Genomic DNA, 56866 nt, shown 5'->3' on the forward strand with positions numbered 1-56866 from the left:
TTGTACAGGCGAGGTGTCTTCGTCGGTACTCGTGACATAGCTCAGCTGGATTCCATCGACGATCGCGCCGCTACAATAATGCAGACCGGCCCTTGACCGAAAAATCATCATGTGAGGGGGGCACCACCTCGGGGAAGAGGCGGGTGAAAGCATGTACCAGCAGTTCAAGGCAGGCAAGCCTCAGCATAGTCGGAAACGCCCATAACTCCGCGATGTCGAGCGGCATGCTGCGTTGATACTGCGTGATGAAATCGACGGCCGCGACCGACGAGAGCTGGAGATGCGACGCCTTGAGCAGACCGTGCGCCAACAGATGCACTCGAGGAACTGCCGGATCATCACGACCCGCGAGCGTCGGCAGCCGCCTGGAGAAACGCTCCGGCAGATCCTCGATAATCTGAAGAATTGCGCGGCGAACATGATAATCATTGTCGAGGAGCCATTCCGCGGCGGGCCGGGCATGTGGCCCGGCCTTGCTGGCGGCGCGTCGTGCCTGGTCAAGCCACGCTTGTGCGGCCGGCAGACCCGTCCAGGAGGCCAGGGGTTCCGACCCTTGCTTCAGGCCGACAATCCGATGGCGTATCGCGAGCTCCAGTGCGGCCGCTTCGATCGGCGGCGCTGTCTCCGCATCGGCCATGATCAGGCGAGACAGCCCGTGGGCAGACGCACAGTTGGTGTCGCCACGGGATATTGCTGCTGCGAGCCAGCCGGGTGAACGATCAGCATGGGCGCCGTACAGTGTGACATGAGATACGAGGAGACGCTGCCGAAACGCAGTTCGGCATGTCGGTTACTGCCGCGGCCGTTGGCCGACAGCACGACGAGATCTGCCTGCTCGTCGCGGATGATCATCGCGAGCATGGAACGCACATCCTCGCCGCGAACCGAGATAACGCGAACGCGCAACGGCATTGATGCAAGTTTCGAACGGATTCGTTCGAGATAGATGTGCGCAGTGGCTTCGTTGCGCTGGATCACCCGCTGACGCAGTTCGAGATCTTCGGATTCCAACGGGCGGATTTCCGTGAATTCAGGCGTTGGTACGACATGAACCAAGATGAGTTCGGCGTCGCACGCTCCGGCTAGCACCGTAGCCATCGGAAGGACGCTCTCCGCCCAACTGGATCCGTCGAGGGGCACCAGGATTCGATGATAGGCAGGTGCTGCGAGCGCCGCATCCTTTGGGACAAGCAGAACCGGGCCGGCAGCCCCCAAAAGCACATTATAGGCGGTCCCCCCCAAACCCGTGGATGAGGCATTCTGCTGGCTTCGCGTTCCTAGGACGATCGGGCAGTCTCCGTTGGCGTGGGCGTAGCCGCAGATCTGCTCAGCGGGAGCGCCCTCGGCGAGTTCCACGCCCATCGCGGCAGACTCGCCGGTTTCGCCACTCAGCCTGCCGAGCCGACGTCTGGCCTCATGTCGCCTTATGTCCCATTCAACGGGATCTGGCCGCCCCTGATAGGCCGGCCTCGGGTCCAGAACATGCATAAGCGTGAGCGGAGCCTGCAACGCACGCGCGAGAGCGAAGGCATGGGGAAGGATCCAGGTGGCGCGATCCGCTTGGTCGATGCACGCCACCACCGCCTGCTCCGCCGTTGGCATAGCGGTTGAAAAATTGACCTGCTGCATTTCTTTCGGTGGCATATCCATCCTCCTTGGCGATGCACGGACGACCGAAAGAAGACAGCTGTCCCGGATAATGCCGCCGTTAAGGTCGTCGCCCGCGCGCAACAGGAGAAGGAAAACCAATCACACGGCGATAGGAAATACGGGAATCTACGATAGCTATCGATAATCAGAGCCTGCAAGCAGCAAAGCTCGATTTCCATCGGAGCCCGTTATTTTTACATCAATTTTCAATTATACTTGCCAAATCCATGGAGATAGCTCGCTATTTCTCCCGGCTTGAATTGCGCAACGTCCTTGTCCAATTCGGCGATGAGACAAGCGCGGAGCCTATGGCTGAATTGTGAGCGCAGGAGGCCCAGGATGCGGGGAGGAGCAATCACGACTGCGCGGTCATCAGCACCGAGAAGCTGTTCCAATGCCCGCAGCCCATCGAGCGCGAAAGCGTCTATCTGCCGTTGATGGAGATCCTGCGTTGGATAGGCGTGGCGAGCGGTTCCCACGCTCTCGAACGAACGGCCAGGGGCATCGGCCTCCATCAGATGGCTCGGCTGACGAATTGCATAGTTGTGCCGAAGCGTCTCGAGGTCTGGCGCATGATCGCGGCCGCGATTGCGCAGCAGTTGCATATGACTGCCATCAACGGCGAGAATGAGGGTACCGTGAGGAACAAGCATCTCTACCTCCCTTCAGCGTCCTGAGACATTTTCCGCCTTCTCGCGCGGCACCGGCCATCGGCCAGACATTCGGCCACCTGCGCGTCACTGTTCGGTTCGAACCGCAGATAATAAGCCGCCACCGAATAGAACGCTTCCGGGGCAGCGAGGCAACCGATCCCGTAGCATTTGGCGGATAGTTCGTGGAGGATGTGGCCCGGCGCGAGGGGAATGGCGACGAGGATGACGGAGTGGCCGGCGATCGGGCACGGTTTCTCAAAGCCGGCATAATGGCTCCGGCATTCGTCAATATCGGCGATTTTACGCTGCATTTCCGTACGATTGCCGCTCCGGCCCGATAGAATTTCGGCGTCCCGTGGGGCGCTCCACCCAGCAAGACGATCCTTGCATGCGCGAACCGGTCAAAGGCAGCGCCAAACTTCTCCGCAAGGGGATACGGCAACGGCTCTTCATGAGGACGCAGCATGCCGACCAGCCCGGCCTCCGCTTGCTCGTCCCAACGTTCATAGAGCTTGGCCATGCCCATGGGCTTCCACCCGCCTCCAGATATTTTTATATGTTGCACCTGCGACCGGCTTCGCGCCTTCCGTAATATTCCGGAGCCGCTAGGGCCCGCTATTGGCACACCATGCGGACGGTACGAGTCAGCCCAGCGTCATCGCAGGCCGGCATTGGATCACTCCTGCAAACGGATCGTCATCGGCTCAAGGCCGTATCGCGACCTTGAGGACGCCATCCCTCTGATCTCCAAACAGCTCATAAGCCGGCTGGATGTCATCGAGTGCGAAATGATGGGTAACCAGCATCGATGTGTCGACGCGCTCGGATGCCACCAACGCCATCAGCCTGCGCATCCGTTCCTTGCCGCCCGGACACAGGGTGGTTACGATGCGATGATCGCCGAGACCGGCGGCGAAGGCGTCGAGGGGAATCCGCAGATCCTCCGAATAGACGCCAAGCGACGACAATCTCCCGCCAGGCCGTAATGTACGCAACGCCCATTCGAAGGTCTGCTGCCTGCCAAGCGCCTCGATCGCGACATCAACGCCCCGCCCGCCGGTGATTTTCTGGATGGCCGCGACCGGATCCTCCTTGGTATAGTCGATCACATGATCGGCACCGAGACGCCGGGAGATCTCCGCCCGCGCCGGGATCGACTCAACTGCGATGACCTCGGCGGCGCCCATCAACCTCGCGCCCGCCGTGGCGCAAAGACCGATCGGGCCCTGGGCGAATATCGCGACGCTGTCGCCCGGCTTGACCTTGCCTGCCTCAGCGCCGCCGAAACCTGTCGACAATATGTCAGGACACAGCAGGACCTGCTCATCGCTCAGCCCCTCCGGTATCGGCGCAAGATTGGCCATGGCGTCGGGAACCAGAAGATAATCCGCTTGGGCGCCGTCTATAGTGTTTCCGAAACGCCAACCTCCGAGCGGCTTCCAACCATGCGCGGTGTGAGCCCCGCATTGCGAATGGCATCCCGAGAGCGAGGCGTTAGACCACCCCGAAGGCGTGATCGCTCCAGCGATCACGCGCTGGCCTTCCTGATAACCCGACACCGCCGAACCGAGCTTCTCGATCACACCAACCGGTTCATGCCCGATGGTGAGGCCAGAAGTAACGGGATATTCCCCCTTCAATATGTGAATGTCAGTCCCGCAGATCGTCGTCAGTGTGATGCGGATGAGCGCATCGAGCGGACCGACATCTGGTATCGGTTTCTCGCCTAAAACGAGCCTGCCCGGTTCGAGGAAAATCGTGGCGCGCATCTTTTCGGCCATGGCACTTCTCCCAGATTGGGATGCCATTTTACTGCGCATGCGCCGATCCGCGCTTGGGAATAATCCGGATAGCCGATCGCTACTTGGCATTCGCATACACACACATGTGAATGGGCAGCGGCGGTCCGTCCGTAGAATAACGGACAGCGTCGGACCGTAAGTGGAGCTAGCAGGATCGAAAGGAACTCATGATGTCGAACCAGCCCTGCTCCTATCGACCGCGCCACGTCGTCGTGCTCGCACATCCAAGTCCCGATAGTTTCAACGGGCTTGTGGCGGATGCTTATTGCGATGCGGTACGGCACTGCGGCCAAGAAGCGATCGTACGGGATCTTTATGCCCTGGGATTCGATCCGGTCTTGAAGGAGCATGAACGCCCCGGGTCCAGTTCCTTTTCTCTCTCCGAGGACGTGCTCGCCGAGCAGGACGCAATCCGCGGCAGCGACGTGTTCGTGATGGTTTATCCGATCTGGTTTGGCCTGCCGCCTGCGATTCTCAAAGGATATATCGACCGCGTGCTCGGCGCTGGAATCACTGTCGAAGAGGTGCGCAATCGCACCTCCGTCGGGCTGATGAAGAATCATCGCCTCGTGAGCATAACATCATCGGGCGCCAGCAAGTCATGGCTCAACGACCAAGACCAGCTCGAATCATTGCGCAATGTGCTCGGCCGTTATCTATGTCACGCGTTCAGCATGACCTATTATGAGGATCTTCACTTCGGAGAAGTCGTCCAAGGGCTGGAGCAGAAATTCATTGATCAGAATCTCGCCCTCGTCGACAAGCGGGCAAGGGGAATATGCGCGGCGGTGCTCGCCGACCGGGCCAAGCGGTAAGATCGGACGGTTTCGGGCCGCCCCAGGGCGTCTGAATGGCCGTTGCCTATGGCGCCTTCGCTCGCTCGGTGGTCAGAGCAACAAAATCTGAGCATACGCGAATGCAATCCCGACCCGCTCTCAGCGGGGCCAAGCCAACAGCGTCGAAGGTAGTGCGGGCTCGCTGAACCCAACAGCTCCTCTCTGCGTCGGGCATTAACCCCGCATATCATTACGGGAAATCCTACCACTTGTACGATCCTGATCGTCGGCACGACTCACATTCTCTGTCGACTATGCTGATCTTTCGGCGCTTATCCGTAAAGCTACGGATTTTTGCCCTCCCGTTCGCAACTACTGTCGCCTTCGTCAAGGAGATGCGCCATGAGCAAGCAGTCCGGATGCTGGATCAAGAGCTTCGGCGAGATCGATCTCAACGATGTCGGATCTGTTGGAGGCAAGAACGCGTCGCTCGGGGAATTACACCGGGTGCTCGGCTCACATGCATGGGTACCGGATGGTTTCGCCATCACTGCCGACGCCTATCGCGCGGTAATCGGCCATCAAGGACTGGCCGGCCGGCTTTTAGGGATTCTTGAAGCAACCGACTGGTCGAGCAAGGACGCTGCGTCGGCAGCCGAGGCATTGCGGCAGCTTGTGGCGAATGCGACGTGGCCGGACGGGCTGGAAGAAGATCTTCGCGCTGCCTATAGGCGATTGGGTGCAGGTCGATCGCTCGCCGTCGCCGTGCGTAGCAGCGCCACGCTCGAGGATCTACCCGGCGCGTCCTTTGCAGGTCTGCACGAAAGCTATCTGAACATACGCGGCGAACATGAGCTGGTTGCGGCGGTTCGCAGATGCTTCGCCTCCATCTTCACCGAACGCGCGATCAGCTACCGTATCGCCAAGGGTTTCGCACATGACAAGGTTGCAATTTCGGTCGGCGTGCAACGCATGGTCGATGCCAGTGCCGGTGCATCGGGCGTGATTTTCACGCTCGATACGGAAAGTGGATGCAGGGACGTCGTGATGATCACAGGCGTGCTCGGTCTCGGCGAGACCATCGTGCAAGGCATAGCTGATCCCGACGAGTTCCTGGTCCATAAGCCGACATATCACCTCGGATATCGCGCAGTGTTACGTCATCGTATCGGCGCCAAGCAGGTCAGGATGATACGGTCCCGCGCGGGGGTCCGCCTCGTCAAGCCACGCCAGTCACAGGCATCGGCCCCGTGTTTGAGCGATACCGAGATTCTCGCTCTCACCGAGCAGGCGATGAGCATCGAGGCACACTATAGCCGGCGCTATGGCACGAACACGCCAATGGATATCGAATGGGCGAAGGACGGCAGGACGGGCCGGATCGCGATCATTCAGGCACGCCCCGAAACGGTGCATGCTGGCCGCGCTACCGCGCAGGGACTGCGCTACACGATGCGCGAGACGGGTCCGGTGCTTGCGACCGGTCAGGCTGTCGGCGAACGGATCGCGTCGGGTCCGGTTCGCATCGTAAGAGAAAGGAGTGCCCTGGCATCTGTCGCCAAGGGCGAGGTCATGGTCGCCGAGACGACATCGCCGGATTGGGAGCCGGCTATGCGCCGCGCCGCGGCAATCGTTACGGAACATGGCGGTCGAACCTGCCACGCAGCAATCATTGCGCGCGAACTCGGCATTCCTGCGATCGTGGGCGTCGCCAATGCACGCCGGATCCTGCAAGATGGCGATCCGGTTACCATATCCTGCGCCGAAGGCGAGCAAGGCAAGATCCGACGCGGACAGCTGGCGTTCGACGTCGAGTCCTTCGCCATTCCGAAGCCGCCCGCACGTCCCCATCTGCTCGTCAACATCGCCGATCCGGACAAGGCCTTTGCGACGGCATCACTGCCGGTCGACGGGGTAGGACTTGCACGCATAGAGTTCATACTAACCCGGTCGATCGGCATCCACCCCATGGCATTGGCCGCACCTCAGCGGATTACAGATCCGCTGCTTCGGAAACGCATAGCGACCCATATCGCCGGCTTTCGCGACGGAGCCGACTTTTTCGTCTCCCGGCTTGCCGAAGGGGTGGGCGTCATCGCGGCTGCCTTCTACCCGCGCCCTGTGATCGTCCGCCTGTCGGATTTCAAGACCAACGAATATCGCTGCCTGCTCGGCGGCGACGTCTTCGAACCGACGGAAGGCAATCCTATGATCGGCTTCCGGGGCGCCTCACGATATGTGCATCCGGACTATGCCCCCGCATTCGCGCTTGAATGTCAGGCGCTTGGCCATGTCCGCACGGCTATGGGCTTGGACAATGTGATTGTCATGGTGCCATTCTGCCGCCGCCTCGAGGAAGCTCGACACGTGCTTGACGCTATGCGCGACAACGGCCTCGAGCGAGGGCGGGCCGGCTTGAAAATCTATGCTATGGCCGAGATTCCGAGCAACGCTTTATCGATTGACGGTTTTGCCGAGCTGTTCGACGGCTTTTCGATCGGCTCGAATGACCTCACCCAGCTCACGCTCGGCGTCGACAGGGACTCCGCCACTCTGGCCGGCGATTTCGATGAAGAAGATCCTGCCGTGCTGCGCTTGATCGCGGACATCATCGCCGGCGCGCATCGGCATGCCCTGCCCTGCGGCTTGTGCGGCCAGGGTCCGTCCGACCGCGCCGATTTCGCAGACTGGCTGGTCGCGCAGGACATAGACAGCATCAGTCTCAACCCGGACAGCGTGGTTCCTTTCATCACGCGTCAGTTCAGGAAAATCGATGCCGCCGCCGACATGCCGATCGAGCCGGTATCGTGAAAGCGCAGCTTTGGAGCAGAGCGTCCCTGCCTGGTCGCTGGTTCGTCCTCGCGGCCATCACGGCCTTCATCGTCATGGTGACGGCGCCGGTTGGCCAGGCCAAGGCCGCTCCAGGCGCCACCGAGCGGGCGCTATCGCCAGAAGCGATCTGGATTGCACAGTTCGGCGACTGGACCGTCTTCGTAACTCCGGAGTTCACCCAGGCAAGCACATCTGGAGCAAAGGGCACCGCCTTCGGTTTCGTATGCGGAGAGGATTGTGTGAATTTCCTCGACCTGCGTATGAGGTGCGAGGCTGGCAAGGATTATAGTGGCACCGCCCTGGTCGACGCTCGACGCTTCACCATTACCGCCTCCTGCTACGAGGTCGAAGGCATTTCGGTGCTGGCCCTCAACTTCAACGTGCCTCTGCTGCTGGAGATGAAACGGGCGGCAAAGGTCCATTTCGAGGTGGCATTCGGCCGCCGCCGCGTGGGGATGGCCGATTTTTCCCTGAAAGGATGTCGCGAAGCCTTGATTGCCGCGGCAAGCACTCTCCCTTCCGAGCGGACCTGAGCTTGACCGTCCGTTCGCATCCCGAAGCTCGCCAGGGCAGTTCGAGCACGGAAAGGTGGACGCCGAGGCCTGCAACTATGAGCAACCAACCGACGAGGGATGCACTTTCAGTCTTCTGCCTTCGATCCGGCGCTGCCCTGTTGCCGAACTGATGGCCCTTCAAAATCCCACGCAATCGAACAGAAAGGCACATCTGATGAATTGGAAGCATGTGAGACTCGAACTCGCGCGAACGAGTGAATTTCCGGACGGATCGAGGGATTGTGCCTATGAACTCGTCGTTCCGCTCGACGCGCAGGGCGTGATCGATCGTAAGGCGTTCGAAGCGGCACGAGGACGGGCTACGGTTCAGCGCATCTGGCCCCATCAGGCGACACAACGCGGCGCGATCATCCGCCGGAAGGCAGGCTGGGCATTTTCCTACGCACCTGGCGACGCGGACGACGAGACGGTGTTTCATCTCGAAGATCATCCACTCGCGGTTGGAAATTATGTGACGGTGACCGAAACCAATGGAGAACGGCTCCCGTTTCGCGTCGTCCGCAGCCTCTGAAAGGCCGCGTCAAATCACTATTGACCGAGCCACCTGTCGAGCGCCGAAACGCAGGCAACGGTATCGCTTCTCATCATTGCGCTACCCGTTAGAGCCCATCAACGGTTTGCCCATGCCTGCATCAGCACGTTGAGCGTGACCCAGGTGCCGGGCGAGCGTAATATATCGACGATGATGACGGCGGCAAGCGCCGCGGCGCCTATGAAGAAGGCCAAATGTTCAATGATCTTCCTCGCCATGTTCCTGTCCCTCACCATATAGCGTGGCCCCGCTGCCTTCCTTTGAGGAGGCGAAGCGGGGCCAGCTACAGCCTCAATGTGCGATACTGATTTTGCGTGTCCTTGCGGCGGCCTTTTCGTCCTTGGCGAGAGTGACGATAAGTATGCCATCCTTGAATGCAGCAGTGATTCCATCCGGATTGACATCCGTTGGAAGCGTTATCTGCCGCTTGAATGCACCATAGCTACGCTCACTGAGCAAATATCCATCCTTCTTGCGCTCTTCTTCTTCCTTCTTTTCGCCAGAAAGTGTCAGAACTCCGTCGGCGACTTCGATTTCCACGTCCTTGTCGGTAAGACCGGGCAGTTCCGCGGTCAACCGATAGGCGCCCTTATCCTCAGCAAACTCAATTGCCGGTACCGGGGCCGCAATCCGCGGAGAGAAATTGAAGGCGCTGCGCGCTGGTCGCCCAAAGTCTTCGAAGAGCCGATCGATCTCGTTGCGAATCCACGCAAGTGGCGCAGATGTGTCGAAGCTTGCGGTTCGCGCCGGTACCGTCTTGGGCGCGTTTGGAACATCATTCATCATCGATCTCCCACATCATCAGATAACGTCCACGGTATCAGGCAAACAGGCCCTGCTCGGTCTCCTCAGCAATTGGCATGGGTATGCAGAGCTGATCATGATCTTCATGCCGTACACTTACCGCCTTCAAATGCGGCCACAGCGCCTCGACAACCAGATCCCACCAGCATGTCCCCAATATGATCGGCAGCATCCACAACTCTTGCCACGCTGCCGACCAGTGCGGTGCCGGATTGTCAAATGCAGGATGTTCCATTGCTTGCATGATGGTCTCCTACGGACAGTCGCGCAGGCTATGCCGCTACTAGCGCCCCCTCCATTAGGAAGAGTACCTAGCCGGCGCGAGACCAGCAGCGGAAGTCGCTACGCAGCGCGCGAGAACAAAGCATCGGATATCGCTTCCGCCTGTCGGAGACAGCGAGCATCTGCGATGATCATAGACATAGTGGCGATCGTCGAAGGTGGTTCGATCGATCGACGAGGTGTCAAACGGTCGAATTCACTAGCCGGCGGAACGCGATTACAAGCCACGGGATGAAGGCACGCTCCGGTAACGATCCTTGTCATCCATTGAAACGCCTAAGTGACATCCCGGATTGGGAAGCACCGCGCTCTGCTCCACTACCTCGCATGAGCGAGGAGGAATCGATGCGGACCGATTCAATGCCGGCGGGCCAAACCGCCTCCGGATACGTCAACCGCGAGACGATCCACGATATCCGTAACCTGTTTGCCATCGTCATGTCGGCGCGCAACCTGCTCGAGGAAGAGGAGTCGACCGACAGGCGGCGCAAGCTGCTCGCAGCGATCGAACAGGCTGCCAAACGGGGGACAATACTGACGTCTCGGTTGCTGGAGGCTATGCACCCCGTCAAAACCGAGGCGGTCTTCGACGTCGGCCGCCGCATCGAGCAGCTTGAGCCGATGCTCCGTGCCAGGATCGGCGAGCGTGCCGACTTGGTCCTGGATGTCGCCCTGGAAGCCATGCCGGTCAGCCTTGATCCGATTGCGTTCGATGGAATGCTGCTCGAGCTCATCACCAACGCCGCGGCGGCGTTGTCACGACGGGGACGAATCGTCGTGCATGTGCGTTGTACGGGTCCGAGCGTCTGGCTGATATTGGCGGACAATGGTCGCGGTATGGGTGCCGTTGAACTGGATTTCGCCAGGACGGGCGAGGATCGATGTGGCGTGCATGGCACCGGACTCGCCAGCGTGCGCCGCAGGCTCGCCGATGCTGGCGGCTCCTTCCACGTTCGAAGCGCTGAGGGACGTGGAACGGTCGTTGCGCTCTCGCTACCGTTGGCAAATCAAGGGTCGGGGACGCGGCTCGAGCTTCAAAGAAGCACGACTGACGCAGACCAGCCGGCGGCGGAGTTGGGCCGGGACACTGCCGGCACACAATCCAAATGGCTTTGTGCGGCCGCTTGAATTTCGGCTACGCGCGATCGCGCGGCACGACACGGGAAAGTCATGAAGGGCAGCTGCCCGCGCCCCTAAGGTTGCGATTCTCTTCCATCAGGGACCGGATCGCCATTATGTCGCCTGCTTGCTTCACGCCGAGGGCCTGAGCGCCCGTCGCTTCAGCATTTCGGCACCCGCCAGATAGATGAGAACAAGTCCGCCGATCGCACCAGCCACGGACGGGCTTATCGGGACGAATCCGAGAACGGCGGAAAATGAAAGGAAAGGCAGCAGAATGGCCACGGCCAGGCCTCCAAGCGCCGACAGGGTAAGCAGAACATGAGGTCGGCTGAGCCAAATCGGCCTCGACGTCCGGATAACGAAGACGACGAGCACCTGGGTTGCCATCGATTCGATGAACCAGGACGCGCGAAACTCCTCAATGCCGACATGAAAGATGCCGAGCAGCAATCCGAAGGTGGCGAGATCGAAAAGCGACGACCAAGGACCCATGGTAGCCGTGAAGCGCACGAGCGCCTTCATGTCCCAATTGCAGGGGCGCACGACATCGGCCTGATCGGCGTCGTCGAAAGGGATGCCAAGCTGCGATAGGTCATAAAGCAGGTTGTTGAGCAGCACCTGGATGGCTGTGAGCGGCAGAAACGGAAGGAAAAGCGACGCGAAAGCCATGCTGAGCATGTTGCCGAAGTTGGAACTCGTCCCCATGCGGATATATTTCATGATGTTCGCATAGGTCCTCCGCCCTTCCGCAATACCATCTGAAACAACTTCGAGATCCTGATCCAGCAGGATCATGTCGGCAGCTTCGCGAGCCACGTCCGTTGCTCCATCCACCGAAAGTCCCACATCGGCTGCGCGGATCGCCGGAGCATCGTTGATGCCGTCTCCGATGAAGCCGACAGTATGTCCACGCAGCTGAAGCGCACGAACGATCCGAAGCTTCTGATCCGGCGTGACCCGCGCGAACAGGTCGATGCTTTCGACCCGTGCAGCTAGCACGGCTTCATCGAGCTCATCGATCTCGTCTCCGGTCAACAGGCCGGACAGGGACAGCCCCAAAGCCGTAACGAGATGGTCGACCACCTGCGGAGCATCGCCCGAGACGATCTTCACGCGCACACCAGCGGCTTCTAGCTGCGCGATCGCCCCTCGCGCACTATGTTTAGGGGGATCGACGAACACGCAGAAACCGACGAATATTAGCGTGCTATCGTCATCCGTTTCGATCCGCTCCCTGCCAGCTGCCGCTTTCCAGGCGACAGCGAGCAAGCGCAGCCCCTCAGCCGCACGCGCGTCATGCATCCGCTGCAGATGCTGACGGGCGGCGCCATCCATCGCTATGCATGTTCCGTCCGGTGTCTCCAGCTGCGTGCACAGGCTAAGGATCGCCTCGGGCGCACCCTTGACGATCTCGATGCGGCTGCCGCTGTGTTCGAGCAGTACGGAGACACGCCGCCGTTCGAAGTCGAAGGGGCGTTCGTCCAACTTGATCCAGCCGGACTCGCATTCCTTGCCCGCGTGCATCAAGATCGCGTCGTCGAGCGGGCTTTTCAGGCCGCTCTCGAAGCGTGCATTCGCAACGGCAAGCTCGATGACCCGGCTGGAGTCGCGACCATCTGTGCCGATATGGCCGATCAGCGCGATGCGCGCCTCGGTAAGGGTGCCGGTCTTGTCGGTACAGAATATGTCCATCTGCCCGAGATCATGGATGGCCGACAGGCGCTTCACGATCACGCGTGCGTGCGCCATGCGCTGGGCGCCGCGGGCCAGCGCGACGGTGACGATCATCGGCAGGAGCTCGGGTGTAAGGCCCACCGCGAGTGCAATGGCGAACAGGAAGGACTCGAGCGGCGGACGTCCCAGCGCTAGATGCGCGAGCAGAACGAAGAGGATGAGGAAAAGGGTCAGCCGCACTATCAAAATGCCGAGACGATGAATGCCGCGCTCGAATGCCGTGGGCGGCTGACGCGCGGCTAGAGAGGCGGCGATCATGCCGAATCGAGTCTGCGACCCGGTCTTGACGACCAGCATTTGCAGACTGCCCGCGATCACCGCGCTGCCGTGAAACAGCGCGTTACGCGCAGCAGCCACGTCCGGTTGCGCGCTGGCCCCGGGGCCCTTTTCGACCGGATAAGGCTCGCCGGTCAGCAGTGCCTCATTGACTTGGGCGGCCCGCGACATCAGCACGATACCATCGGCGGGCACGAGATCGCCGGCGGAAAGATTGACAATGTCTCCAGGAACCAGCTCCCTTATGTCCACGCTGGACGGGGCCGCGTCCCGGACCACGTCGGCACGCAGCGCGATGGATCGCCTCAGCGCCTCGGCGGTTGCTTCCGCACGACGTTCCTGCACCATATCAAGCGTACAAGAGAGCAGCACGACGACCAGAATGATGGCGAAGCTAGCAATATCGCCAGTAACGCCCGCCACGGCCGCCGCGACGAGCAGGATCGCGACGAGAGGGTTAAGGAGCCTGCGTGCAAGATCGACCAGGAAGTGGCGACGGCGCTCGGCCTCGATCTGATTATAGCCGAAGCGTCCGAGCCGCGCCGAGGCCTCGGCGCTGCTGAGCCCCAGGGGCCCAGAATCGAGCAGCCGGAACAGCTGCTCCGCCGTCTGCGACCAGAATGGAGCGGGACGGTCCACGGTCACCGCCGTCCTCCGCACCAGATAGTCGGGAGAACGGAGCGATCGGAAGGACGATCCACGAATTTCATATAGTGGGCGGTGATCAGCCGCAGCCGCGCTGCTCGGCCATCCATGCCGCCCGTCCTGCTCTGTACCGGACAGACTGCCGGCAGCCTCTTCGATCGGATCGAGAGCCTGATGTCGTGACGGATCATGCCGGTCTCCTTGGGGGACTGGCACGCATCCCCATCGGCTCCGTCATCGTCCCGCGCCACATGCATGCGAAATCCGCAAAGCTACGTAAGCTTCCCGATGCGCGGCGCGACACACGGCGGTAAGCCCGTCCGCGATCTTGAACTATGTACGGCGATTCATCGGCAGCAAGGGCCTGATGCGGTTATGCAACGATGTCTTACCCGCCCCAGGCAGAATCTCCGATCATGCCGACCAGGTCACGGACAGCTGCAGGATGTTCGGAATGGCATCGGAACCCACGGCCTTCAGTAGCGGTTCGCAGCGTTGGCGCCCGGGCAGCGGCTGGCGTAGCTGGCTTTTCGGAGCGGCGGTCGTCGCTATGCTTGCAGGCGCCGTGCTGCATTATGGTGAAATTCGCAATTTCGGGACGATCATCGCCCGGGCGCGTCCGATCTGGCTTGGTGCAGCGTTGCTACTGCAACTGTCGACCTATGTCAGCGTGGCTTCGGGATGGCGCTTCGTTCTTGCCCGCGCGGATGCACCGAGGCCGCTGCTTCGCCTGATGCGGATCGCCGTGACGAAGCTGTTCGCCGATCAGGCATTGCCCACCGCCGGAATGGGAGGCAATGTCCTTCTGGTCGATCAGCTCTGCACATTGGGCGTCGCACGCGGTACGGCCGTCGCGGCGCTGCTCGTCTCGATGATCGGCTTTTATGCCGCCTATTCGTGCTTCGCACTCGCGATGCTCCTGTTGCTGTGGCTTCACAATCGCGCGACCCCGCTCATGGCGGGGATCGTCACTACCTTCCTGCTCGTGGCTTTTGCCATACCGGCCTTGGCTCTCTGGCTGCGACGGCGAGGCAGCCGACCGCTGCCTAAGCGCATCGAACGGATCGGCTTCGTTCGCGGGCTGCTGGATAGCGCAAGGCGTGCACCGGCGGCTTTATTGTCGGACCGGCATCTGCTGATCGAGGTGACCGCATGCAATGCGCTGATCTTCCTCGCCGATGCCGCGACGCTCTATGCCTGCTTGCACGCCCTCGGCCAAACCGCATCCTTCGCCACCGCGTTCATTGCGCTCATCATGGCGTCGATCATCGTGACGCTTGGCCCGATTCCGCTCGGTCTTGGAAGCTTCGAAGCGACCTCGACAGCGACGCTTCATCTGCTCGGCATATCGGTCGAGGCCGCATTCACGGCGACGATGCTCTTACGCCTTCTCACATTGTGGCTGCCGCTGCTGCCGGGCATGGTCCTTATGCGCTCAATGATCAGAGCGCGCCCTCGCCGAGCCCAAAAAGGTCGTCGAGCCAAGCCTCCCGTTCCGCCGCAGCCCCCTCAACGTCACCGATGAGGGTGTGCCGGATCGGCCCGATTCCCACGAAGCGCAAGATATTGCGCTCAAGGCTCTTCACACTGTGGGCGCCATAAAATGTGCGGTAGAGCAGCGCCGGCATACCCATCGTCACGACAATCTGTGCCGAACGTCCCTTCAATTGCTTCTCGGGCATCCTTCCTTCGCGCGGATTGAATGCAAAGCCGGGGCGCATAACCTGCTCAAAGAACGCCTTGAGCAGCGCTGGCACATCGCCGAGCCAGAGCGGATAGAGGATCACCAGATGCTCTGCCCAGGAAATGGCTTCCTGCGCGCGGCGGATGTCGTTTGGCACATAGTCCCCGTCCCAGTCGTGTCGGGACGTGATGAACGGAAAATCCAGTTCCCCTATTCGAATGCCGCGCACGAGATGACCAGCCGATTCGGCTCCGTCGGCATATCGCCGGGCGAGAGCATGGACAAAACGCGCGGGTTCGGGATCTGGATGCCCGTCGATGATCAGGATCCTGCGCGATGTCATGGCGTCTGCTCGTCTTGTGACGGCGTCATGACACGCCGCGCAACCCAGAGGGTCGGATCATTGGGATCAGGTGCGGCTGTAAAGCCCATCTCCTCTTCCATGCGGATCGCTTCGAGATGATCGGATTGCTCGATCGCTTCCACCACATGAATGCCTTCAGACTTCGCATAGCGCATTATATGGGAAAGGAGCGACCAGCTGATGCCGCGTTGCTTGCGATCAGCCCGCGTGGCGAGCGCGACCTCGGCATGCGTGCGATCGGGATCGGCAGCCAGCATACCCACCGCTATGATAGAGCCGTCTGGATCGAAGCCGAGGAAGCTGATGGTACGCCGATAGTCCACCCGCGTCATCCGCGAAAGCTGATCATGGCTTACTTTGCGGATCGAACTCAAGAAGCGATGGCGCAGATCGTCCGGAGCGACCCGCTCGAAAAATCGGGCCAGCAATGGCTCATCGCCGGAGAGAACCGGCCGGACGTGGAAGCGATAGCCCGTCCGGGTAGCGAGTTCGGCTGACCACTCCATAGGAACCGGGCGGATGACAAGTGTGGAATCGAAGCGCGGCTCCGGCGTGATCCGGACCCGAGCATCGAGGGCGACGACACCGTCGGCATCGACCAGCAGGGGATTGATATCGACTTCCAGAATATCGGGCATATCTATCACCATTGCCGAAAGCGTCTCCAGCACCACTGCAAGAGCTGAAATATCGGCAGGCGCCTCATCGCGAAAACCGTCGAGGAGTCGTGCAATCCGCGTGCGGCTGATCATCGTCAGCGCGCGGCCATGGTCAATCGGCGGCAGATCGATCGCCCTGTCGGCAAGACGCTCCACCGCCTTGCCACCGGCACCAACAATGATCACGGGCCCAAAGGTCTCATCGGTGGCCATGCCCACGATGATCTCACGGGCAGCGGAACGGACACACATCGGTTCCAACGCAAATCCCGTATTTCCGCCTCGGGATACTTCTGCCGGATGCGCGTCTCCATCACTGCGGCGGCCGCCATCACGGCATTTCGGTCCGCAAGGTGCAGCGCCACGCCTCCAGCGTCGGACTTGTGAGTGAGATCGGGAGAGACGATCTTGACGACATAGGGCGGCTGGATGTGGGCGCAAGCCTCTTCGAACTCGCCCTCTCCGCGCACGAGTCGTGTCGGCACGACAGGCACCTGATAAGCCGCAAGCAAATCCTTGGCTTCCACCTCGCTGAGCACCGTGCGCCTCTCGGCGCGGACACGGTTCAATATCGATTTCGCGTGCGGTCGATCGGGCGAGAAGCGGGTCGTAACCTCTACGGCATCTCTGAGCATGTCCTCCGATCGACGCGCAGCGATCAGATAGCCGAACCCGCGAACGGCATCGTCCGGCGTCGCATAAAGTGCGATAGCAGCGTCGTGCATCATGCTACGGACGTGCTCGCAATTGATGTCGCCAAGCCAGCAGGCGAGTATCGGCTTTGCCCTCCCGGCAGCCGCATCGCAGTCGACAACGACCTGCGCGACGGCGGCCGTGTCCGCTGTCGCCGTGGGACAGTGCATTACCAGCACCGCGTCCACCCCTTCATCTGCCTGAACCGCGCCAATGGCGTGACGATAACGCTCCGGGCCGCCATCTCCGATCAGGTCGACCGGATTTGCGTGGGACCAGCTGGATGGCAATAATGCATCCAGCGTCGCCACGGTCTGCTCGGACAGTATCGCAAGTTCGGCGCCTGCCCTGTCCATCACATCGATGGCAAGGACGGCCGCACCGCCGCCATTCGTGACGATAGCCAGCCGATTCCCACGCGCACGCCTGCGCGTGCCCAGTATCTCGGCTGCATCGAACATCTCCGTGAGTGTATCGACGAGGATGATCCCCGCTCGCTCGAATGCCGCCCGATAGACATCGTAGGATCCGGCAAGTGCCCCCGTGTGAGACAGGGCAGCGCGGGCTGCGGCGGATGTCCGGCCTGCCTTGATGGCAATCACCGGCTTGCTGCGCGCAGCAGCACGCGCGGCCGACATGAATTTGACGCTATTGGTCACGCCTTCCACATACAGCAGGATCGCCTCGGTTGCCGGATCCACGGCGAACAGGTCGAGCAAGTCGCCGAGGTCTACGTCGGCCATGTCACCTGCAGATATAATCCCGGAAAACCCAATGCCACGATGCTCCGCCCAATCGACGATCGCTGTGATGAGCGCACCGCTCTGCGAAATCAGGGCAAGCCCCCCCGCACGCGGTCTCGTGCAGGCAAAGGTTGCGTTGAGCTTCACACGCGGCATCATCACCCCGAGGCAATTGGGACCGATTATGCGCAGGCAATATGGCCTCGCCGCCTCGAGCATCTTCTGACAAAGACCGCTCGCCGGCGTCAGCCCCGCGCTCAACACGACGGCAAGGCGCGTGCCCTTGCTCCCAAGCTCGGCAATGACATCGGGAACGGCTTGTGCGGGCACCATCACGATAGCGAGGTCGGGCGCTTCGGGTAAATCGCCGATGGTCGCAAAACAAGAGATACCCTCGCGATCAAATTCATGCGGGTTGACAGCATAGATGCGTCCGTCGAAGCCGCCGCTAAGCAACTGCTCGAGTACGATCGCCCCGACACTGTCTTTTGTCTGCGACGCTCCGATCAAAGCGATGCTGCCCGGATTGAACAAGGTTTGCAGATTGCGGATCGTCATCATCAGTCTCGCACACCGTGACGCGAGTGCGGCCACCGTCGGGAGGCTGGGCCGAGCGCTTGCTGCTCGCCATCCGTAATGTTCCGAATCCCGCCCATTGCCACCGGATATCGACATGGCTTCAGCCAAGGTCCGATCCAGAGGTACGACAGAAGTGGATCGCGGCTGACAGGTCAGCCTGTCTCAACGTCAACAGAATGGTGAACTCCCGAATTAGCGCGGATTCAGGATTGTTACGGTCCCTGTGGAAGCTACACGAAACCATGGCCATGTATCGCCCATCGTACCCGTGAAGGTTCGTTACTTTTGTCGCCAATGTCCCTGACCCGACCTAGAACGACTGGTCTGGCCTCCGCTGCGTGGCGACTGCCCCTGGAAACACGGACAGATGGCAGAACATGATCGGGAGAGAACGAATACCCAGCCCAGGTCGAAGAACTGCGGGGGCTCACGATCCAGACTGTCCGAAGGTGCGGTGGTTGGACGCTGAAACAGAGGGCGAATTGCTCGCCCTCGCGTCTGACGTACGGCTATTCGCAGTGCACGCCACGCGCTCTCACTCAGCGCAGCGGGAGCTTATCTGTCGCCACGAGATTCATGGCAGCGTCCGTTCGATGCGCGACGCATCCATGCCACCGACCGGCTGATCCAGGCCAAATGCGATGCCTGGCGTGCCGACCATCTCGTGATGGCGCCTATGGCCAGGGCCGGCTGAGCGACGTCGTGTTCGGCGGGGTGCCGCGCTGAATGCTGAGGGGCAGCCGCCTGCCCTTATCGCTCGCGCATTGAGCATTCAAGGCCGAACAGTGAATCCGGCCATCGATGCAGGCCGAGATAAAGAGAGATCGCATCCGTAGCTTTGCGAATATCGCATCGATGCGCGACCGGCTAATCACGGGTTCCTTTCACGGAGAGGCCGATGAAACCGGAAGGCAAAAAAAATGACACCAACGCCATGCTGCTACCTGATCGGTTGTGATCCGGCGCAACATGCCTGGCTGAAGGGCGACGACCCGGAACCGGGTCTCTTTTTTGCCGGCTTTGGCGACTTCTTTGCGGCCGCTCCGGCTCTTCGTCCTGGCTGGGTGCTGATCAACCTTGACGCAACCGAAGAAAATTTTCCTGATTTGCTTCGCCGCCTTCAATCATTACCGAACATAGCCGGCTTCATCGTAGAGGTTGAACCCGACCAGCTTGAGCGAGGCATATGCGCCATGCGGCTCGGCGCGGCTGACCTGCTGGTGAAGCCATATGACCATACACGATGGGCTTCCGCGCTAGCCCGGCTCGAATGCCCGCACTCCCTGCTCGACGGGCTTTCTCCGCGCGAGCGAGAGGTCCTGGGAGGCATCGGGCGCGGCATGACCAACAAGAAGATCGCTGAAATGCTTGGCATTAGCCCTCGAACCGTAGAGATTCATCGTGCGCGGGCGAGGCGCAAATTAGGCGCCACGAGCTTGGCAGATTTGCTCGACATTCTTTTCACCGAACGAATCAACGTCCGAGGCCGGTCAGCGTGAACATCGTCGAGATTGCTCGCGTGCGTTCAGGTCGCACAGGGCTATACAGAGAAGTCTCCGAGAGAGACTCCTTTCCGCGAAACATGTCACACTATGAATGGTATAACGAATAGCGCGACTTGTGCGGCTACTTCGAGATAGCCTTGGAGACATTATTTTACAAAATAAATATGACAGCTTCTCTTTCGCGATCCGATGGCCGGAATATTTCGATTCTTTCACCCTCCATAAAATCCGCTGCTTGACTTCTCGATGCGGCAATTGGCAGCATGCGGATGCTCGGCACTGTCAGCGCTTCGAGGCGAACCATAGCACGTGTCGCGGCCCCTTGCCGCTGCTGCGCGCACTCACGCCAATTTCCTCTACAGCGAAGCCCGCCGTCGCCAGGCGCCGCGTAAAACGGGCGTCAGGCGCCGCAGACCAGACCGCCAGCACACCCCCCCGCCGCAAGGCTTTCTTGGCAGCGCCGAGACCCGCCAGCGTGTAGAGCCGGTCATTGTCCAGGCGGACGAGGCCGTCGGGTCCGTTGTCCACGTCGAGCAGTATGGCGTCATAACTGTCTGCTGCCTCGCCGATCGTCAGCGCGACGTCCCGTAGCGAGACCGTGACGCGCGGATCATCGAGACACCCGTTCGCCATATCCTGCATCGGGCCGCGCGCCCACTCGATGATCTCCGGGATCAATTCGGCGACTGTCACGCGCGCCTGCGGACCGAGCCGGCGGAGCGCGGCCCGCAGGGTGAAGCCCATGCCATATCCGCCGATGAGGATGTGCGGCTCGTGGTCACCGCGCAGCCGGTCCAGCGTCATAGTGGCGAGCGCCTCTTCCGATCCGCTCATGCGGCTGCTCATCAGTTCGTTGCGATCGAGCAGGATCATGAAGTCGGCACCGCGCCGGACGAGCCGGAGTTCTCCGCCGCCGGGAATGGATGCGGTACCGATGAGTTCACGAGGTGTCATGCCTGCTCCACTGCTCCGCCCCGGGCCATTGTCCGTGCCTTTTGCAGAATCACTCCGTCTGTCCTATCTGCGCACATCCCAACCACAAAGGATTTCATCGCTTACATGCCGTCGTTCAAACAGCCGACCTTCCAGGAGCGCGCCGCCCTTTCCGCACAGGCAAAACAGGCCGCGCTCGAGAAACTGCGCACCAAGGAGCCAGTGGATGCGGCAACCCTTGCCGAGCGCCACGCGGCACGGCTCGCCCGCGAGGCTGCCGAAGCCAAGGCACGGGAGGAAAAGCGAGCGGCCTGGGAACTCGAGAAGGCAGCGCGGAAAGCGAAAGCGCTTGAGAAGGCAGCCAAGACGGCGAGTAAACCGGTGCTGACCGAAGCAGAGCGGAAAGCCGCACGCGACGCGCGTTATGCGGCGCGCAAGAGTCGGGTCGGCAAACGCTGAACGGCGCCGAGCCGGGGATGCCGGGGCCACGCAACAGCGAAGGCCACGGCACCCTCGCGTCAGGGTTGCGTTCCAGCATGATCGCTCAGCCCATAAATATTCTGTCGCGCGATACGGCAGCACTGCGCTAGCCGCACTGTCCGCGCTGTTTTGCTCTCCATGATCGTCGCGGTCGTGCTCGCCGGCCTGTCTACCTGCCGCCGGGCATTCGTTGCCGAACCGCCCAGCCCTAAGCGGATACCGGCAGCATCTTCTCCGCCCCGGACTCCTCGCCCGCCTCGTCGCGCCCGTCGATCCGGAACCAGATCGCATACAGCGCCGGCAGGAAGGCGAGCGTCAGCACCGTACCACCCAACGTGCCGCCGATCAGCGTATAGGCCAGCGATCCCCAGAAGACCGAGGTGGTCAGCGGGATGAAGGCCAGCACCGCGGCGAGCGCGGTCAGGATCACCGGCCTCGCCCGCTGCACCGTGGCCTCCACCACCGCATGATAGGGATCGAGCCCATCCGCCTCATTATTGTGGATCTGGCCGATCAGGATCAGCGTGTTGCGCATCAATATGCCGGCGAGGCCGATCAGCCCGAGGATGGCGTTGAAGCCAAAGGGCTGTCCGAACAGCAGCAGGGTGGGCACCACGCCGACCAGGCCGAGCGGCGCCGTCGCGATCACCATCGCCATCGCCGAGAAGCTGCGCACCTGGAAGATGATCACGGTCAGCATCAGCGCGATCATGATCGGGAAGACGGCGGCCAGCGCGGCATTGGCCTTGCCCGCCTCCTCGATCGCGCCCGCCGTGTCGATGCGATAGCCGGCGGGCAGCTTTGCCTTGAGCGGCGCCAGCGCCTTTTCCATCTCCATCGAGACTTCGGGCGGCTGCAGCCCCTCTGCGATGTCGCCGCGCACCGTGATCGTCGGCACGCGGTCGCGCCGACGCATGATCGGATCCTCCATGCGCACCTCCATCCGCCCGATCTGCGCCACCGGCACATGCTGGCCTTGCGCACCGATCAGGGTGAAGCCGCCGATCCGCGCCGGATCCAGCCGTTCCGCCCCGCCGCTGCGCGCCACCACGTCGACGGTGCGGATATCCTCGCGCACCTGGGTGACGGTGGTGCCGGTCAGCAGGAACTGGAGCTGCTCGGCCGCATCCTGCGAGGTGAGGCCGATCGCGCGCAGCCGATCCTGGTCGAGCGCGAAATGCATCACCGGCACCCGCTCGCCCCAGTCGCTGTTGACCTGGCGCATGTCCGGACTGGCCTGCATCACCTTCGTGACGTCCGCGGCGATCGCGCGCACCTTGTCGGGATCGGGGCCATTCACGCGGAAGGCGACCGGAAAGGGCGAATAGGGCCCGAAGACGAGTTGCGTCGCACGGACCCGCGCTTCCGGCGCCAGCCCTTCGGCGACGACGCGGCGGACGCGGAGCTTCAGCGCCTCGCGCGATTTCTCGTCCGGCGTGCGGATCACGATCTTGGCGAAGGACGGATCGGGCAGCTCGGGCGACATGGCGAGGAAGAAGCGTGGCGCGCCCTGCCCCACATAGGCGGTCACGATCTGCGCCTCCGGCTGCTTGCGCAGCCACGCTTCCACCTTGGCCGTGGCCGCGCTGGTCTGCTCGATGCTCGTGCCTTCGGGCATCTGCACCTCGACGAGCACCTCCGGCCGGTCCGAAGTCGGAAAGAATTGCTGCTTCACCGCGCCCATGCCGAACACCGCGATCACGAAGGCGCCGACCACCGCGCCTGCGACGCTCCACTTGCGGCGGATGATCGCCGCCAGCATCCGGCGCAGCCGGTTGTAGCGCGGCGTGTCGTAGATCGCCTCATGGCCGCCCTTGATCCGACCGATCTCGGGCAGCAGCTTGACGCCGAGATAGGGCGTGAACGCCACCGCGACCACCCAGGAGGTGATCAGCGCGAAGCCGACGATCCAGAAGATGTTGCCGGCATATTCGCCCGCGCTCGACTTGGCGAAGCCGACCGGCATCAGCCCGATCACCGTCACCAGGGTGCCGCTCAGCATCGGCGCGGCGGTGTGGCTCCAGGCGTAGGTGGAGGCGGCGATGCGATCGAACCCCTCCTCCATCTTCACCACCATCATCTCGATCGCGATGATCGCATCGTCGACCAGCAGGCCGAGGGCGAGGATCAGCGCGCCGAGGGTGATCCGGTCGAACTCGCGGCCCGTCGCCATCATGATCACGAATACGGTGGCGAGAGTCAGCGGCACCGCCGCGGCGACGACGATGCCGACCCGCCAGCCCATGCTGACCAGGCAGACCGCCATGACGACCGCGAGTGCCACGAAGAATTTCAGCATGAACTCGCCGACGGCTTCCTGGATGTTCACCGCCTGGTCGCTCACCTTGCTGAGCGAGAGGCCGAGCGGCAGCTCCTTGCCGATCGCGCCGACCTCGCTGTCCAGCGCCTTGCCGAGATCGAGACCGTTCCATCGGTCGCGCTTGACGATGCCGAGCAGCAGCGCCGGCTCGCCCTCGTGCCGCACCAGGAAGGTCGCCGGATCCTCATAGCCGCGCTTCACGTCGGCGATGTCGGACAGGCGCAGGGTGCGGCCCTGGGCGACGATCGGGATCGCCCGGATCGCATCGAGCCCGTCGAACGCCCCGTCGAGGCGCACGATCACCTGCGGCCCCTTGGCCTCGATCGATCCGGCCGGCGTCACCAGATTCTGCGCGGACAGCGCCGACAATATGTCGCGCGGCGTGACGCCGAGCGTCGCAAGCCGCGCCTGTGAGAATTCCACGAAGATGCGTTCGGGCCGCTCGCCGATGATGTTGACCTTGCGCACGCCCGGCACGTGCAGCAGCCGCTGGCGCAGCGTCTCCGCCTCGCGCGCCAGCACGCGCAGCGGCTCGCCCTTCGCCTTCAGCGCGTAGAGCGCGAAGGTGACGTCCGAATATTCGTCGTTGACGAACGGCCCGGTCACGCCGCGCGGGAGCTTGGAGGCCTCGTCCGCCAGCTTCTTGCGCGCCTGATAGAATTCCTCCGGTACGTCGGCCGGCGGCGTCATGTCCTTGAGGGTCAGGGTGGTGAAGGCGAGGCCGGGCCGGGTGAAGGTCTCGGCCCGGTCATACCAGGTCAGCTCCTGGAGCCGCTTCTCCAGGGGTTCGGCCACCTGGTCCTGCATCTCCTGTGCGGTCGCGCCGGGCCAGGCGGTGATGACGGTCAGCGTCTTGACGGTGAAGGCGGGATCCTCGGCGCGGCCGAGCTTCAGGAAGGCGTAGATGCCGGCGATTGACAAGGCGATGATCAGGAAAAGGGTGATCGCCCGCTCCCGCACCGCCAGCGCGGAGAGGTTGAAGCCGCTCATCGGCTGGCCACCTGCAGCGCGGGCCGGACCTGCTGGCCATCGTGCAGCATATGCGCGCCGAGCGCCACGAAGCGCTCGCCGGGCTTGAGGCCGGCCGTCACGGTCGCGCTCTCGGCATCCATCGCCGCGACCTGCACGCGCCGCCAATGCACCTTGTCTCCGGCGCCCAGCACCCAGACGCCCGGCCCGGCGCCGCCATCGTGCAGCGCGCCGAGCGGCACCTGATAGCCGGACGCGGGCCCGGTCTTGCCGCCGATGGAAAGGGTGACGGTCGACCCGAGCGGCGCCGCGGCGGCCGCCCCTTCCAGCACGTAGCGCGCCTCATAGGTGCGCGTCTGGGGATCGGCGGCGTCGGACAGCTGGCGCAGCCGCGCGATGCTGCTGCTGCCGTTGAACAGGGTCGCCCGCGCGGTCGATCCGATCGCCGGCCGCTCGGTCTCGGGCAGGTTCATCGTGGCCTCGCGCGGGCCGGCATGGGCGAGGCGCACCACCGGCTGACCCGCCGTCACCACTTGGCCGGGCTCGGCCAACGTCTCGACGACGGTGCCGTCGGCATCGGCGACGAGCAGCGTATAGCCGGCCTCGTTATGCGCCACGCGCGCCTGCGCCTGCAGCGCGGCGAGCTGCGCGCGGGCAGCATCGGCGTCGGCCTTGGCCTTGTCATATTGCGAAGCGGAGACGGCGCCCGCCGCCACCAGATCACGGAACCGCGCCTCGTCCGCCGCGGTCTGCACGGCCGTCGCGCGCGCCGCGGCCACCGAGCCCTCGGACTGACGGGTGGCGAGCATATAGTCGGTCGCGTCGATCCGCATCAGCGGCTGGCCGCGCCGCACCACCTGGCCGGTGTCGACCAGCCGCTCGATCACCTTGCCGGCGATGCGGAAGCCGAGATTGCTCTGGATACGCGAGGCGATGATGCCGGTGTAGCTGTCGTCGCCGCTCGCCGCCGGCCCGGCCGTGGAAATGCGGACGAGCGGAGGCTCGGTGCGCGGATCGGCCTCGGCATGGCCGCAGGCGGCGAGCAGCAGGAGAGCGGAGAGCGGCGCTAGGAGCGTGGCGCTGCGCTGCTGGAAAAGGCGGGTCGGAGTCGGCATGGTGGGGTCCTGCCTGGGAAAGCTGAACACCGCTTTTCTATTCTTGTGACCAATATGTCAACTAGTCACAACCATGCGTGTAACTATTCAGGGCGCTAGGCTGCGCAGGATGAGGTTCGTCACCTCCAGCGGCCCATCGGGCAGATCGTCAAGCTTATATTGCAGCATCACCGGGTTCACGAACGCTTCCATCACGCTCATGATCGCGCGCGCCGTTTCGTCGATCGGCGTCTTGCGCTCGAACTCGCCCGCGGCGCGGCCTTCGAGGATGATCACGCGGACAATCTGCTCCAGCCCAGCGCAGTAGGCGACGCAGGACGGCCATTGCTCGACCACCGAATGCATCGCAATCTCATAAAGCTTGCGGTCATCGAAGAAGAGCTCGGCACTTGCACCGATCACTGCTTTGAAAAACTTACGAATTTTATCCGTCGCATCGGCGCCGCCATCTGCCGCCGCCTGCGCCTGCTCCAGCAGCCGTTCCAGCGTCTGGGCGCAGATCGCCTGGCCGATCGCCTGCTTCGAATCGAAGAATTTATAGATGTAGGCCTTGGAGAAGCCGATCGCCTTGGCGAGATCGGAGACCGTCGTCTTGTTATAGCCATAGCGCGAGAAATGCGCCTCGGCGGCCTCGATGATCTGTTGCCGGATCATGTGATCGCCCGGGCCGCGATGGCCGACGGCGAGCGTATCGAGAGTTTCTGTTGTCATGGATCCGAAGATAACCGTGGGACTGGGAATTGACAACAAGTGACTATATTGATTATTAGTCACTAAAGAATTCCAGCCATTGGACCGCCCATGCGCCTGCGCTCTCCGCTCCTTGCAGCCCTGCCGCTGCTCGCTTCCGCCTGTGCCGTGGGGCCGGATTATTCCCGCCCGGAGGTCGCCCTTCCCGCCGCCTATATGGGCAGCGCCGCACCGGCCGCCGCGCCGGCCGACCTCGCCCATTGGTGGGATGGGTTCGACGATCCGCTGCTCACCCGTTACGTGACGGCTGCGCTGGCCGAGAACCTCGATCTCGCCCAGGCGATGGCCCGCGTCGCCCAGGCCCGTGCGCAGCTCGGCAGCGCCACCGCAGCGCTGCTGCCCTCGGCGCAGGTCAGCGGGCAGGCCGCCGCAGGCCACCAGTCGAACCAGACGGCGCTTGGCCGCGTCGCGAGCGCGCAGCCCGGCTACGATCGCGACGGGGCGCTATACGAGACGGATCTCGACGCGAGCTGGGAGATCGACCTGTTCGGCGGCCTGCGCCGTCAGCAGGAAGCGGCGCGCGCCGAGTATCAGGCGGCGGCGGCCGCGGCGGCGGCCTCCCGGCTCGCCGTCGCGGCCCAAACCGCCGACACTTATGTGGTCATCCGCGGCCTTCAGGCACGCCTCGCCGTCGCGCAGGCGCAGATCGACACACAGCAGCGCCTGCTCGACACGGTCCGCCTGCAATATAGCAAGGGAATCGCTGCCGAGCTGCAGGCGCGCCAGGCGGAAGGCGCGCTGGCGCAGGTGCAGGCGACCGTTCCGGATCTGACCCTGGCGCTCGACCAGGCGATGAATGCGTTCGACGTGCTGCTCGCTACGCCCGCTGGCACGCATCGCGCCGAGCTCGCCACCGCCGCACCCATCCCGGCAGCGCCCACCCTGGCCGGCGCCGGCACGCCTGCAGACCTGCTGCGCCGCCGGCCGGACATCATCGTCGCCGAACGCAAGCTCGCCGCCAGCAATGCGCGGATCGGGACCGCCATCGCCGAATATTATCCCAAGATTTCGCTTTCCGGCCTGCTCGGCACGGCGACCACCGCGGCCGGCGGCTTCCTCACCGGCGGCGCCATGCAGGCGCAGGGCGGCGTCGGGCTGCGCTGGCGGCTATTCGATTTCGGCCGCATCGACGCGGAGGTCGCCGCGGCGCGCGGCGGCAATTCCGAAGCGCTCGCCGCCTACCGCCTGTCCGTATTGCGCGCGACGCAGGATGTGGAGGATTCGCTCTCGGCTTTCGGCAACCGCAGCCGCCAGGAAGCCGTGCTCGCCGCAGGCGAGGATTCACTCGCCAGGGCACGCGCGGCCTCCTTCGCCGCCTATAAGGGCGGTGTCGTCAGCCTGATCGAGGTGCTGGATGCCGACAGCCGCCTGCTCGCCACCCGCGACGCCCGTATCCGCGCCCGCGCCGGCACCGCCCAGGCCGCCATCGCCTCCTTCCGTGCGCTGGGCGGCGGGTGGGACGTTCGGTCCTGAGCCGAGACGTCAGGAGCAAAGCCTCGCACATCCCATCCGTCGCCCTTGTCAGGGCCGGTCTCCAATGACTCTTTCCACAGCATAAGCCCTTCCCAAAGAAAGACATCGGCCCCCTGCCTTCGCAGGGCAACGAGAACGGCTCAGTTCGTTCGAGACTGCCGGTCACCGCGGATCTTATATTTCGCCGGATCGGCCCTACATATGTTCCATCGCGCCCATTCCCTAGCAGGGGCGCGGCCGAGAGACTGTCGCGCTCCCGCTTTCAAAGGAGTCGGAGCTATGCCGACCGTTCCAGGTTTTATGACATTAGCAGAGATGCGTGAGCACGCGATGGCATGCGCCAGAGAGGCGACCGATCCGCTCGTGGCGCAACAATATCTGGATTTGGTAGGAAGTTATGACGCAGCGCTCAGCGAGTTGTGCGATACCGGTTCGACGATCGTTCCAGAATTGCATGCTCTTACCATTCCGTGGCGATCGGTGCCACTCTGGTTTTCCAATGTTCCCATAAAATAGATCTCGACCTCCTTTTCCCCTAGCTGCCGCCTTTACTGTTGGCATCAAAACAGCAATAGCCGTGGTCCCGCACAAGCTGCTCCGCTTCGAGCATGCTTTCGTCGGCTCCATCCAACTCGGCCGTTTTCAGGAAGATCCACGGGCCGAGTTCGGATGGCAACCGAGATCCAGTGGCGTCCCCGCTCAGCGCCCACAGCGCGTTCGCACCCATAAAACACCATATTTTCATTGGACGCTCATCGTATCGACGATCCCGAGCAAACGCGCTGCAGCCCCCTGGGGCACGACGGTGAGCCGCTGGGTGAGCGTATCGATGCAACACCAGCAGGATGAGGCCTCCACTATGATCTGCCCATCCCGGACGATCTTGGTCCCATACCATGCCCTCGCCCGCCGTACGGACTGGAGCCTGACTTCGATCGACAGCCGATCGCCAGAGAAAGCGGGTTTGCGATAGTCGATCTCGTGCCGAACGGCGAGCCAATCGAACCGTAAGCGCTCGACGGCATCTGCGCTCTCCATCCATTGATCATGGACCGCCTTCTCTATCCACCGCAGATAGATGCTGTTGTTGACATGACCATGTCGATCGATGTCTTCCGCCACCACACGCACCGTCGGATGTCGCACAGGGACCTCGGACAGGAGGTCCGCATTCATGCTCATTTGCGCTTCCGGTCCGGGGTGCGGGGTCCGAAAGCGCCGGCCGGCCGGCCGGTCATTTCCTGAGTCAAGGGAACGCCGCGCCCCGCTACCGAGAGCGGCGTGCGTGGGACGGCAGCGGTTACGACCTTGTCGGCATAGATACGCCTGATCACCGCCGCGGCATGGCCGGACTGCAGAACGACTCGCGTATAGCCGCCGGGCAGAGTTTCGATCGAACTGATGAGCGCCTCATGGGTCGCACAGGTCTTGGTCACGTGAGATTGCGCGACGTCGATAATCATGGCTCTGGACATACAGGCTCCCCTGGTAAGCGGGAGCACTCTGTCTCTCAGCCGTCAGCGCTTACGGCAAAATGCCGACGATCATTTACCGATAGCATGGATCGCGAAGTTCTCCCAACGATTAAGGATCGCGATCGGATTCGCCTGTTTGCGCAAGCCGGCGCGAATTAAATGCCGACACCCCTGCCCATCTCCGGCGCCGCTTCGGCACGCAACCGCGCTGAATGCGCTTTGCAGACGATGCGATCTGACAGGCAGTCATGCGAGAGGGATCATCGCTATCCGCGTGTCCTCCTCGCAAACGAACCTTCGAAAACATCGGGCCTCCCCAAAACCACCGCCCGGCTATATGGCCGTCTCGTCCCAGCGGAAGAGAGAGGCAGGACCCATCCACCATGTCGACCCATCGCATCGAGATCGTCGAAGTCTCACCGCGCGACGGGCTTCAGAATGAGAAGCGCCTGTTCACCACCGCGCAGAAGATCACACTGATCGAGCATATGGTCGCTGCCGGTGCGAAGCGGATCGAGATCGCGAGCTTCGTGCGCGCGGACCGGGTACCACAAATGGCCGATGCGGAGGAGGTGATCACGGGCTTCGCGGCGCCGGACGACGTCGTCACCATCGGCCTCGTCATGAACAAGCGCGGCCTGTTCCGCGCGCTGGATACCGCAATCCGCCAGATCGGCGCGGTCTGCATCACCACGGATAGCTTCGCAACCCGCAACCAGGGCCAGACGTCCGAGGAATCGGTAGCGGTCGCCGCCGATCTCGTCCGCTTCGCCCATGCCGAGGGCCGGCCCGCGCAGGTGACGATCGCCGCCGCCTTCGGCTGCCCGTTCGAGGGCGAGGTCGATCGCGCCCGCGTCGTCGACATCGCCCGACGGGTTGCCGATGCCGGCCCGGTCGAGATCGCGCTTGCCGATACGATCGGCGTCGCGGTACCCCGCCAGACTTACGATCTCGTCAGCGAAGTGCGCGCGGCGATCGCTCCGATCCCGGTCCGCGTCCATCTCCACAACACGCGCAACACCGGCATCGCCAATGCCTGGGCCGCGCTGGAGGCCGGCGCCGCCACCCTGGACAGCGCGGTTGGCGGCATCGGCGGCTGCCCCTTCGCGCCGAACGCCACAGGCAATATCGCGACCGAGGATCTGCTCTATCTGCTCGATCGCTCCGGCGTGGCCACCGGCCTCGATCTGAATCGCACCATCGCCGCCGCTACCTGGCTGGGCGTGCAGATGGAACGCGAACTGCCTGCCATGGTCAGCCGCGCGGGCGGCTTTCCGCACGGCGCATGACGAAGGCACAGGGAGATTGCCATGAACGACAGTCAAGGCGCGCTCGCCGGCATCCGCGTCATCGAGCTCGGCCAGCTCATCGCCGGCCCGTTTTGCGGCCAGCTGCTCGGCGACATGGGTGCCGAGGTTATCAAGGTAGAGCCGCCCGAACAGGGCGATCCGATGCGCCAGTGGGGCAATGGCGAAACCAAGGTCTGGTGGGAGGTGATCGCCCGCAACAAGAAGTCGGTCTCGGCCAATCTGCGCGTGCCGGATGGGCAGGAAATCGTCCGCCGCCTCGCCTCCGAGGCTGATATCCTCATCGAGAATTTCAAACCCGGCACCATGGAGAAATGGGGCCTCGGCCCCACCGAGCTGCACGCACTCAATCCACGCCTGATCATCGTGCGCGTCTCCGGCTATGGCCAGACCGGCCCCTATGCCGCACGCGCCGGCTTCGGTGGGATCGGCGAGGCGATGGGCGGCTGGCGCTACATCGTCGGCGACGCGGATCGCCCGCCGAGCCGCATGGGCATCTCGATCGGCGATACGCTAGCGGCGACCTATGGCTGTATGGGCGCTCTCGCCGCGCTGCAGGCGCGCGAGCGGACCGGCCGCGGCCAGGTCGTCGACAGCGCGCTCTATGAATCGGTGCTGCAGGTGATGGAAAGCCTGGTGCCGGAATATGCGATGTCCGGCTATGTCCGCAAACGCTCGGGCTCGATTCTCGAAGGCATAGCGCCATCGAACGTCTATCCCTGCAGCGACGGCGAATATCTGATCGGCGCCAATCAGGATGCCATCTTCGTCCGCCTCTGCCAGGCGATGGACCGGCCGGAGCTGGCGCAGGATCCGCGCTACGCCACCCATATCGCCCGCGGCCAGCGCCAGGCCGAGCTCGACCGCCTCATCGCCGACTGGATGCGCACGCGGACCATCGCCGAGGTGGAGGCGCTGATGGTCGCGCACAGCATTCCCGCCGGCCGCATCTTCCGTGCCGAGGACATGCTGGCCGATCCGCATTTCGCGGCGCGCGAGGCGCTCGTCGAGGTCGAAAGCCCGCGTTGCGGCACGGTCGTCATGCAAAACGCCTTTCCGCGCCTCTCCGATACGCCGAGTAGCGTCCGCACTCCCGCGCCCGTAGGCATCGGCGAGCATAATGAGCAGGTCTATCGCGATCTGCTCGGCATGGATGACACGGAACTCGTCCGTCTGCATACGGCCGGGGCGATCTGACGAAACGTCCGTGCGCTACCACACGCAGCGGACTCGGCCTGGCCGGAACAATCTGTATAGAGATTTGCATCCGCCATGGGCTGCGAGGAACGAGTGTCCGCTTCGCTTGCTATCGATGCCGAAGATGTGCGCGATGCCGCGCGCCTGATTGCCGGTAAGGCCGTGCGCACCCCCCTGCTCGAGTTCGCGCCGCTCAACGACCGCGTCGGCCGGCGGGTTCTGGTGAAGTTCGAAGGCGCGCAGCATACCGGATCGTTCAAGTTCCGCGGCGCCTATAACCGGCTGGCGCGGATCGCACCGGAGGACCGCGCCGCCGGCGTTGTCGCCTGGTCGTCGGGTAACCATGCCCAGGGCGTTGCCGCCGCGGCCCGCCTGCTCGGTATTGCGGCTACTATCGTGATGCCGGCCGACGCCCCAGCGATCAAGCTGGCCAACACTCGCGCGCTCGGCGCCGAGATCGTCGCTTATGACCGCCTGAGCGAATCGCGCGAAGCGATCGCGACCGCCCTCGCCGCGGAACGGCGCGCCACGCTAGTCCCCTCCTATGACGATCCCCACATCATCGCCGGGCAGGGCACGATCGGCCTGGAGATCCTCGAACAGGCTGCGGACGCAGGGGCAAGCCTCAACCAGCTCCTCGTCAACTGCGGCGGCGGCGGCCTCGTCGGCGGCATCGCCACCGTGGTCAAGGATGCGGCGCCCGATATCGCCATCTATTCGGTCGAGCCCGCCGCGTTCGACGATACCGCACGATCGCTCGCCAGCGGCCGGCGCGAACCGATCGTGAAGGGCGCCGTCTCGATCTGCGATGCGCTGCTCGCGCCCATCCCGGGCGAACTCACCTTCCCGATCAACCTCGCCTTGCTAACCGGCGGCCTCAGCGTCAGCGACGCCCAGGTCAAGGCGGCGATGCGCTTCGCGTTCGAGGCGATGAAGCTGGTGATCGAGCCCGGCGGGGCCGTCTCGCTCGCCGCGATCCTGCACGGCATCGCGCCGGCCACGGACGGCGACAGCGCGATCGTCATCTCGGGCGCCAATGTCGATCCCGCCCTGTATGCGGAGATTATCGGTCAAGCCGCCGTGGGCGGCTGACGCGCTGCGGAAAGCCGCGACGCTACGCGCCTTCCTCCGCCCCGCGCGCATCGATCAGCGCCTGGATCCTCGCGCCATCCTCCGCCGTCACCGGATTATAGACGATCATGCTGAGATCGGGCCGGCCATCCACCGCGAAAGCCGAATATTCGACGGTGATCGGTCCCAGAATGGGGTGCTTCAGATGCTTCGTGCCCTCGCCATGGCCACGCACGTCATAATCGCCCCACATCCGCTCGAAATCCGGACTCAGCAGGCACAGCTCCTCGATCAGCGGTGCCACCTCGGCCGACGCGCCGGCCCGGGCCGCATCCACCCGGAACGCGCCGAGCACGAACCGTGCCACGCTTTCCCAATCATATTGCGCAGCGCGGGAGCGCGGATCGAGAAATATGGAGCGCAGGATGTTGCGCTGGCCCGGCGGTAGCGCGCCATAATCGGTCAACATCGCCGCCACCGCGCGGTTCCAGGCCACGACGTCCCACGTCGCCGTTCGGATCAGCGCCGGGCTCGGCTCCAGCGCGTCCAGCACGCGTTGCAGCCGCGGCGTCACGCCCTCACCCTTGCGATAGCGTGCATCCGGCGGATGGCCGAGCCCGAGCAGGAAAAGATGCTCGCGCTCGACGTCGGTCAGCATCAGGGCCGCCGCGATACGCTCCAGCACGTCAGCCGAGGGCGCTCCGCCCCGCCCCTGCTCCAGCCATGTATACCATGTCGGGCTGATGTTCGCGCGCAGCGCCACCTCCTCGCGCCGCAGGCCTGCAGTGCGCCGCCGCGCCTGCGAATAGCCGAACGCGGCTGGATCCAGTCTCGCGCGGCGATCCTTGAGATAGTGGCCGAGCAGATTCTCGATCGGGGCGTCGCTCATCCTGTTAGCTATTTCACCATGATAACGTCACTACTTTAACAGAATAGCAGATACTCCCATGGTCGTCTCCGGCAAAGCATGGAGACTGTTTCGATGCGTGTATTCGTTACCGGCGCTTCCGGATTCATCGGTTCCGCCGTGGTCGGGGAACTGCTCGCCGCAGGCCATGGCGTTCTCGGCCTCACCCGCTCGGATGAGGGCGCTTCCGCGCTCGCTGCCGCCGGCGCCGAGGCGCTGCGCGCCACGCTCGAGGATTTGGAGACGCTGAGAGCCGCCGCCGCACGTTCGGATGCCGTCATCCACCTCGCCTTCAACCATGATTTCTCTCGCTATCTCGCCAATTGTGAAGAGGATCGCCGCGTCGTCGAAACGCTCGGTGCAGCGCTTGCCGGCTCGGGCCGTCCGCTGATCGTCACCTCCGGCACCGGCATGTCCCGCACCGCGCCGGGCAAGGTCGCGAGTGAGGAAGACGCCGCCGCCCCTTCCTCTCTAGCCCCCCGTGCCGCATCGGAGGAAGCGGCCCTCGCCGCCGCGTCGTCCGGCGCCGCCGTGTCGGTGGTCCGCCTGCCGCAAGTCCATGACACGCGCCGGCAGGGCCTCATCAGCTATGCGATAGCGATCGCCCGCGCAAAGGGCGTGTCAGCCTATATCGGCGACGGCGGCAACCGTTGGCCCGCCGCCCATCGGCTCGACACCGCGCGCCTCTACCGGCTGGCCCTCGAAAAGGCGGAGCCCGGCGCCATCTATCATGCCGTCGCTGAGGAAGGCGTCTCGCTACGCGCCATCGCGGAGACGATCGGCCAACGCCTGGCGCTGCCGGTGGCCTCGCTCGCCCCTGATGAAGCCGAAGCACATTTCGGCTGGCTCGCCGCCTTTGCGGAACGCGACCTGCCAGCCTCGAGCGCCCTGACACAGCAGCGGCTCGACTGGCAGCCCACCGGACCCGGGCTGATCGCCGATCTCGAGCGGCTGGAGGAGGACCAAGGCTAACCGGCCTGCGGATTTTACAATATTTGACTGTGGCTTAGCCGTGAATGTTGCTAATCGCAGCTCTCGTCACGCGGACCACGCGACCGCGCGGAGCCGTCCTAGCGAGGGCTCCAGCGACTTGGCCCGGCACGCACCCCACACGTGCCGGGCCATTTTCGTCTCACGAGATGATAGCTGCTGAGCGGCATCACGCCGCCAGCCGAAATCTTCGCGCCATCGCCCCTTCGTCGGACCGCAGCGTCAATACCTTGGCGCCGGCCGCGGTAAGCGCCACGGTATGTTCGAACTGCGCCGAAAGCGATCCGTCTCTGGTGACGACCGTCCAACCATCGGCCTCGGTTCTCACGGCCCGCCGCCCCTGGTTGAGCATCGGCTCGATCGTGAAGACCATGCCCTCGCGCAGCGCGAGGCCGGTACCGGGCTTGCCGAAATGCAATATCTGCGGCTCCTCGTGCATGTCCCGACCGATGCCGTGCCCGCAATATTCGCGCACCACCGAATAGCCGTTCCGCTTGGCGTGGCGCTCGATCGCCCAGCCGATATCGCCGAGCCGCGCGCCCGCGCGTACCGCGCCTATGCCCATCCACAGCGCCTCATAAGCAACCCTGACCAGCCGCGCCGCAGCCGGCCGCGCCGTTCCGACGAAATATGTCTTGCTCGAATCCGCCATATAGCCGTTTTTCTCGAGCGTGATGTCGAAGTTGACAATGTCTCCATCGCTCAAAATATCGGTCGGCGAAGGGACGCCGTGGCAAACCACCTGGTTCACCGAGGCATTGATCGCGAACGCATAGCCATATTGGCCTTTGCTGGCCGGCCTCGCCCCCAATTCACCGACGATGAACGCCTCGACGGCCGCATCCACTTCGAGCGTGGACATGCCGGCCAGCGCAAGACCATCCAGAAAATGGAAGACCGACGCGAGTAGTCGTCCAGCTTCGGTCATCAATTCGATCTCGTCCGGCCGCTTGGTCACGCCGCGCGCACCGGCAGGGGCGCGGCGGATACCCCCGCGGCATCCAGCTCGCGCCGGACGATCTCGTTGAAACTCAGCGTCGGATTGGTTTCGCAGAGCATCCCCACCCTGATCCAGAACGCCGCCTGCGCATTGATCGACCGAAAGGAGACCGTGCTGGCCTTGCGCACCTGATCGTGCAGATCGTCATCGATATTCACCAGACCCAAAGTCGCCTCCATATATGATTCGTATATGTGACATATGCAATCCGGCGCAAGATCCGAGGAACGGCGCGGCGCCTCGCCGCGTGCAGGACCCGGTCGGCTCCTCTCCGAGTTTGGGTCGAATGCACCATTGCAGGCGGGGCGGCCGTAACTGGTGGTTCGCAATGGTCAGCTTATCGCGAGCAGCACTGCCGTTTCAGACGATCAGCTCGCGAGTGATGCCAACCACCCCTTCTCCGTGAGATCAGGCTGGCTGTTTATGAGCGCTGGGTCAAAGCCGCTCTCCCACGGAAACAGCCCGGAACGGTCCGACCAAACAATCTGTAAGCATGGAAAATCGTCGCCAGCGTAGAACCATCGACTCCATCCAAGATGTTCTAGATAGTATTTCTTCGCGACTGGGAATCATATGCAGGAGGTATTGGCGAACACGTCATAGCTGCGTCTTCCGACAGGCAATTTTCGCCCCTCCTTTCCACCTCGAAACAAATCCCAAAATACGTCGTGCGCTATCTCACTCCGCATACTGAACGTGATTAGCTCGGGCTGCTGAATGTTTACCCAAAACCCCGTGGTGTATGAAAAGCCGAGAATATCTGCCTCCTCGAACACGCTGGTTCGGAACCAGCCGTGCTCCCGAATGCTTGAGACGAAAGATAGCTCTTGCTCATCGAAGGCATCGGAAGGGGCGTCCAGGGCGGTCGGCATATCGGCGAGTGTAGAGCTATTGAGAGGCAGCAGGAAACCCTGCTGTTAGGTGGGCGCCGATCTCCGGTAAACGACCGATTATGGGGCGTTTGCCGACATAGGCGCTGGGATGGCGGTGGCACCTTTGCCTATCGGCAAGCCCAGGCTCATCGCCTCGCCCGCTCGATCCGCCAACTCGGCCGAGGCCACGGCCGACGTAGCCGCCCCGCTGAACGACTGCCGTTGGGCGACAGTGCAATGTCGATCCGATGCCAGGGTAGCAGCGCCCCCTCTTCCGCATCGGACCGACAGCGATTGCTCAATCGAGAATGATCTCGTCATAGGTAAAGGGGCCACCGACGATCGGCCGGAGCGACGCAGGGCTGCTCCCGTCGATATCGCGTACGCCATAGACCTGCGCCTGCTCCGCGCCGATCACGGTGCGGCCGGAAAGTGCCATCATGGCCGGATCGCGATGGATCGCCGCGATGATCCGCCCTGTGAAATCGGGCGTTTCGGCGGTTGCCATCAATGCGTCGAACTGGCCTGGCCGCTCGGCCACCGCCGCCGCGGTGCGCGCGGTCTTCAGGAAACCCATCCAGATGGATATCGATGCCGCGCCGTAAGGCCGCAATTCCACCGCCATGTCGGCCGACATCTTGTCGGTGCCGGCCTTCTGCGCCCCATAAGCGGGGCCATGGGCATAGGAGACCGCGCCGGGCGCGGAGGTGAAGATCATGAGGCCGCCGGGCTTCGCGACCAGCAGCGGCGCCGCCGCATGCGCGGCGATATAGCTCGATCGCAGGCCGACATCGAGAATATCGACCATGTCCGTGGGCTTGGTCCAGAACGGGCCGGGCCGGATCAGCTCGTCGTGCAGCGAGACCGCATTGTTCACCAATATGTCGAGCCGCCCCTCGTCACGCGCCACGGCCGCGAACAGCGCCCGTACCGAGGCATCGTCGCCATGATCGCAGGGAAAGGCGACGCCGCGCCCGCCCGCAGCCGTAACCTCGGCCGCCGTCTCGTGAATGGTCCCGCCCAGCCGCGACGCACCGGCCGTCTGGCTGCGGCCGGTGACATAAACGGTATAACCTGCCGCGCCCAGCGCCCGCGCAATGCCCTGCCCCGCGCCTCGGCTCGCACCGGTGACGACCGCAACACCTTTCTTCATGCCCTTCTCCCTCTGCGGCCTTGCCGACCGCTATATTCAGACAACCCAGTGGTCTGATCGAGGAGACGGCTGCAGTCGCATCCATCTCGGAAAATCAGACTGTTCGTCCATGGCTTAGCGGATCATATCCGACCGCCCGCAGCCTGCCTCCCTGTCTAAAGCAAAATCGCATGGGCGAAAGGCCTGACGGGCAGGCGACGACGCCGAGCACACCCAGCCGAAACGGGAGCCAGTTTGTATCCGCTCCTTTTTTCTGGGTAACTTGCCCCTTGATCGTTCTGACGGCAGCGGGACCCATGCATCATGGCGAAGTTGATCTACGCGCTGAATCAGTCCCTCGACGGATATGTCGACCACATGAAATTCGCGCCCGACCCCGCGCTTTTTCGGCATTTCATCGAAGATGTGCGTGGCCTGTCCGGCAGCATCTATGGCCGTCGCATGTATGAGACGATGCGCTACTGGGACGAGGATCGCGCCGAATGGGACGCGGAACGACGCGACTATGCGGCGGCGTGGAGGCGCCAACCCAAATGGGTCGTGTCACGCACGTTTCCGTCGGTCGGTCCGAACGCCACCCTCGTAGCGGGCGACCTCCCGGCAGCTGCACGCAGGCTGAAGGCGCAATTCGACGGGGTGATTGAAGTTTCCGGACCAGAGCTGGCGCGAAGCCTTACCGACCTCGGGCTGATCGACGAATATCGATTATATATCCATCCCGTCGTGCTCGGTCACGGCAAGCCCTTTTTCACCGGCCCGCGGCCGCCGCTGCGTTTCATCGCCGCCGATCGCATTGGCGAAGACGTGATCAGGCTGACCTATGTGCCAGCCTGATTGCAGCAGGGGTCTAGCAGAACGCAAGCGAGCAACGGCATTGAGCTAGGCATATCCCGTCCAGCAGCCAAATAGATGCCATCCCTTCGCCAAGGATGATCGGCTCTCAGAGATTGATGATCACCTGCACACGTCCGGTCGCCACGAAGCTTAACTCTTCGCCATCATGTCTGAGCAGCGGGCCAAACGCCGCGATCGTGCGCACCTTAACGCTCTGTATCACCGGAACATGTGCGCAAAGGCTCCGCTTGCACCCCCACCCCAGCCCTGACCCACCCTCCTTGTCGATCAGTACTCTCGTCAGTTCGAAGCCCGGTCCTCATTGCTGTGGATTTTGACAAAATGGCAAAGATATTCATTGACAGAAATATTAGCGATATCGAAGGGTAATGACCCAAACCGGCGCTGCAGCCCGGTCGATCGACCGGGGAGTTGCAATGGTCGCTGATCTGTTCGTCGTCCCGGAAAACGAGGATCGGCCCATCGCCCCGCCCTATATCGACGCCGCCGCGATCCGGCGCCTGGTGCGCATGCCAGCGCTGATAGAGGCGCTGAAACAGGGTTTCACCGCCGGATTCGATGTGCCGCAGCGCCAGGCACATGCGCTGCCGGGCGGCGCGACCTTATTGTTGATGCCGGCCTGGGACGATGGCCGCAGCAGCGGCGTAAAACTCGTCACGGTGCAACCCGCGGCGCAGCCGGCCGTCCAGTCGCTGTATCTGCTCCTCGACGGGCATGACGGCCGGCCGCGGGCGATCCTCGACGGCACGATGCTCACGCCGCTGCGTACCGCCGCCGCTTCTGCGGTAGCCAGCAGCCTGCTGGCGCGTCCCGACTCGCGCCGCCTGCTGATGATCGGCACGGGTACGCTGGCGCCACATCTGATCGAGGCCCATTGCTGCGTGCGCCCGATCGATCGCATCGCCGTCTGGGGCCGCTCCCCCGATAAGGCGAAGGCGCTCGTCGAAAGGCTGATCGCCGAGGGACGAAATGCCGCCATCGTCGAGAACCTCGATGCGGCGGTCGCCAACGCGGACATCATTTCAGCGGCCACCCTGTCGCAGCAGCCGCTGATCCGGGGCGCTCTCGTCCAGCCCGGTACGCATATCGATCTGGTCGGCGCTTTCACGCCCGACATGGCAGAGGGCGATCCCGCCTGCTTCGCGCGCGCGCGGGTATTCGTAGATGCACGCGATGCGGCGCTGGAAGAGGCCGGCGATCTGCTTCAGGCGATCGCTGCTGGAACCATGACCGGCGACGCCATCTGCGGCGATCTAGCAGAGCTCTGCTCCGGCCGCGCCGTCGGGCGCGAGAATACGGCGGCCGACATCACCCTTTTCAAGTCGGTCGGCATAGCCAATGAGGATCTGATCGCCGCCGGCCTCGTTTATACGGCCTGGTGCGACGCCACGTTTACACCCAGACCGGTCCGGTGACTGGACCCCACAGCCGAAGCCATCAGTATCGCCGACACCCGCCGGTCAAACCTCCAGCCGTGTCCGATAGACATAGGCATCGCCACGGAAGAGACCCTCTACATATTCGGCCATCACTCCGCTCGTCACATAGCTTCGCCGCTTGATCAGCAGGCACGGCGTCGGCTGGCTGAAACCGAGCACCTCGCTTTCGGAATCCGCCGGCATCGTTGCCTCGATCGACTGGTCGCAATAATCCAGGCTCAAGCCGTTGCTGGAAAGCTGCTCGTAGATCGAGCCATAAGGATCGGCATCCGCCAGCATCGGCGCGAGATCGAGATTGTACCAGGCCGATTCCACGGTCATCGGCAGATCGTCGCCATAACGGACCCGCACGAGGCGCAGAAAACGCGCGTCCGAATGCAGGCCGAAAATCGAAGCGATGGAACGATCTGACTGGATCTCCCTTTCGAGCAGCCGGGTCGAAGGCACGCGGCCGGATTCGCGCATCTCCTGGGTGAAGCCCTTGAGCCGATCCATGCCCGTCGCCAGGCGGCTGCTCTCGACCGGCTGGATCACCGTGCCGCGCCGTCCTTCCCCGCGCAGCAGCCGCCGCGCACGCAGCGCGTTATAGGTATTCTGCACGGTAGCCCGGCTGACGCCGAGCGCCTCGGCGAGCTGTCGTTCGGGGGGCAAGGTCGTCCCCGGGAGCAGCCGCTTCTCCTGGAGGAGCGTGGTAATCTGCTCCTCCAGCTGGAGATATAACGGCCGCGCAGTGTCGCGACGAAGCTGGACGAGGCGATGCAGGGGTTCGTTCACACCGTGCAAGGTCGCGTCCTTTCCGTCACTTCCATGACCATTCCGTGGTTGACAGCGCGACCATCGATCGGGGTTATCGTCCAACATAGACAGCAGGCTGGCAAGCAACAATGCGTGCAATGTTAAGCAACGTAAACTCGAAACATCGCATTTTCCTGATGGGCAGCCTCGTCATCGCCTGCTGCGCGAAGGTAGACAGGGCGCCGGAAGCCGGCGAATCCGTGCGCGCAACGGATTTCGTGATGGAACTGGGCGGCAAGGGCCTGAACGTCGCGGTGGCGGCGCACCGGCTCGGCGTTTCGATAGACGGACTGTTCGCCGTCGGCAGCGATCGCCTCGGCAGTTTCGCACGCGAGGCTTTTGCCGAGACCGGCCTTTCGCCCAAACTCCTCGTAGAGATCGAGGGCCCGACCGGAGCCGGCGTCGGCCTCATCGAGGCGGGCGGCGACAATAGAATCGCAGTGTTCCCGGCGGCCAATGACCACCTGTCCCCCGCCCATGTCGAAGCGGCGGCGGATCGCATCGCCGACGCCGGCATCCTCCTCGCGCAGTTCGAAATCGCGGATGCGCCGATCGCGGCTGGCTTCGCCCTCGCCCGCAGGGCAGGCGTTCAGACGCTGCTCAATCCGTCGCCCTATCGGCCGATCGCTCCGGCCATCCTCGATGCGACTGACATGATCGTCGTCAACGAAACCGAAGCGCGCGCGCTGGCCGCCACACTGGGCGTCGACGACGCGGACGGCCTCGCCCATGCTCTCGCCCCGCACGGGATCGGCACGCTCGTCGTCACGCGCGGTGCGGAAGGCGCACGGTTCTGGCACCATGGCGAGACGGACGCCCAGCCGGCCTTCCCGGCCGAAGCGATCGATACGATCGGCGCCGGCGACGCCTTCATCGCCGGCCTCGTCGCCGCGCTCTCCCAGGGCCGGAGCGTCGGCACGGCGCTGCGTTGGGGTTGCGCTGCGGGGAGCATCGTCGTCACGCGGCTGGGCCTCCTGGATGCGCTGCCCAGCCTGGCGGAGCTCGCCGCCCTGACTGGCGAAGGCACACCGGCCCCGTGATCCCGGCCGAGCGTGCGCACGTCAGGGCGTACCGAAGATCGTACGGCCTTCCTTGATCGTCGCCACGACGCGAACCCGGTCGAGTGCTTCTCGGGGCACGGCGAGGGGATTTGAATCGAGTATCACCAGATCGGCGAGCTTGCCGGGCGCGATCACGCCCTTCTCCGCTTCCTCGTGCAACTGCCAGGCAGCGTTGCTGGTCACCTCCATCAGCGCCTCGTAGGGCGTCACGCGCTCGCCCGGCCCCAATATGTCGCCGGACCGCGTGCGACGCGTGACCGCGGACCAGATCAGCCGAATCATGTCCGGCGGCACCACCGGCGCATCATTGTGGATCGAGGGACGCAGGCCGACATCGATCGCCTCTCGCTGCGGCGAGATGCGGTCCGCCCGCTCCGGCCCCAGCGCGACCTCGCGATGCCAGTCTCCCCAATAATAAGTGTGGCTGGCGAAGAAGGAGGGCTGGATATCGAGCCTGCGCATCACCGCGAGCTGATCGGTTCGCGCCGTCTGCGCATGGATGGCTATGGTGCGAGCCATCGGGCTCGTCCGCCCGGCGTCGACCGCCGCCACCGCATCGATGAGCTGCTGGATCGCCGCATCGCCATTGACGTGGGCGAACACCTGCCAGCCCTTGTCCGCCGCTTCCTTGAGCTTCGCCCGAAGCACCTCGTCGGTGATCTGCGGATAGCCGTGATAATGGGCATCGCGCCCGGCCGGCGGTACGGGCACCGGCTTGGTCAGCCAGGCAGTGCGGCCCTGCGGCGATCCGTCGAGAATCAACTTCACGCCCGCGAAACGCAGATGGCGATCATAGGGCGCGTTGAACGGAAGCGTGTCGCGCTCCGGCCAGGGCATCCAGAAAGCAGGCACCACATCCACGTCGATGAACAGCGATCCGCGCTTCTCCGCTTCGCGCCACATCGGCAGCATGTCGGGCGTCGACGCGCCGTCCTGTGCGGTGGTAAGGCCATTGGCGGCATAGATGTGCTGCGCCTTGTCCAGCCGCGCGAGCTGCGTGTCGATCGTCGGCTGGGGAAGCTTGGCCGCCGCGAGGAAGATCGCTTTTTCCTCGATCACGCCGGAGGCCGTCTTGCCGTCCGCCTCGCGCCGGATCACGCCGCCCTGCGGATCGGCATCGGGATGGAGCATGCCGACCAGCTCGAGCGCCTTGGTATTGAGCGTGGCAAGATGGCCGGAGACGTGCAGCAGCATGATCGGCCGGTCGGCCGATACCGTATCCAGCTCCTGCCGGGTAGGATGGCGCTTCTCGGCCAGCTCGGCATCGTCATAACCCACGCCGACGATCCAGCCGTCCGGCTTGTCGGCCGCCTGCTTGCGCAGCGCCGCCAGCAGACCGGACATGTCGCCTACCGTGCCGACGGGCGGCGGCATGAGCTGCGCGAAATCGACGAACTGGGCAAGCATGGAGATATGGCCATGCGCGTCGATGAAGCCCGGCAACATGGTCTTGCCGCCGAGATCGACCACCCGTGTCGCCTTGCCCCTCAGCCGCAGCAGATCGGCGCTGCTGCCGACGCGCAGGATGCGTCCGTCCTTCACCGCGACCGCCTGTGCCACATCGCCCGCGCCCGTCATCGGAATGACGGTGCCGTTGACGTAGAGCGTGTCCGCGGCCGGTCCCGCCGCTGCCAGCGGCCCCGCCACGGACAGCATCGCCGCCGCCGTGAGCGCCCTGGCACCCAATCGCCGGCATAATGCTGATTTGAACATCCTCGTCTCCCCGATCCCGACCATTTAGAAACTATAGTTCAGCGTCACGCCGTAGCTGCGCGGCTCGCCATAGAGCAGAACCGAATTGCCGAGCACGCCGGTGCGATTGGCGAAGCGCACATAATCCTTGTCGAACAGGTTCTTGGACCAGATCGCCGCTTTCCATCCGCCACCTGGCGACGAAATCCCGATCCGCGCGTCGGCGAGCCCATAGCCCTTGATGAAATAGGCTCTGCCGAATAGCGGATTGACCACCTTCGGATCGAAATTCTCGGACGATTGCACGCTGTAGCCGAAATGCGCGGTCAACTGCGCCTCGCCAAAGACAGGCGCCTGATAGTCGGCTGACACATAGGCCTTGTGTTCGGGTGCATAGGGCGTCTGCACCCCATTCGCATCGAGGATCGTGCTGCCCACCATGCCGCCACCGCCGGGATAGCGATCATATTGGCTCTTATTATAGGTGTAGTTGCCCGACAGGGTGAGGCCCGTCACCGGGACAAGCGCGACCTCCAGCTCGATGCCCTTGGACGAGACGACGCCGACGTTGGAAAGGCTGCTGGCCAGCACGGTGCGCCCCAGCACCTCGGTCTGAACGAAGGTGAAGACCTGAAAATTCTTGAACTTCTGATAGAAGCCGGTGAGGTTGATCCGCGCCCGTCGATCGAGGAAGTCGCTCTTCAGGCCGACCTCGTAGCTCGTAACGGTCTCCGGCTTGAAGCGGATGCCGGCGGCCAGCGCCGCGGCGCTCGTCCCCTCGACGTTCCAGCCGCCGCTCTTGAACCCGCGGCCGACTGTCGCGAACAGCATCAGGTTGCGGCGCAAGAACAGGTTCACACCGCCCTTGGGCGTGAAGAAGCTGTTGGCGAAACTGTCCTTGTAGCCGCTTAGCGGCGCTGCGAAGAGCCCCAGCGGATCCCGCGTGGTGATATCGTTCAGCCGCTTCTTCTCGTAGGTGAAGCGTCCGCCGGCGAAGATCTCGATGATCGGGCTCGGACGGAAATTGGCATGGACGAACGCCGCGAGCGAATCCGTGCTCACCGACGCGAAGCTTTCCGTCTCGGTGCCGGCATAGGCGCCGTACAGAGGTCCGAGCAAGGCCATGCCCGATCCCCACTCGCTCACATAATGATCCTTGTTGCGGCTGTGGAAATAATAGAGGCCGGTCACAAAGTCGTAGCTTTCCTCGCGTGGCGAAGCGAGGCGCAACTCTTGCGAGAACTGATCCGTCCGCTGCTTCATGACTGGCGTCAAGAACGGGATCGATCCGGATTCATTGTTGAAGTTCAGGAGTTGGCTGCCCGAGCGCCAGGCGGTGATCGACGTGATCTCGTAGCTGCCGAGATCTATCTTCGCCGTCGCGGAGACGCCGCCGATCCACCGATTGGCGTAGTCGTCATTGTAGGAGGAGAATTTATAGGGATTGGTGCCGGACGGCGGCACATAGGTATAGTGCAGCGTCGAATTGTCGTCCGACGTGTAGTCGCCGCTCAGCGTGAGATCGAGCACGCCCGAGTGGAAACGGATCTGGCCGCGCACCGCATCCGAGTTTACCCCCTGGTTATGCTTGTCCAGGAGGACATTCTCATAATAGCCGCGCTCCTGGAGATGCGTGGCGGTGAGCTGAGCGCTGACACTGCCCGAAAGCGGCACGTTCACGCGCCCCGCCAGCTTCCAATAACCGAAATTGCCGGCTTCGCCTTCAAACTCGCCATTGAGCTTGGACGAAGGCTGGAGAGTGGTGATCGATATCACGCCCGCATCGGTATTCTTGCCGAACAAGGTTCCCTGCGGGCCGCGCAGAACATCCACCTGAGCGACGCCGAGCAAGGTCTGGTTGTTCATCCAGGATCGGCTGAAATAGACGCCGTCGACGTATACGCCCACGCGGGAATCGTAACCGGCATTCCGCGAATAATCGATGATGCCGCGAATTCCGGTGCGGCCTTGCTCCGATCCGTCGCCGAAGCTCAGTGAGGGTGCTGCGACCTCGACGTCCTGCAGTTTCGTGACGCCGAGCTGATCGAGCTTGGCGGCGTTCATCGACTGGATCGAGATCGGCACGCGTTGCGCGCTTTCGGTCCGCTTCTGGGCGGTGACCGTGATCTCCGAAAGGCCCTGCACCTCTGCCGCGGTGCTCTGCTGCGCGTGCGCTGGCACCGCGCCGGCCAGGGCGAGCAGCGAAACGCCGAGAAGCATGGCCCGCGCGCTCCCATCGCGCGGTGTAGCAAGCCTGAAACGATTCATCGTCATTGTCCCCTTGACCCGGTGGTTGCCAAGGCGATCGCCCTCCTATTGCGGTCTCCCCCCAAGGCGCCGCTATGGAAGGGAATAATGACGCAGCCAAACCTGCTGTCTTGATCCAGAAGAAGAGGAAGCGTGGTGCCAGCCTGGATACCAGCTGGTGTCCGTCAGTCTGGGGCGCGGTCGCTCCGGCTGATCGGCCAGGAGGCCACGATCGCATCGTCACGCGGATTTTCGATACGCACCTCATCCAGCGCCACCGCCACCAGACAAATCGGGTGCTGCTCGGCGCCACCTGGCTGGATACAGCGCACGCCGCCGCCCCCCGGCACCCGATCTACGCGGCCGCTGAGCCGCAACCGCATGCCCGCCGCGGGATCGATCGCGCTCGCTTCCATACGCTTCACTGCTTCGAACGGCTTGCCGGCACGCGCGATATCGCGGGGCGCGTCCTTAGGCAGGAATTGCGCGACGGCAAGCGTCTGTCCCGGCAGCGTCAGCGCGCCCATGCCCCGTGCCGCGGCATGATCGCCTCCTGTCGGGCAGCTCTCGGCGGAGACCCAGGGCCGGGCAATCCAGAAACCCTCGATCGTTTCGGTATCCGCGCTCTCGGCGACATTCCAGTCGGCGGCACGCCATTCGGTCGGCACGACATGCACGCGCAATGCGGCATCCTTGTCATCGTAACGCCAGCGCAGCGGCGCGCTGCTGCCCGCATCTGCCGGTCCGTCGCAACCGAATGGAAGCACCAGCTCGAAACGGCGGCCCACTGCGTCCGCAACCTCGCCTGGGGCGGCCTTTCCAGATGCGAAGGCGTCCGCCGCCAGGCGCGCGAGCGCGATCAGGTCGGCGCGGCGAAGAAGCCGCGTCCGTTCCCGGTCGTCAGCGGGCTCCGGTGCGGGTTGCGGCAAAACGGCAGGCACGGTCACCGGCGGCGGCATGTCCGGCCGCGTTACCCGCCCGAGCAGGAAGCCGGCGCCGCCAATCGCCAGCACGGCAACGAAGCCCGCCGCAATTGCCAGTCGGCTTGTTCTCACGCTCGGCTCATGCATTGGCCGACTGTAGGCAAATCCTTGAAAGGGCTCCAGTCTCTATTCCGTCATTCGGTGTGCCGGCGGCGCCACCAACATATTGACAGGTCCGTGCGGGGAGCCGACCCAGACTGCGCATGACCCTCGATCAGATCTTCACGCTGCTGGTGCTCTCTGCCGTGGTGGCCGCCCTCATCTGGGACAAGGTGCGCGCCGACGTGGTCGCGCTGACGGGTGCGGCGGCGCTGCTGATGGGCGGTGTCGTTCGGCCCACCGAGTTGCAGAGCGCCTTCGCCAGCCCGGCAATCATCGCGCTCGCCTCGCTGTTCGTGATCGCCTACGCGCTGGAGTTGTCCGGCCTGCTCGATCGCGCGATCGCGCTCGCGGTCGGCATGTGCCGACGCCTGGGCGCGAAGGGCATCTGGCTGCTCCTCTCTATGATCGGTGCGCTTTCCTGCTTCCTCAACAGTACCCCGATCGTGGTGCTGGGCGCACCGGTGGTTCGCGATGTGGCGACCGCGCTGAACCTGTCGCCCAAGCGTTTCCTCATGCCGCTTTCCTATATCACCGTGCTTACCGGCTGCTGCACGCTGGTCGGCACATCGACCAACCTGCTTGTCGACGACATGGCGCGCGTTGCCGGGCAGCCACGGTTCGGCATTTTCGAGATAACCCCCGTGGGCCTTCCGATGGCGCTGGCCGGCGGCCTCTATCTCTTCCTGATCAGCGGACGCCTGCTGGCCGGCCGGCCCGAGCGAGCGCAGGACGAAACGGCCGACGTGGCGCTGGACGCTGTCGAGATCGGCAATGCGCAGGTCGGCGATCCTCAACTCTTTGCCGAACCGCGTCCGTTCGCACCGGCAAAGGCGGCGATCGCGCTTGCGACCTTCGCCGGCGCGATCGCGCTGGCGGCGCTGCACGTCGCGCCGATCGCCGCGACCGCCTTTGCGGGTGCGGTGCTGCTCATCCTGCTGCGCGTCATCACCGCCGATGAAGCCTATAGCGGGCTGCGTCCCCAGATACTGATCCTCATCGCCGGCATGGTCGTGATCGGCATCGCGATGGAGGAAAGCGGCCTCGCCGCCGAAGCCTCGAAGCTGCTGATCGCCAGCGTCGACGGACTGAGTCCGCTGGCCGCGCTCGCCATCCTCTATCTCATCACCATGGTGCTGACCGAACTGCTGTCCAACGCCACAGTGGCCGTGCTGGTCACTCCTATCGCGGTCGCGCTGGCGGAGAGCCTGGGCGTCAGCCCTCGTCCTTTCCTCGTCGGCGTAATGATGGCAGCCAGCGCCGCCTTTGCGACGCCCTTCGGCTATCAGACCAATGTCATCGTCTACCAGATGGCGGGATATCGCTATATGGACTTCGTGCGGGTCGGCCTGCCGCTCAACATTCTGACCGCGATGATCGCCCTTCTCGCCATCCGGATCTTTTTTCCCTTCTGATCCGCCTCCGTCCGTCCAATCGGGGCTTCAGCACGAACGGTGCGGCTGCCTTTCGGCCAGAGGCATATCGACCGATCCTGCACCAGCGCGCAGCCGCCAGCGTTTCAATCCATAGGCGCAGGCGAACAGCACCGCGCTGGCGAGGCCCATGGTCAGCGGCGCGCGCTGTTCTGGGATGAAGGCCATCGCGGCCAATATGGCCAGCATCGCGGCGATCGCGACGTAGGTGAGCCAGGGAAACAGCCACATGCGGATCACCAGCCGCTCCGGCGCTTCCACATCCAGCCGCCGGCGCAGCTTGAGCTCGGCAAGGGCGATGAACAGATAGACGAAGAGCGCGACCGTCCCATAGGAATTGACCAGGAAGGCGAAAACGAGGTCCGGCGACAGATAGGACAGGATGATCGCCGCAAGACCGCCGAGCGTGCCGCAAAGCGTGGCGATGACCGGCACGCCGCGCCGGTTCACCCGTGCCAGCGCCGACGGCGCGTCGCCATTGCGGGTCAGTGCGAACAGCATGCGCGAGGAGGCATAGAGGCCGCTGTTGAGCGCGGAGAGCACCGCGGTCAGGATGATCGCGTTCATGATCTGCGCCGCGGCCGGAATGCCCATCGCCGCCAGCGCGCTGACATAGGGCGTTGCGATGCCTGCGGAGTTCCACGGCAGGATCGCGACGACGAGCAGGATCGATCCCACATAGAAGAGGAGCACCCTGCTGATCACCGAATTCGTCGCGCGGGCCACCGCACGCGCCGGTTCGTCGGCCTCTGCCGCCGCCACCGTCACTACCTCCGCACCAAAATAGAACCCTGTGGCAGCCACAGCGCCGGTCAGGACCGGCAATATGCCATGCGGTGCGAAGCCGCCATGAGCGGTGAGATTGGTGAAATGCGACGTGCCCGACGGCCAGAAGCCGATTACGAAGGCACTACCAATCACCAGGAACAGGCAGATCGCCGCCACCTTGATCGATGCGAACCAGAATTCAAACTCCCCATAGGCCTTGACCGTCAGCATGTTGCTGGCGGTGAGGAGGATGAGCAGCATGAGCGCCAGCATCCATTGCGGCGCGCCGGGAAGCCAGAAGCGGATGAGGTCAGCGCCCGCGATCGCCTCCAGAGCGACGACGATCACCCAGAAATACCAGTACATCCAGCCGGTCAGGAAACCGGCGAGATCGCCCATCGCTGCGCGTGCATAATCGTAGAAGGATCCGCTTCCCGGCAAGGCGGTGGCGAGCTCGCCCAACATGCGCATCACCAGCACCACCAGCAGCCCGGTGATGAGGAAGGACAGGCTGGCAGCAGGGCCGGCAGCCTGGATCACCACCCTGCTGCCGACGAACAAACCAGCACCGATCACGCCCCCCAGCGCGATCATCGTCATATGGCGTTGCTTCAGCGTGTGCCGAAGCGGGGATCTGTCTGGGTCGGCAGTCTCGTCGATCATTGGTCCCCCCACTTGGCCGGTGCAGTTTCTACAAGGCGGAAAGCACGTCCCGCATCGTTGTGACGAGGCGGTCTATCTGGCCAGCCTCCATCACGAAGGCCGGTGCGACGATCGCGGCATCGCCGGTCGTCTTCAGGTGCAACCCCGCGTCGAACAGACGCTTCTGCACGAGATGGCCGCGCGCGCCAGGCTTTCCGTCCGGTGCGAGATCGACGCCGGCGAGCATCCCATAGCCGCGGATGTCGGTGACGACCGGCAGTTCCCGCAAGGTCGCGATCGCATCCAGGAAATAGGCCGAAAGCTGCCGCGCACGATCGAACAGCCGCTCCTCTTCATAGATGGCGAGCGCCGCGATGCTCGCCGCGCAGCTCGCCGGGTGGGCCGAGAAGGTGTAGCCGTGGAAGAATTCCGGCTGCCCGTCGGGGGCAGCATCGATGATCGTATCGTGCACCGCGCGCGAGACCGCCACCGCAGCCATCGGCTGCGCGCCGTTGGTGATCGCCTTCGCCATGGTGATGAGATCCGGAATCACGCCGAACGACTGCGATGCGAAAGCGGCACCGGTGCGGCCAAAGCCGGTAATCACCTCGTCGAACACCAGCAATATGCCGTGGTCGGTGCAGATCCGGCGCAGCCGTTCGAGATAGCCGGCCGGCGGCACCAACACGCCGGTGGATCCGGCGATCGGCTCGACGAAGCAGGCCGCGATATTCTCAGCGCCGTGCAGCGCGATCAGCCGCAGCAGATCGTCGGCCAGCTCCGCGCCATGCGCCGGCTGGCCCAGGGTGAAGCGGTTCTCGTCCAGCCAGGTGTGACGCATGTGGACGACCTGCGGCCCCGCAGCCGGGAAGCTGCGCCGGTTGGGCACCATGCCGGAAAGCGCGACGCCGCCGAAATTGACGCCATGATAGGCGCGCTCACGCGAGACGAAGAGGCTGCGCGTGCCCTCACCGCGTGCGCGATGGTAAGCGAGGCAGATCTTGAGCGCGGTATCCACCGCCTCGGATCCCGAATTGGCGAAGAAGATGCGATCGAGCCCCGCAGGGGTCAGCGCAGCGATCTTCTCTGCGGCATGAAAGGATTGCGGATGGCCGCGGGTGAAGCTCGGCGCATAGTCCAGCGTCATGAGCTGTTCGCGCACGGCATCGGCGATCTCCGGCCGCGCATGGCCGGCCGGGCAGGTGAACAGGCCCGAGCAGCCGTCGAGGATCGGCTGATCCCGTTCGCCATAATAATGGACGCCAGCACCGCGGGTGATGATCTTGGGTTCGCGATGAAAATCCCTGTTTGCAGTGAACGGCATCCAGTGGTGGGTAAGATCGGCCCTGCGGGCGGAATGAAGTGCTTGCGTTTCCATGGCATTCAAGCATGCTGACAAAGGCGGCGCGGTGTAGCGCCAGACCGCCCAAAGCCGTGGGTACAGTTGGGAGGCGATGCCGGGGCTCGGTTGGGTGTCGGGGAGAGACCGCATGGCGAGACGGCCGGAACGGATCATGTGGCGGCAGCTTTTCGCACTGAACGACGATGATCCACGCGCCCTGCAGATCCAGATCCGAACCAGCGTCGTCGATGCGATCCTGAACGGCACGCTCAAGGCCGGCACACCCTTGCCCTCCAGCCGCGGCCTCGCCGCCGAGCTGTCGGTGTCACGCAACACCGTGATCCTCTCCTATCAGCAGCTGGTTGACGACGGCTTCCTGGAATCGCGCGAACGCAGCGGCTTCGTCGTCGCCGAACGGCCGGCGAGCGGCTGGGTGCGGCATGTCGCCGACCGGACCGTGCAGCCGCGCATCGACTGGACCGGACGGCTGCGCTCGCGTGCGTCAGCGCTGCGCAACATCGAAAAGCCGTCCGACTGGCAAAGCTATCGCTATCCCTTCGTCTATGGTCAGTTCGATCCGAGCATCTTCCCGATCTCGGACTGGCGGCAATGCTGCCGTCAGGCTCTGAGCGTGCTGGAGCTGCGTGACTGGGGACCGGACAAGATCGACGAGGACGATCCGCTGCTGATCGAGCAGTTGCGCACACGCATCCTGCCCCGCCGCGGCATCTGGGCGGAATCGGACGAGATCATGGTGACACTTGGCGCGCAACAAGCTCTCTACCTGCTTGCCGAGGCGCTGTTCGATGCCAAAACGGTGGTGGGCGTGGAGGAGCCGGGCTATCCCGACATGCGCAACATCGCAGCGATGCGCGCGGCGCAGGTCGCCGCGCTGCCGATCGACGGGACCGGCCTGGTGCCCGGCCCGGCGCTGGCCGCCTGCGACTATGCCCATGTCACGCCGAGCCACCAGTGCCCGACCACCGTGACCATGACCTATGAGCGGCGGCGCGCCCTGCTCGCCGCCGCCGCCCAGAGTGGCACAGTGCTGATCGAGGACGATTATGACAGCGAGACCAGCTTCGAGCAGGATCCCCAGCCTGCGCTCAAGAGCCTCGACGACCAGGGGCGAGTGATCTACGTCGCCAGCCTGTCCAAGCTGCTCGCGCCTGGCCTCCGGCTCGGCTTCATCGTCGCCGACGCTGCGCTGATCCGCGAGTTGCGCGCCCTGCGCCGCCTGATGGTGCGCCATCCGCCGGTAAACAATCAGCGCTCGATCGCTCTCTTCCTTTCATTCGGCCATTATGAATCACTCGTGCGCCGGTTGACCGACGCCTATCGCCGCCGCGCGCACCATCTGGTCGAAGCGCTCACCGAACAGCTGCCAGATCTCGATTTTGCGATACCGACGGGCGGCTCCTGCGTCTGGCTGAAAGGCCCGCCCGGCTTCGATGCGCGTGCCGCAGCCCTGCGCTGCCGCGAGGACGGGCTGCTGTTCGAGCCGGGCGATATCTTCTTCCGCAATCATGACGATGGCCGAAGCCATTTGCGCCTCGGCTATTCCGCGATTCCCGACGAACGGATCGCACCCGGCATCGCGCTGCTGGCGGGCGCCATGAACCGCACGCCCGCCCTGCAGGAACTGTGACCGCTCTGTCCAGCGGCTGGCCCACCGGAATCGACGAACTGGCACTAGGGCCGCGCCGGCAGACAGTGGCTTAAGCCCTCCCGTCAAGGAGGCGCAGCCATGCAAATCGGCATCATCGATCGGGCGAATGGAGAGCGGGAGGTGAGCGCGCGCGCGCGCCATCTGATCGGCGGCGCGCTGGTGCCCGCGGCCGGCGGCGCGAGTTTCGCGGTGATCAATCCCGCGACCGGGAAGGAGCTCGGGCGCGCCGCGCTTGGCACCGCTGCGGACGTCGACCTCGCCGTCCAGACCGCAGCCGCAGCGCAATCGGGCTGGGCGCAGCGTTCCTCCCGCGAGCGTGGCCGCCTCGTCGCCGAAGCCGGCCGGCGCGTCCTTGCCGAGCAGGAGCCGCTCGCCCGGCTGCTCGCGCAGGAGACGGGCAAGGCGATCCGCACCGAATGCCGGCCCGAAATCGCGACCGCCGCCGACATACTCGCTTTCTACGGCGGCCTCGGATCCGAGCTGAAGGGCGAGACGCTGCCCTATCATCCCCGCATGCTCTCGCTCACCACGCGCGAGCCGCTGGGCGTCGTTGGGGCGATCCTGCCTTGGAATGTGCCGCTCGTGCTGATGATGCTCAAGATCGCGCCCGCGCTGGTCGCCGGCAACACGGTTGTCGTCAAATCAGCGGAGGAAGCGCCGTTCGCGACGCTCGAGGCGGGCCGGCTGATGGCCGAAATCCTGCCGCCCGGCACGCTCAACATCGTTAGCGGCTACGGCCCCGAATGCGGCCAGCCGCTGGTCGAGCATCCCCGTGTGGCCAAGATCACGTTCACCGGATCCCAGCCGGTCGGCGAGACCATCTATGCAGCCGCGGCGCGCAAGATCATTCCGGTCTCGCTCGAGCTAGGCGGCAAGAGTCCGATGATCGTGCTCCCCGACGCCGATCTGCCGCGCGCGGTGGCAGGTGCGGTTGCCGGCATGCGCTTCACCCGGCAGGGACAGAGCTGCACGGCGGCGAGCCGCATCTATGTGCATCAAAGCCTGTACGAGCCTTTTCTCTCAGCGCTCGCCGCCGCGGTCCAGAGCCTGCGCATCGGCGATCCGCTCGACGAGGCGACCGATGTCGGGACAGTCGTGTCGCCCGAGCAGAAAAGGCGAATCGACGATTATGTCGCGATCGGCCGCGCCACACCCGGCGCGCGGGCCATCGCCTGCGGCAGCACGCCTGCCGAAGACGGGCTCGACCCGACGCTCTTCGCCGTACCGATGATCTTTGCGGGCCTGCCGGAGGAGAGTCCGCTGATGCGCGACGAGATTTTCGGTCCCGTCGTCTGCGTAACGCCATGGACGGACTACGAAACGGTGATAGCGGCGGCGAACGACAGCGATTTCGGCCTTGCCGCGACTGTCTGGACCAATGATCTGGCCAAGGCGCTGGACGCCACCAGCCGGCTCGACGCGGGCTATGTGCAGGTGAACCAGAACCTGACCATCCAGCCCAATCTCAGCTATGGCGGCTTCGGCAAGTCGGGCCTCGGCAAGGAAGCCTCGCTGGAGGCGATGCTCGAGCATTTCACGCGCAAGAAGACGATCGTCTTCGCGATGGCCTGATGCCCGATCTCCCGGCGCTCGCCCTCGACTGGCCGACACTGCTGGCGGCAATGGCTGCGGTGCTGATCAGTGGGCTACTGCGCGGCTTCACCGGCTTCGGCTTCGGCCTCGCCGCCACGCCGCTGCTCTCGCTGATGCTGCGCCCGACGCTCGCCGTGCCGATCGTCCTCCTGCTTCAGGTCGGATCGAGCTTCGTCGGCATCGGCGATACGTTGCGGCGCTTCGATCCGCGATCGACCGCCGTGCTGAGCGCCGGCGCGATCGTGGCGACCCCCGCTGGCGTGCTGATCCTGCACATCGTTTCGCCCGACCAGGCCCGCATCCTGATCGCGGTCGCCACCACCGCGGCGGTGCTCGCCCTCTCCTCCGGGCTCCGCTGGCACCGGCCGCACGGCATCGGTTTCATCCTCCCCTTTGGCCTCGTCGCCGGCATCCTCGGCGGGCTATGCGCCATGCCCGGTCCGCCGGTGCTGGCTTATTATATGAGCGTCGATACGCCTCCGCCCGCGGCACGCGCATCGATGATCCTGATCTTCCTCGTCACCGGCTGCGTCGCGCTGGCGACCAGCGCTTCGGCCGGCGTCGTCGGAAGCGACGTGCTGATCGCCGCCGCGATCACCGCTCCCGCGATGATCCTGGGCACCCATATCGGCGCGTGGTTCCACGAACGCCTGCCACATTCCACCTATCGCCCCGTGGGAATCGTTTCGCTGGCGCTGATCGCCCTCAGCGCCGCAGCACGGGCGCTCGCCTGATCAGCACAGACAAAATGCAGTTGCTAATCATTATCAATATTATATGATAATCCCTCGAACGAGAGGGAGAGCTTATGTACGCCTATGTCGACCGGCCGATCGATACGCTGTGCAACGGCAGCCGTTTCCTCCTGTGGGCAATGCGCGGCTGGACGAACGCGATAGAGAATCGCACCTGCCCGCCCGTGGCCCTCGCGCCCGGCTTTTCGAGCATGGGCCTGATGCTCATGATTCAGGACTTCCACCTGGCGATGGCGCTGATCAACAAGGACGGGCTCGCCCGCATGGTGCTCGCTCCGATGCCTCACCGCCGCATCACGGAGGACGAAGCTGTGCTGCTTGCCCTCTGGTGCGAACTGACGCTCGACCGGCGCGCGCGGGTCCGCGAGACTCTCGCCCTCCTCGTCGAAGAAGACAGCGTCGCCCTCGTCGAACGGGCGATGACCGATGCGGTCGCCAAGCTCAAGGCCGCCGGCCTCGCTCCCTCGGATCCCTCGAACGGCGTCATGAAGGAAGCGAAGCAATGAGTGATCGCATCGCGGCAGCCGCAGCCATGGCACCGTCCGCGGCATTGACGGTGGAGGAGGTGCGCTCCGTCCGCCACTGGAACGCGCATCTGTTCAGTTTCTCGATCAGCCGGCCGGCCTCCTTCCGCTTTCGCTCGGGCGAGTTCGTCATGATCGGCCTGCCCGGCGACAATCGGCCGCTGCTGCGCGCCTATTCGATCGCGAGCCCCTGTTATGCGGATGAGCTGGAATTCCTCTCGATCAAGGTACCGGACGGCCCGCTCACCTCTCGCCTGCAGAGGATCCAGCCGGGCGACCGGATCTTCCTCGGCCGCAAGCCCACCGGCACGCTGGTTGCCGATGCGCTGCTGCCCGGCCGGCGCCTGTTCCTGCTCTCCACCGGCACCGGCCTCGCGCCCTTCCTCAGCCTCGCGCGCGATCCTGACCTCTATGATCGGTTCAGCGAGATCCGCCTCGTCCATTGCGTCCGCACCGTCGGCGATCTCGCCTTCCGTGACCTGCTCGAAAGCCAGCTCGCCGGCGATGCGCTGGTGCAGGACCAAGCGCTCCTCCAGTTCAGCTATTTGCCGACGGTGACGCGCGAGACCTTCCATCGCACCGGTCGCATCGATGCGCTGATCGACAATGGCTGCCTGTTCGACGGCATGGTCGGCGGCCCCACGATGTTCGATCCCGCGCTGGACCGGATCATGCTCTGCGGTAGTATGGCGATGATCCGCGATCTCCAGGCCCGTTTCAAGAAAATGGGCTTCGGCGAGGGCTCGAACGCCTCGCCCGGCCATTTCGTGATCGAGCGCGCATTCGTCGATTGAGTCGATCGGCCGCGCCGAGCCCGGTCAGCCGTATTCGACGCGGCGAATGAGTGTCGGCAGGCAGAACCCGAGCGACAGCGCACGGAAGATGTAGCTGGCAATGAGCGCCAGCCACACGCCGTCATCACCCAGCGGCCGCAGAAGGAAATCGCTCGCCAGATAGGCGGCCGTCGCGACCAGCGCGGCGTTGCGCAGGATCCGCCCGCGCGTCGCGCCGATGAAGATGCCGTCGAGCAGCCAGGCCGGCACGCCG

51 protein-coding genes and 2 pseudogenes (1 of these 53 cut by a window edge) are annotated in these 56866 nt (G+C 63.9%); 23 read left to right on the forward strand and 30 right to left on the reverse strand.

What is annotated here, in order from left to right; all coding sequences use genetic code 11:
• Positions 1-70: 70 nt before the first annotated feature.
• From GQY20_RS26295 to GQY20_RS26310, 4 genes are all read right to left on the reverse strand, one after another.
• On the reverse strand, positions 71-637 hold the full coding sequence (locus GQY20_RS26295) for a hypothetical protein (protein WP_157220146.1): 567 nt from the start codon (positions 635-637) through the stop codon (positions 71-73).
• A gap of 2 nt (positions 638-639) precedes the next feature.
• Positions 640-1644 carry a universal stress protein gene (locus tag GQY20_RS26300; RefSeq protein ID WP_198351215.1) on the reverse strand — a complete coding sequence of 335 codons (1005 nt, stop codon included), beginning with the start codon at positions 1642-1644 and terminating at the stop codon, positions 640-642.
• A 212-nt stretch (positions 1645-1856) separates the two neighbouring features.
• Positions 1857-2303, reverse strand: a complete 447-nt coding sequence (locus GQY20_RS26305) for a host attachment protein (protein ID WP_157220148.1) — start codon at positions 2301-2303, stop codon at positions 1857-1859.
• A 704-nt stretch (positions 2304-3007) separates the two neighbouring features.
• A complete protein-coding gene (locus GQY20_RS26310; protein WP_157220149.1) occupies positions 3008-4084 on the reverse strand; it encodes an NAD(P)-dependent alcohol dehydrogenase in 1077 nt (358 codons plus the stop codon).
• A gap of 191 nt (positions 4085-4275) precedes the next feature.
• On the opposite strand from GQY20_RS26310, the gene GQY20_RS26315 reads away from it, so the two are divergent.
• The 4 genes from GQY20_RS26315 (at position 4276) to GQY20_RS26330 (ending at position 8799) form a co-directional block, all read left to right on the forward strand.
• Positions 4276-4920 (forward strand): NAD(P)H-dependent oxidoreductase, encoded by a 645-nt coding sequence (locus tag GQY20_RS26315; protein ID WP_198351216.1) that lies wholly within the window; start codon positions 4276-4278, stop codon positions 4918-4920.
• A gap of 363 nt (positions 4921-5283) precedes the next feature.
• Positions 5284-7692, forward strand: a complete 2409-nt coding sequence (gene ppsA, locus GQY20_RS26320; RefSeq protein ID WP_157220151.1) for a phosphoenolpyruvate synthase — start codon at positions 5284-5286, stop codon at positions 7690-7692.
• Entirely contained in the window at positions 7689-8246 is a 558-nt protein-coding gene (locus GQY20_RS26325; protein WP_157220152.1) for a hypothetical protein, read from the forward strand. The genes ppsA and GQY20_RS26325 overlap by 4 nt, the downstream gene beginning before the upstream one ends.
• A gap of 55 nt (positions 8247-8301) precedes the next feature.
• Positions 8302-8799, forward strand: a complete 498-nt coding sequence (locus tag GQY20_RS26330; RefSeq protein ID WP_232476260.1) for a hypothetical protein — start codon at positions 8302-8304, stop codon at positions 8797-8799.
• Between the two features lie 98 nt (positions 8800-8897).
• On the opposite strand, the gene GQY20_RS26335 is transcribed toward GQY20_RS26330, so the two are convergent.
• The 3 genes from GQY20_RS26335 to GQY20_RS26345 form a co-directional block, all read right to left on the reverse strand.
• A complete protein-coding gene (locus tag GQY20_RS26335; RefSeq protein WP_157220154.1) occupies positions 8898-9038 on the reverse strand; it encodes a hypothetical protein in 141 nt (46 codons plus the stop codon).
• Between the two features lie 73 nt (positions 9039-9111).
• Positions 9112-9603, reverse strand: coding sequence for an Hsp20/alpha crystallin family protein (locus GQY20_RS26340; protein WP_232476261.1), 492 nt, complete (start codon positions 9601-9603; stop codon positions 9112-9114).
• A gap of 37 nt (positions 9604-9640) precedes the next feature.
• Positions 9641-9868, reverse strand: coding sequence for a hypothetical protein (locus GQY20_RS26345; protein WP_157220156.1), 228 nt, complete (start codon positions 9866-9868; stop codon positions 9641-9643).
• Between the two features lie 383 nt (positions 9869-10251).
• Between GQY20_RS26345 and GQY20_RS26350 the strand changes: the two genes are divergently transcribed.
• Positions 10252-11034: a sensor histidine kinase gene (locus GQY20_RS26350; protein WP_157220157.1), complete on the forward strand. Its 783-nt coding sequence runs from the start codon at positions 10252-10254 to the stop codon at positions 11032-11034.
• Between the two features lie 123 nt (positions 11035-11157).
• Here GQY20_RS26350 and mgtA read toward each other — a convergent pair whose 3' ends face one another.
• A complete protein-coding gene (gene mgtA / locus GQY20_RS26355; protein ID WP_232476262.1) occupies positions 11158-13683 on the reverse strand; it encodes a magnesium-translocating P-type ATPase in 2526 nt (841 codons plus the stop codon).
• A 454-nt stretch (positions 13684-14137) separates the two neighbouring features.
• On the opposite strand from mgtA, the gene GQY20_RS26360 reads away from it, so the two are divergent.
• Entirely contained in the window at positions 14138-15208 is a 1071-nt protein-coding gene (locus GQY20_RS26360) for a lysylphosphatidylglycerol synthase transmembrane domain-containing protein (protein ID WP_157220159.1), read from the forward strand.
• Here the strand turns inward: GQY20_RS26360 and GQY20_RS26365 are convergent.
• The 3 genes and pseudogenes from GQY20_RS26365 to GQY20_RS26370 all read right to left on the reverse strand — a co-directional run.
• The gene (locus GQY20_RS26365) at positions 15126-15710 is read right to left on the reverse strand and encodes an NAD(P)H-dependent oxidoreductase (protein WP_157220160.1); all 585 of its coding nucleotides are present in this window, start codon (positions 15708-15710) and stop codon (positions 15126-15128) included. The two genes, GQY20_RS26360 and GQY20_RS26365, sit on opposite strands and share 83 nt — an antisense overlap.
• Positions 15707-16369, reverse strand: a complete 663-nt coding sequence (locus GQY20_RS32295; protein WP_408641141.1) for a GNAT family N-acetyltransferase — start codon at positions 16367-16369, stop codon at positions 15707-15709. Before GQY20_RS32295 ends, GQY20_RS26365 begins: the two co-directional genes overlap by 4 nt.
• Positions 16346-18501 (reverse strand): annotated as a pseudogene (locus GQY20_RS26370) (acetate--CoA ligase family protein); the annotation flags it as partial. The pseudogene GQY20_RS26370 and the gene GQY20_RS32295, both read right to left, overlap by 24 nt.
• An 824-nt stretch (positions 18502-19325) precedes the next feature.
• Here GQY20_RS26370 and GQY20_RS26375 point away from each other — a divergent pair.
• Positions 19326-19904 (forward strand): response regulator transcription factor, encoded by a 579-nt coding sequence (locus tag GQY20_RS26375; protein WP_157220161.1) that lies wholly within the window; start codon positions 19326-19328, stop codon positions 19902-19904.
• Between the two features lie 288 nt (positions 19905-20192).
• On the opposite strand, the gene GQY20_RS26380 is transcribed toward GQY20_RS26375, so the two are convergent.
• Positions 20193-20864 (reverse strand): spermidine synthase, encoded by a 672-nt coding sequence (locus GQY20_RS26380; RefSeq protein WP_157220162.1) that lies wholly within the window; start codon positions 20862-20864, stop codon positions 20193-20195.
• Positions 20865-20969: 105 nt separating this feature from the next.
• Here GQY20_RS26380 and GQY20_RS26385 point away from each other — a divergent pair, with 105 nt between their 5' ends.
• Positions 20970-21302, forward strand: a complete 333-nt coding sequence (locus GQY20_RS26385) for a DUF6481 family protein (RefSeq protein WP_157220163.1) — start codon at positions 20970-20972, stop codon at positions 21300-21302.
• A 229-nt stretch (positions 21303-21531) separates the two neighbouring features.
• Here the strand turns inward: GQY20_RS26385 and GQY20_RS26390 are convergent, their stop codons facing one another.
• The 3 genes from GQY20_RS26390 to GQY20_RS26400 all read right to left on the reverse strand — a co-directional run bounded on the left by GQY20_RS26390 (position 21532) and on the right by GQY20_RS26400 (position 26438).
• Complete coding sequence (locus GQY20_RS26390; RefSeq protein ID WP_157220164.1) at positions 21532-24633, reverse strand: efflux RND transporter permease subunit; 3102 nt, start codon at positions 24631-24633, stop codon at positions 21532-21534.
• The gene (locus GQY20_RS26395; protein ID WP_157220165.1) at positions 24630-25727 is read right to left on the reverse strand and encodes an efflux RND transporter periplasmic adaptor subunit; all 1098 of its coding nucleotides are present in this window, start codon (positions 25725-25727) and stop codon (positions 24630-24632) included. Before GQY20_RS26395 ends, GQY20_RS26390 begins: the two co-directional genes overlap by 4 nt.
• A gap of 87 nt (positions 25728-25814) precedes the next feature.
• Entirely contained in the window at positions 25815-26438 is a 624-nt protein-coding gene (locus GQY20_RS26400; RefSeq protein WP_157220166.1) for a TetR/AcrR family transcriptional regulator, read from the reverse strand.
• 90 nt (positions 26439-26528) lie between these two features.
• Between GQY20_RS26400 and GQY20_RS26405 the strand changes: the two genes are divergently transcribed.
• Positions 26529-27950 carry an efflux transporter outer membrane subunit gene (locus GQY20_RS26405; protein ID WP_157220167.1) on the forward strand — a complete coding sequence of 474 codons (1422 nt, stop codon included), beginning with the start codon at positions 26529-26531 and terminating at the stop codon, positions 27948-27950.
• A gap of 279 nt (positions 27951-28229) precedes the next feature.
• Positions 28230-28466, forward strand: a complete 237-nt coding sequence (locus GQY20_RS26410; RefSeq protein WP_157220168.1) for a hypothetical protein — start codon at positions 28230-28232, stop codon at positions 28464-28466.
• A gap of 19 nt (positions 28467-28485) precedes the next feature.
• Here the strand turns inward: GQY20_RS26410 and GQY20_RS26415 are convergent, their stop codons facing one another.
• Genes GQY20_RS26415 through GQY20_RS26425 form a run of 3 tightly spaced genes read right to left on the reverse strand, consistent with a single transcriptional unit; the run spans position 28486 to position 29413 of the window.
• Entirely contained in the window at positions 28486-28695 is a 210-nt protein-coding gene (locus GQY20_RS26415) for a hypothetical protein (RefSeq protein WP_157220169.1), read from the reverse strand.
• Positions 28692-29132 (reverse strand): acyl-CoA thioesterase, encoded by a 441-nt coding sequence (locus GQY20_RS26420; protein ID WP_157220170.1) that lies wholly within the window; start codon positions 29130-29132, stop codon positions 28692-28694. Before GQY20_RS26420 ends, GQY20_RS26415 begins: the two co-directional genes overlap by 4 nt.
• On the reverse strand, positions 29129-29413 hold the full coding sequence (locus tag GQY20_RS26425) for a hypothetical protein (RefSeq protein ID WP_157220171.1): 285 nt from the start codon (positions 29411-29413) through the stop codon (positions 29129-29131). The genes GQY20_RS26420 and GQY20_RS26425 overlap by 4 nt, the downstream gene beginning before the upstream one ends.
• A gap of 395 nt (positions 29414-29808) precedes the next feature.
• Between GQY20_RS26425 and GQY20_RS26430 the strand changes: the two genes are divergently transcribed.
• From GQY20_RS26430 to GQY20_RS26440, 3 genes are all read left to right on the forward strand, one after another.
• On the forward strand, positions 29809-30714 hold the full coding sequence (locus tag GQY20_RS26430) for a hydroxymethylglutaryl-CoA lyase (protein ID WP_157220172.1): 906 nt from the start codon (positions 29809-29811) through the stop codon (positions 30712-30714).
• A gap of 21 nt (positions 30715-30735) precedes the next feature.
• Positions 30736-31929: a CaiB/BaiF CoA transferase family protein gene (locus GQY20_RS26435; protein WP_157220173.1), complete on the forward strand. Its 1194-nt coding sequence runs from the start codon at positions 30736-30738 to the stop codon at positions 31927-31929.
• A gap of 93 nt (positions 31930-32022) precedes the next feature.
• A complete protein-coding gene (locus GQY20_RS26440) occupies positions 32023-33021 on the forward strand; it encodes a threonine ammonia-lyase (RefSeq protein WP_232476264.1) in 999 nt (332 codons plus the stop codon).
• Positions 33022-33043: 22 nt separating this feature from the next.
• On the opposite strand, the gene GQY20_RS26445 is transcribed toward GQY20_RS26440, so the two are convergent.
• Positions 33044-33889 carry a helix-turn-helix transcriptional regulator gene (locus tag GQY20_RS26445; protein ID WP_157220175.1) on the reverse strand — a complete coding sequence of 282 codons (846 nt, stop codon included), beginning with the start codon at positions 33887-33889 and terminating at the stop codon, positions 33044-33046.
• A 93-nt stretch (positions 33890-33982) separates the two neighbouring features.
• On the opposite strand from GQY20_RS26445, the gene GQY20_RS26450 reads away from it, so the two are divergent.
• The gene (locus GQY20_RS26450) at positions 33983-34879 is read left to right on the forward strand and encodes an SDR family oxidoreductase (protein ID WP_157220176.1); all 897 of its coding nucleotides are present in this window, start codon (positions 33983-33985) and stop codon (positions 34877-34879) included.
• Positions 34880-35066: 187 nt separating this feature from the next.
• Here GQY20_RS26450 and map read toward each other — a convergent pair whose 3' ends face one another.
• The 4 genes and pseudogenes from map to GQY20_RS26470 all read right to left on the reverse strand — a co-directional run bounded on the left by map (position 35067) and on the right by GQY20_RS26470 (position 37922).
• Positions 35067-35855 (reverse strand): type I methionyl aminopeptidase, encoded by a 789-nt coding sequence (gene map, locus GQY20_RS26455; protein ID WP_157220177.1) that lies wholly within the window; start codon positions 35853-35855, stop codon positions 35067-35069.
• Complete coding sequence (locus GQY20_RS26460) at positions 35852-36064, reverse strand: ParD-like family protein (RefSeq protein WP_157220316.1); 213 nt, start codon at positions 36062-36064, stop codon at positions 35852-35854. Before GQY20_RS26460 ends, map begins: the two co-directional genes overlap by 4 nt.
• Positions 36065-36265: 201 nt before the next feature.
• Positions 36266-36769 (reverse strand): annotated as a pseudogene (locus GQY20_RS26465) (DUF4262 domain-containing protein).
• Between the two features lie 298 nt (positions 36770-37067).
• Positions 37068-37922, reverse strand: a complete 855-nt coding sequence (locus GQY20_RS26470; RefSeq protein ID WP_157220178.1) for an SDR family NAD(P)-dependent oxidoreductase — start codon at positions 37920-37922, stop codon at positions 37068-37070.
• Between the two features lie 303 nt (positions 37923-38225).
• On the opposite strand from GQY20_RS26470, the gene GQY20_RS26475 reads away from it, so the two are divergent.
• Positions 38226-38756 carry a dihydrofolate reductase family protein gene (locus GQY20_RS26475; protein WP_157220179.1) on the forward strand — a complete coding sequence of 177 codons (531 nt, stop codon included), beginning with the start codon at positions 38226-38228 and terminating at the stop codon, positions 38754-38756.
• 437 nt (positions 38757-39193) lie between these two features.
• Positions 39194-40192 carry a bifunctional Delta(1)-pyrroline-2-carboxylate/Delta(1)-piperideine-2-carboxylate reductase gene (lhpI, locus tag GQY20_RS26480; RefSeq protein ID WP_157220180.1) on the forward strand — a complete coding sequence of 333 codons (999 nt, stop codon included), beginning with the start codon at positions 39194-39196 and terminating at the stop codon, positions 40190-40192.
• A gap of 45 nt (positions 40193-40237) precedes the next feature.
• Here the strand turns inward: lhpI and GQY20_RS26485 are convergent, their stop codons facing one another.
• Positions 40238-40990, reverse strand: coding sequence for a GntR family transcriptional regulator (locus GQY20_RS26485; RefSeq protein WP_232476265.1), 753 nt, complete (start codon positions 40988-40990; stop codon positions 40238-40240).
• 119 nt (positions 40991-41109) lie between these two features.
• Here GQY20_RS26485 and GQY20_RS26490 point away from each other — a divergent pair, with 119 nt between their 5' ends.
• Positions 41110-42051 carry a ribokinase gene (locus tag GQY20_RS26490; RefSeq protein WP_269769786.1) on the forward strand — a complete coding sequence of 314 codons (942 nt, stop codon included), beginning with the start codon at positions 41110-41112 and terminating at the stop codon, positions 42049-42051.
• Positions 42052-42072: 21 nt separating this feature from the next.
• Here GQY20_RS26490 and GQY20_RS26495 read toward each other — a convergent pair whose 3' ends face one another.
• From GQY20_RS26495 to GQY20_RS26505, 3 genes are all read right to left on the reverse strand, one after another.
• The gene (locus GQY20_RS26495; protein WP_198351222.1) at positions 42073-43785 is read right to left on the reverse strand and encodes an amidohydrolase; all 1713 of its coding nucleotides are present in this window, start codon (positions 43783-43785) and stop codon (positions 42073-42075) included.
• Between the two features lie 24 nt (positions 43786-43809).
• Positions 43810-46032, reverse strand: coding sequence for a TonB-dependent receptor (locus tag GQY20_RS26500; protein WP_232476266.1), 2223 nt, complete (start codon positions 46030-46032; stop codon positions 43810-43812).
• 164 nt (positions 46033-46196) lie between these two features.
• Positions 46197-47066 (reverse strand): hypothetical protein, encoded by an 870-nt coding sequence (locus GQY20_RS26505; protein WP_157220184.1) that lies wholly within the window; start codon positions 47064-47066, stop codon positions 46197-46199.
• Between the two features lie 131 nt (positions 47067-47197).
• Here GQY20_RS26505 and GQY20_RS26510 point away from each other — a divergent pair, with 131 nt between their 5' ends.
• The gene (locus tag GQY20_RS26510; protein ID WP_157220185.1) at positions 47198-48508 is read left to right on the forward strand and encodes an SLC13 family permease; all 1311 of its coding nucleotides are present in this window, start codon (positions 47198-47200) and stop codon (positions 48506-48508) included.
• 27 nt (positions 48509-48535) lie between these two features.
• On the opposite strand, the gene GQY20_RS26515 is transcribed toward GQY20_RS26510, so the two are convergent.
• Positions 48536-49894, reverse strand: coding sequence for an amino acid permease (locus GQY20_RS26515; protein ID WP_232476267.1), 1359 nt, complete (start codon positions 49892-49894; stop codon positions 48536-48538).
• 91 nt (positions 49895-49985) lie between these two features.
• Positions 49986-51314 (reverse strand): aminotransferase class III-fold pyridoxal phosphate-dependent enzyme, encoded by a 1329-nt coding sequence (locus tag GQY20_RS26520; protein ID WP_157220187.1) that lies wholly within the window; start codon positions 51312-51314, stop codon positions 49986-49988.
• Between the two features lie 112 nt (positions 51315-51426).
• Here GQY20_RS26520 and pdxR point away from each other — a divergent pair, with 112 nt between their 5' ends.
• The 5 genes from pdxR (at position 51427) to GQY20_RS26545 (ending at position 56613) form a co-directional block, all read left to right on the forward strand.
• Entirely contained in the window at positions 51427-52926 is a 1500-nt protein-coding gene (pdxR, locus tag GQY20_RS26525; protein WP_157220188.1) for a MocR-like pyridoxine biosynthesis transcription factor PdxR, read from the forward strand.
• Between the two features lie 99 nt (positions 52927-53025).
• Entirely contained in the window at positions 53026-54519 is a 1494-nt protein-coding gene (locus GQY20_RS26530; RefSeq protein WP_157220189.1) for an aldehyde dehydrogenase family protein, read from the forward strand.
• Positions 54519-55274, forward strand: coding sequence for a sulfite exporter TauE/SafE family protein (locus GQY20_RS26535; RefSeq protein ID WP_157220190.1), 756 nt, complete (start codon positions 54519-54521; stop codon positions 55272-55274). The genes GQY20_RS26530 and GQY20_RS26535 overlap by 1 nt, the downstream gene beginning before the upstream one ends.
• A gap of 74 nt (positions 55275-55348) precedes the next feature.
• Positions 55349-55801, forward strand: a complete 453-nt coding sequence (locus tag GQY20_RS26540; protein ID WP_157220191.1) for a hypothetical protein — start codon at positions 55349-55351, stop codon at positions 55799-55801.
• Complete coding sequence (locus GQY20_RS26545) at positions 55798-56613, forward strand: ferredoxin--NADP reductase (RefSeq protein WP_157220192.1); 816 nt, start codon at positions 55798-55800, stop codon at positions 56611-56613. The genes GQY20_RS26540 and GQY20_RS26545 overlap by 4 nt, the downstream gene beginning before the upstream one ends.
• 24 nt (positions 56614-56637) lie before the next feature.
• On the opposite strand, the gene GQY20_RS26550 is transcribed toward GQY20_RS26545, so the two are convergent.
• Positions 56638-56866: the 3' portion of an MATE family efflux transporter gene (locus tag GQY20_RS26550; RefSeq protein ID WP_157220193.1), read on the reverse strand. It continues 1109 nt past the right edge of the window; the window shows 229 of its 1338 coding nt (coding positions 1110-1338); the start codon falls outside the window, past its right edge; it ends in the stop codon at positions 56638-56640.

Source organism: Flavisphingomonas formosensis (assembly GCF_009755815.1).
Lineage (GTDB): Bacteria > Pseudomonadota > Alphaproteobacteria > Sphingomonadales > Sphingomonadaceae > Flavisphingomonas > Flavisphingomonas formosensis.

Excerpts from the sequence above, each read along its gene's own strand:
- GQY20_RS26295 (WP_157220146.1), bottom strand. The coding sequence starts at position 637 with ATGGCCGATGCGGAGACAGCGCCGCCGATCGAAGCGGCCGCACTGGAG.
- GQY20_RS26300 (WP_198351215.1), bottom strand. The coding sequence starts at position 1,644 with ATGCCACCGAAAGAAATGCAGCAGGTCAATTTTTCAACCGCTATGCCA.
- GQY20_RS26305 (WP_157220148.1), bottom strand. The coding sequence starts at position 2,303 with ATGCTTGTTCCTCACGGTACCCTCATTCTCGCCGTTGATGGCAGTCAT.
- GQY20_RS26310 (WP_157220149.1), bottom strand. The coding sequence starts at position 4,084 with ATGGCCGAAAAGATGCGCGCCACGATTTTCCTCGAACCGGGCAGGCTC.
- GQY20_RS26315 (WP_198351216.1), top strand. The coding sequence starts at position 4,276 with ATGTCGAACCAGCCCTGCTCCTATCGACCGCGCCACGTCGTCGTGCTC.
- ppsA (WP_157220151.1), top strand. The coding sequence starts at position 5,284 with ATGAGCAAGCAGTCCGGATGCTGGATCAAGAGCTTCGGCGAGATCGAT.
- GQY20_RS26335 (WP_157220154.1), bottom strand. The coding sequence starts at position 9,038 with ATGGCGAGGAAGATCATTGAACATTTGGCCTTCTTCATAGGCGCCGCG.
- GQY20_RS26340 (WP_232476261.1), bottom strand. The coding sequence starts at position 9,603 with ATGAATGATGTTCCAAACGCGCCCAAGACGGTACCGGCGCGAACCGCA.
- GQY20_RS26345 (WP_157220156.1), bottom strand. The coding sequence starts at position 9,868 with ATGCAAGCAATGGAACATCCTGCATTTGACAATCCGGCACCGCACTGG.
- GQY20_RS26350 (WP_157220157.1), top strand. The coding sequence starts at position 10,252 with ATGCGGACCGATTCAATGCCGGCGGGCCAAACCGCCTCCGGATACGTC.
- GQY20_RS26360 (WP_157220159.1), top strand. The coding sequence starts at position 14,138 with ATGGCATCGGAACCCACGGCCTTCAGTAGCGGTTCGCAGCGTTGGCGC.
- GQY20_RS26365 (WP_157220160.1), bottom strand. The coding sequence starts at position 15,710 with ATGACATCGCGCAGGATCCTGATCATCGACGGGCATCCAGATCCCGAA.
- GQY20_RS32295 (WP_408641141.1), bottom strand. The coding sequence starts at position 16,369 with ATGCCCGATATTCTGGAAGTCGATATCAATCCCCTGCTGGTCGATGCC.
- GQY20_RS26375 (WP_157220161.1), top strand. The coding sequence starts at position 19,326 with ATGACACCAACGCCATGCTGCTACCTGATCGGTTGTGATCCGGCGCAA.
- GQY20_RS26380 (WP_157220162.1), bottom strand. The coding sequence starts at position 20,864 with ATGACACCTCGTGAACTCATCGGTACCGCATCCATTCCCGGCGGCGGA.
- GQY20_RS26385 (WP_157220163.1), top strand. The coding sequence starts at position 20,970 with ATGCCGTCGTTCAAACAGCCGACCTTCCAGGAGCGCGCCGCCCTTTCC.
- GQY20_RS26390 (WP_157220164.1), bottom strand. The coding sequence starts at position 24,633 with ATGAGCGGCTTCAACCTCTCCGCGCTGGCGGTGCGGGAGCGGGCGATC.
- GQY20_RS26395 (WP_157220165.1), bottom strand. The coding sequence starts at position 25,727 with ATGCCGACTCCGACCCGCCTTTTCCAGCAGCGCAGCGCCACGCTCCTA.
- GQY20_RS26400 (WP_157220166.1), bottom strand. The coding sequence starts at position 26,438 with ATGACAACAGAAACTCTCGATACGCTCGCCGTCGGCCATCGCGGCCCG.
- GQY20_RS26405 (WP_157220167.1), top strand. The coding sequence starts at position 26,529 with ATGCGCCTGCGCTCTCCGCTCCTTGCAGCCCTGCCGCTGCTCGCTTCC.
- GQY20_RS26410 (WP_157220168.1), top strand. The coding sequence starts at position 28,230 with ATGCCGACCGTTCCAGGTTTTATGACATTAGCAGAGATGCGTGAGCAC.
- GQY20_RS26415 (WP_157220169.1), bottom strand. The coding sequence starts at position 28,695 with ATGAAAATATGGTGTTTTATGGGTGCGAACGCGCTGTGGGCGCTGAGC.
- GQY20_RS26420 (WP_157220170.1), bottom strand. The coding sequence starts at position 29,132 with ATGAGCATGAATGCGGACCTCCTGTCCGAGGTCCCTGTGCGACATCCG.
- GQY20_RS26425 (WP_157220171.1), bottom strand. The coding sequence starts at position 29,413 with ATGATTATCGACGTCGCGCAATCTCACGTGACCAAGACCTGTGCGACC.
- GQY20_RS26430 (WP_157220172.1), top strand. The coding sequence starts at position 29,809 with ATGTCGACCCATCGCATCGAGATCGTCGAAGTCTCACCGCGCGACGGG.
- GQY20_RS26435 (WP_157220173.1), top strand. The coding sequence starts at position 30,736 with ATGAACGACAGTCAAGGCGCGCTCGCCGGCATCCGCGTCATCGAGCTC.
- GQY20_RS26445 (WP_157220175.1), bottom strand. The coding sequence starts at position 33,889 with ATGAGCGACGCCCCGATCGAGAATCTGCTCGGCCACTATCTCAAGGAT.
- GQY20_RS26450 (WP_157220176.1), top strand. The coding sequence starts at position 33,983 with ATGCGTGTATTCGTTACCGGCGCTTCCGGATTCATCGGTTCCGCCGTG.
- GQY20_RS26470 (WP_157220178.1), bottom strand. The coding sequence starts at position 37,922 with ATGAAGAAAGGTGTTGCGGTCGTCACCGGTGCGAGCCGAGGCGCGGGG.
- GQY20_RS26475 (WP_157220179.1), top strand. The coding sequence starts at position 38,226 with ATGGCGAAGTTGATCTACGCGCTGAATCAGTCCCTCGACGGATATGTC.
- lhpI (WP_157220180.1), top strand. The coding sequence starts at position 39,194 with ATGGTCGCTGATCTGTTCGTCGTCCCGGAAAACGAGGATCGGCCCATC.
- GQY20_RS26490 (WP_269769786.1), top strand. The coding sequence starts at position 41,110 with ATGTTAAGCAACGTAAACTCGAAACATCGCATTTTCCTGATGGGCAGC.
- GQY20_RS26495 (WP_198351222.1), bottom strand. The coding sequence starts at position 43,785 with ATGTTCAAATCAGCATTATGCCGGCGATTGGGTGCCAGGGCGCTCACG.
- GQY20_RS26500 (WP_232476266.1), bottom strand. The coding sequence starts at position 46,032 with ATGAATCGTTTCAGGCTTGCTACACCGCGCGATGGGAGCGCGCGGGCC.
- GQY20_RS26510 (WP_157220185.1), top strand. The coding sequence starts at position 47,198 with ATGACCCTCGATCAGATCTTCACGCTGCTGGTGCTCTCTGCCGTGGTG.
- GQY20_RS26515 (WP_232476267.1), bottom strand. The coding sequence starts at position 49,894 with ATGACGATGATCGCGCTGGGGGGCGTGATCGGTGCTGGTTTGTTCGTC.
- GQY20_RS26520 (WP_157220187.1), bottom strand. The coding sequence starts at position 51,314 with ATGGAAACGCAAGCACTTCATTCCGCCCGCAGGGCCGATCTTACCCAC.
- pdxR (WP_157220188.1), top strand. The coding sequence starts at position 51,427 with ATGGCGAGACGGCCGGAACGGATCATGTGGCGGCAGCTTTTCGCACTG.
- GQY20_RS26530 (WP_157220189.1), top strand. The coding sequence starts at position 53,026 with ATGCAAATCGGCATCATCGATCGGGCGAATGGAGAGCGGGAGGTGAGC.
- GQY20_RS26535 (WP_157220190.1), top strand. The coding sequence starts at position 54,519 with ATGCCCGATCTCCCGGCGCTCGCCCTCGACTGGCCGACACTGCTGGCG.
- GQY20_RS26540 (WP_157220191.1), top strand. The coding sequence starts at position 55,349 with ATGTACGCCTATGTCGACCGGCCGATCGATACGCTGTGCAACGGCAGC.
- GQY20_RS26545 (WP_157220192.1), top strand. The coding sequence starts at position 55,798 with ATGAGTGATCGCATCGCGGCAGCCGCAGCCATGGCACCGTCCGCGGCA.